We start from the raw sequence: 55,746 nt of genomic DNA on the forward strand, positions 1-55,746 counted from the left end.
CGGAGCACAGGCCGACCCAAGAACACAGGGCGAGGCGGCAAGAACTCCAACACTGGATCTGGTATAGGCCGAGGCGGGGCAGGATGTGGCAGCAACGACGGTTTTTGGATTGCGCGTAAAGCGACAGGCAGTGTGACTTCGATGGGCAAGATTGGCCGGGGCCGCAAATATGTCGTGAAGACCATCTGCATGCCGTTGAGCTTTTGGAACAGATTCCGAATGTCTTCGATCCGCAGTGCCGCGCTAACCGCCCCCTGACTGGGAATAAAGAACATCAATCTGGCGGTCGCAATGAGCTGGCACCATGGGCAATTCCCCCCCATCGGATATGAGTGTCTGGGGTCATTCTTGCAGCGCTGAAGGCCCTTCATTGAGGAGTCGAGTACACTACGCCACTCAGTCGCTGTGGGACGCTGGTGAGAATTGAACGCCCGCTCGAACAGGTCTCGCGTGGGGGCATCCAGCATCACTAAAGGCGGGACGTGCGGAGGTGGCTTTAATTTAGTCGGGTTCCTCGTATAGGCATAGAGCCCATCTTGGATTGCCTTCTCGATAGGGATGTCGATGTTGACTTGGGGCACGCCTGCGAATGGATGACGCCCCATCATCAGCAAGTGGAAGACCATGACTGCCAATCCGAACAGATCGTGATTCGCATCACGGTCCACATCAATGAACTTCCTGCCGTGGAGTTCAGGTGGTGTGTACTCGGGGACGCCTACGCCGCAGCGGAAGATGCGATTCCCTTCTTTTACCTGGAACGAGTCACAGTCGACCAGAGCTATAATGCCCTTCTTCGACACCATCACATTCTTTTGGTTGACGTCCCCCACAATGTGGCCGTGGCGGTGAATGCTTTCGAAGGCAATCGCGCAATTCCGGGCGGTATGCAGGAGGAAGCCCCAGTCGACATCCGGAAAGTCCTTCTTGCGCTGGGCCACGCTGTAGAGGTGGTGGATTTCCATGTGGTCGGCAATTCGGGGCATTAGGATGCCTTCGACCACTCCGGGATTGCTGTTGCTGAGTGTCGCTGTCGGCCAAGCCGCAATTTTGAGCAGATCAGGGTTACACAGCTTCGCCATCGCGCGGAGTTTTTCGCAGCGTTCCTTACTCTGCGGTTTGCTGTAGAGCTTAGCGACTAGATCCGGACGGCCCACGACATCAAACACCGCTCCCTCGCCGCCTGTAGCGAAGGGCTTGGCTGGCAGTCGGACTTCATTCCCCGAATGGTCACGCAATTGCGTCGGATAGGTTTTGCGAGACATCGGCGGTGATTCGTGTCGCTAAAAAGAGTGTCTTGTCGTCGTCGGTCCGTTCGTTCACGCGATTCGAGTCCATGAAATCCAGGAGCGAGACTTGTAAGGCCGCCTCATCAGGGCCGTTTCTCACCGTCTTAAACAACGGTGCAAAGAAGCGATCGTGGACTTTTGCCCCAGCTATGTCGAGGGCGAGCATTTGCAGACCATCCGTCAGGACGGCTAACTCGGAGATTTTTCGTTCAGTGATCTCGATTCTCAGGTGCTGTCGGTAATCGTCTTCGCTCAAGAAACGTGTTGTGTTGGCATACTCCCCGTTATCTGGCCAGAAGGCGAGGTCGTAGCCATCTGGCCCATCGAACACGATCACGCCGTCACCTACCTGAACAAATACCACCCAGCCATCACCAACCAGTGCTGCAAGGAAGGTGCAAGCAAGTTGACGGGGAGTCGATTCAATAGCAGTTGCCTGTTCGATCAGACGCTCTCGGGCAGCCTCAACCCATGTTTTGACCTGCTCGGACGTCGGAACCGTTTCACCGGAGGCCACTTCTAAGAATCGGTCAACCGTAGCCTTTGAACCCAGCTGTGAAAATTCGGCGCTACCAGCTCCGTCAGCGCACGCAACGACCAATGTTGTACCAGTGATAGCACCTGCGCAGTAATCCTGGCAGGGCTGCCCTGATTGGACATGAGACGTGCCCTGCACGCTACCGTAGACAAGCTTCCACATGGCGTTGTCACACCTCCGTCCAGCCCGGTGGGGGCAGGGCTACAGTATCGCCTGGGGAAGACTGGGAGACCGCCTGCATCGACTGTGACAACCACAGGAACATCTCGCGGAAGTTAACGCCTTTGAGCTTCGCAGGTGGGCGCGTCGATATCTGGGCTAGGACGTCCATATTTGCACCTTCGACCGCTACCGTGAAAAAGGCGAACGACTTTGACGCCTCGCCTTGTTTCACCTGCGCGGCTGCGGACTTCCAGGGGTCGCCGTGGTCAGGTCCGCCATCGGTGATCAGGAAAATCCACGGGCGATAATAAGAGACACCAGCCGAGCGGTAAGTCGCCTTACGTCTGGCAATCATATCCAGGCCAGCAAAAATCGCTTGGCCCATCGGCGTGCTACCTGAAGTCTGGAGGCGAGGTGGCTGGAAGTTCTCGGCGGTCACGAAATCCTGGACGGTGGTGACAGTGCCACCAAAGGTCACAATTGCAATCTCGGCGCGCCGACTTGCCAACGAATCGGCCGCAAGTGTTTCCTTAAGAGTGACCAAACCTTCATTTAACAGGTCGATGCGAGTCGTCCCACCCGAGACGACATTGTACAACCGCCCGTCCTGCATGCCGGTTTCACCCGTCTCTTGGCTGTAGCAATCGACGACCTCCGCCATCGATCCGGATGTATCGAGGAGCAATACACAAGGGACACGGGGATCGGGGTTCTCAGCAAACTCACTCGCCTCGAATCCTGCATATTCAAGCTGATCGGACATCGTACTTCCTGTTTCACTTCATCTGTTTGTCATGTCGTGAGATCGCTTTGATCTGCATGTTCCGATTCATCGTCTTTGCCATTGTCCCCGAGAGACATCAGCAGGGGGGCATTTCAGAACCGTAAGCTCAAGGGCATGCCATGCCCAAGCGGCGGACGAAAGCGTTAGTCCCAGAAAGATTGCAATGGGCAGACAACAGCCCATCATCCGCCCAAGTTTCCGCTGTCTACCTGAGCGAGTCAGGGGGATACCGAGTTGGCGAGACAAACGGCTCTTCGCAGCGCTTAAACCCGTCGCCCTCTTCCAAGAGAACGAGAATCCATGTTTTCGTCGTCGGCCCATCGACGTGCCCTTTGTAAACTTCGGCGTAGCGAACTGTTTGAAAAGATTATGAAACAACCTCTGGGCATATGTCAACGAACAGATCATGGAGGCGATTTCCTCCGCAATCACAAAGCAGAAGGCCAATGTTGCGTATATCTGATTCCGATGAGCCTTCGGATCGTGCAGCGCGGTGCACGATCCAGTCGTAAAGCGTGGTCGGAGTTCCAGCCAGATCTGAAGCGATGATTAGCAACACATTCCGCTCCTATCACAAATCGCCCCAGGTGCCCCCAGCCGTAGCCTACCAATCCCTGCTTCCACCAGCCCCTGCCGCTCAATCCGATGTCTGGTCAATCGTGAGTTGCACAGGAGACGTGGGCGCTGTGGTTATTGCCATCGGCCACAAAATCGCCAACTCCAAGACAGACGCTGACGAACAGGACCTTTTTCAATCACGCCGGTGGGAGTTACGAGTACATAGTCGAGTGAGACTGCTGTGGGATGAAAACTTCCGGTGCACCGGGTGAACTTTATTCAATGGATGAAACGATGAAGCGGTTGGGCTGGGGGCGTCATCTGCGGTCGGACTCCCGGTGGCATCGGCAATGCCGCAAGCCACTCCATCACGACCTGCCGGGCCGCTCGAACATCTGTCTTCCAGCTGAATTCGACATAGATGACATTCATTCCCTGACTCGACTGGCTGCGAACAGCTTCGACTCCAGAGGCGCCCAAAATTGCGGTTTCGATCGGAAATGTCACCAGCGTCTCAACTTCTTCAGATGAGAGTCCCGGGCATTCCGTGAGGATCACGACGCGGGGCCTGTCGAGGTCGGGAAAAACAACTATTGGTAGCGTTGTGGAGAGATACCCTCCATACGTCAGTACCACGACGCACCCTGCCAGGATCAATGCACGATTGGTGAGTGAAAATCGAATAAGCGCGTTGAGCATGTTCCGCCTCTACTTTCCTTCATCTTCGTTCTTGTGGAGGCTGCCATCCGCATGAACATGGAATCCCTTGAGCATGGCATCAGATTGAGACTGGGACATGCGATTCAGCTGCGCGGCTCCGTTCAGTACTACAAACATTCCTGGCAGCAGTGCTCCATCATTCGCGATGACAGCGTGCTGTCGATCCTGGTGAACCACATGCACCGGAACTCTTTCAAATGTGTTCACGTTTTGGGTGAACACGAAAGCTTCAGCGCCATCGTCAGTAAGGGCTTCTCCAGGAAGCACAAACACGTTGTCGAGTTTTTGGACTCGAATCCGCAAACGGAGCTTTTGCCCCGGTCGAAATCGCCACAGCATTTGAACGCGGCCTTCGTCTTCCACAGCTCGTGACTGGTTTTCCAGAGGTAACAGAAACGCAAATGTTCGATTGACTGGGTCAATTGTGTTGGACATGTGCCGGATCCGAAAGGATTGTTCCAGCGGTGGCCAAGCTGCCGAGGTGTCTTCCTGAAGGTCGACCTCCACCGGCCAGCGTTCTCTGACGCTGCACTCAAGCAGAGGTGTCTCATCACGAAAGGCCCGACCTTCAATTGCTAACAGCTGGTGATTGGCAAGGAGGCACAATGTCTGACCCGCTTGAACCAGCTGCCCGAGTTCAACCTTAAGTTCCTGCATCTCGAAAGACGGGGGGCGGAAGGTCTTCTGTACCGCTCACTTTCTGGTTGCCGACCTGAACATGCGGTAACGGCATGACGTTAGCGGAAGATAAGATGGTCGGGGTGACAATCTCGATTTCACTTACAAATTGCCCGGTAGCGGCAGCGTCAATTTGCTCTCGAAGTAGTCCACGATTCAGTAGCTCTTGCCGATAGGCTTTGACTGCTGTCTGCAAGCGAACGATCTGGTTCTCGACTTCGATAATGCGCGCTTCCGGAATCGCTCCACCAGCTCCCGACAAACGCTCACGCTGAGCAATGGCAAGTCGGATATCCTGATTCGCTTTGAACAAATCGGATTGCGTCATATGCAACGATTCACTTAATAGTCGAATAGAAAACAGCGGTTCTCCGGATCGAACAGTATCGCCTGGGAAGGCACTGATTCGCGTCACAACACCTGTGACCGGCGAGACAACTCCTCGATCGCTACGACCTGGCCGATCGACCACCATTCCCGGCACTTGAGTAGTCCGCCAGAACGTTTCAGGCTTCACTGCACGCGCCTTCAACTTGAGATTCTCAATAGCCTGATCCGTGAGGAGGAGAGTACTGTTCGCTGAAGATTCGCTGTTCTCTGTAGGTTCTTCATCCTCATGCCGTACCAATTCCTGATGTTGCAGTGTGGGAAGCCACCGATCTCGTGTGAAATACCCGATACCTATGACCACCAATGGAACGGCTACAGTGAAAATGATCTTGAAGACTGACGTCGGGTTGCTGTTGGTATTCATGTATCCTCCCTTTCCGACAGAGGAATCGACGAAGTGAACGGCCAGTCGTCTTCCAGCATCAGACCTGCAATTTCGCTGGCCGATTGCCACATTTCAACCAGCGATCGAATGAGCTCAAGATTGGCTTCTGCAACAGCCCTCTGGGCCTCCAAAACTCGGAGAAACTCAAAATGTCCTCCCTGATAAGCCGCCTGAGACAGCTGATAAGTACGTTGAGCACGCGGGAGAATTGCAGTCCTGTAGCGATCGACACGCTCGTTTGCAGCAGCGTAAGAAGCGAAACTTGCAGCGAGTTGTTCTACAAGGTCGTTCTGAACCCGCAGTACATGACTTTTTGATTCGTGGATCAGAGCCTTTGCTGCTGCAATGTTCCCCTGATTCCTGTTCCACAGAGGAATTGGCACGATGAGCCCAATATCCCAGTCGTTCGAGCGATTCTGCACTGCCCGTGGTCCCCGATGATCTCGAGAGCCGGGTTTTGCTGCTGATTACTCCCCGCAGTCAGACTAGGGTCGTTGAAATCAACGTCTCCGGACGTCCTGGTTTAAGTGAATGATGGATGCATTGATTCAAAAGACATCGATATTCCAAGAAAATAATCAGAAGCAATCCTAAAACCGTGATCCATGCAAGGCGTTGATTCGTTCTCTCAGTATCTAAAAGAAAAATAATTTCCGTGGCAACTCAGGGCCGATCTGAGGTGGAACAAGACGATGACTTCTCTCGCCGTTCTAGGCATTGCTTCAGTCGATGCCATCAAGGCTCTTCTGTCAGATAGCTCGATCGAGAAACTCGAAGAATGCTACTCGATCAGCGACGGTCCCAGATGCGAGCATGTCATCGCTCTGGGGTTCTGCGCAGGGCAATCATCAATCATTGCCACGATCGCCGTGAAGCCGATGAGATCTTCGGGCGTCAAGATGATGTCAATCGGTGAGGAGGCGATCGGACTCATCGTCCCTGTTGTGTCGGAGGTCGAGATCGCTTCCGTTCTCACCGTGGACGCAGTGCTGGATGGCGATCAGGAAGTCACGATCGACTCTGATTCCGGAGAGGACTTGTCAGCTTTTAACAGTGCGTTTGAGCCCATTGTTTCGGCTCATGCAGAACGAATCATCCAAGCTCTCTTTTCGTAAAACGGGGCTCGTTGCCTCGTCTGGGTGGTCGGGTTTGCCCGGCCCGGCCACCCGCTCTTTTCTCTTATCGAAAGCCGCAACGATGCCTTCAGTAGTCATTGATTCACCCATTGATGTGATGAAACGTGTCGTGTCGATGTTCGAGTCTGCGAAAACGTCCTGTGTCATTGATCTTTACCCACATGGGCGTGTGGCAGGGGACTGGATTTTAGATGCGTTGATCGATGGTGCTGAATTTCATCTCAACATTTCTGTCGATCCAGACTGGGGAATGGTTGTCGTGGACAGATCCATCAACGGCAGATGCTATCGCCAGAGTCTCCGTGCAGTCGTTGCCGCACACATCCTGGTTGATTGCGTTGGCGTGGAATCTTCCAGCGGAGAAGCGGATGGCTACTCGATCAATTTGAAGTTTTCCCCAGACTTGCGAGATCTTCGTGAACGGCTCAGCGATCTGCTGATCAAAGGAGACACGCCGCTCTTGACGCACGAACAGATTGACGGCTTCGCGCTGGATCCCCGCTGGATGAGACATGCTCGCTAAAGAGAAAGTTTTATCTTGAAAACGACGAGTGCTTTTTTGCTACGACGTGATGGACACGAGTACCTGTTCATCTTCGACGTGACGCATCTCAATGAAGTGGAGTCGGTGGCATTGAAATACGCTCAGGACCCTGAGCTGAATTTCAATTTCCAGGATTTTGGTGAAGTGGTGTTTTGGCTCCGATTAGTGAGGGAGTCGCTCAGAGAAAATCAGCAGGGCTGATCGAAACCCCGGGACAGCAACAAACGTCAGGAGTATTCAAAATGAAGACAAAGACAATCAAGAGTGTGTTGCGGAGAAAGCATGATGCATGGTTGGCGTCTATTAAAGACGAACACGTGCGCAAGTTGGCAGCAGAAGGAAGCATCATCACAGGAGGTTCAATCGCCTCAATGCTGCTCAAAGAGTCAGTGAATGACTTTGACATCTATTTCCGGAACCGGGAAACAGTGATCGCAATCGCGAAATATTACGTCGAGGAGTTCAAGAAGTCCCCACCGACGAAGTACAAGAATTCTGATCGCCAGGTTGAGATCTTCGTCGCAGACGGTTACGGCGCTCCAATTGAAGTAACTGCAGATCCCGCAGATCCTGCAGATCAGCGGGCAATGCGAGTGAAAGTGATTGTGAAGTCAGCAGGAATAGCGGGCTGCGAGGGATCAGAGAAGTACGAATACTTCGAATCCCTTCAGGACGAATCGTCGTCCGCTGCCGAGGATTTCATCGGTGAGGCGACTGCACCAAAAAAGAACAGCGACTCGACACCAGATTTTCACCCGGCATATTTGACAAGCAATGCGATTTCGCTGTCCGGAGACGTTCAGTTGATCCTTCGGTTCTATGGCGAACCGGATGTCATCCATGCCAACTATGATTTCGTGCACTGCACAAATTTCTGGACGTCGTGGGACGGCAAACTCACGCTCCGAATGGAAGCCTTGGAATCCTTGCTCGCAAAAGAACTGAGATACATCGGTTCCAAATATCCACTGTGTTCGATCATCAGAACGCGGAAATTCATCCAAAGACAATGGACCATCAACGCCGGGCAATACTTGAAAATGGCGATGCAGCTGGGGGATTTGAATCTCAACGATGTCGCCGTTCTCGAAGATCAGTTAACCGGAGTCGATTCTGCCTACTTCCATCAGGTGATTTCTGCGATCAAGCAGAAAGATGAACAAACGGTGGACCGAGCATACCTCATTGAACTGATCGATACTATTTTCGGTTAATCATCTGGTTGAGCCTTCGTTTTTCCGTCATTTAAAGCTTAGAAAACAAATTATGATCTCGCCGAACAGATCGTTCATTTTTGAGTTTCGCCACCGAGAATACGGCCAGGGTCTGATATCCAAAGAGTATGCAATTCTCAAGGATGGCGTGGTCTGTGCCGGTCTCACTGGAGAAAAGGCTTTGTTTGTGATTGCCGGAATTCTCAATGGAGACCAGGTGAGAAGTCAGTACGAACACATCAATGAAAGGGTTGTTTGGAGATGGACAGTCAGCGACTTGGGAGTGCATCTGAACATCACCAATGATCAGGGAGAGTTCACAGGTTCGTTAGAGCCATACGAATTTCTCTGGGCAATCGCGACGATGATCATCTCAGGGAGGTCACATTACACTTTTCGTCCTGATGCGCGGCTTGTCTGTGAATTTCCCGCGACTGAAATTCATGGGCTGCTGACGGTCATTCGCTGACCCGCGGATCAGACAACAACAAAAGGGTCAAGGCATTCAGCCTGAAGGCAGTTCGGAGCCGATCCGAACAGGTGTATGGATAACAAGAATGTTCGTGGAACTACGTGCTTTGAATGAACTGATCTGGTTGTTGATCAGCCTCATTACATCCGGAATTGTGGGATCCGCGCTGGCCGGTTTGATTTGTTGCACTGTCTGGGATTGCTGGAAAGAGAACAGACATTGAGTGAGTCGCATCTTGAATCGCGATCCGAACGTTGAAGACGAAGTGCCGCAGCGACAACGGTCTAGTAGGTCGAAAAACTCACATATCACTGATCCGATTCACGATCTTTGCCGTTATCTGATTGAGGATCAGGTATTTTACCTGAGTGGTAGTCCGGGACCGATTCGGACAGGCGACAATGACAATGGCTCAGACGGTACGCATTCTCAGCGAACACGGTTACATCGACATCAATGATGATGGGGCGATTACTGATTCGAGTGGCATGGCGATCGAATTTTTCTGCTCAGGACCGATCCAAAAGTTCGACGTTGAGGAATACGTCAGGACGTTCGGTCAACTCCACGCATTCATTGATGTTTTGAACATCGGCTATTGGTACGGGAGTGATGGGTACGAGGCACCCGTGAAAGAGTTCCGTGAGTCGATTCAAACGCTTCATCTGAATCTTGCTCACGGAATCGTCAACTAGAACCAGCTCACCGGACCGAACTCGAATGAACGAACTCAAAGTTTACAACCGCGTCACAGACATGGCCGACGTCTATGCGAGAAATTCCCGGCGAATAATTGAGCTGATCAGTGAGCTCGAGAATCTGACTACCGAAATGAATCAAGTATTCGATGGTGCGAGGTTTGGCGCCAAGGTGGAAGTTTGTGGCTGTGATGACAAAGACGACATTCCAAGAGAATTGAAAAGGGCTGCGTGGGCTGCGTTGGTTCCCAAGATGGGAATCGAGCAGTACATGTCCATCAAGAAACGCGAAGAGATGAAGTATGCACTGTGCCAGGATCGTGCACGAAGTGCGATCGATGACCCAATTGACAAGTTACCTGAAATTACTCCCGAAGGCATCTGGCAAGTTGTCGAGGGGTTCTCATCCTCCACTGAAGAGATGCTGGTTGAAACGCTGAACGAGCTTTATAACTGGCTCAAGCCGCACAGTAACGATACTTACAAGACGAACGAGCAAAATCGGTGGAAGCTCGGCAGGAAGGTCATTCTCGAATTCGGTGTGGAAGAACGCTGGAATCGAGCCGGGCCATTCCGCGTCAGTTATTCCAGAGATAGCTACATTCACTCGCTGGACAATGCATTCCATCTTCTTGATGGGAAAGGGCTTCCGCAGTCACACCGCGGCCCATTGCATACCGCCATCTTGGAAACAAGAGTTGCTGGTCATATGCAGGAAACGGAGTATTTCCGGTTCCGATGCTATGACAACCGGAATCTCCACCTCGAATTCAAGAGATTAGATCTGGTTCAGGAAATCAATCTGAGATGCGGAAACCACAACGAATTGCCAGGTCAAGAGAAGGGTGGATCTTTCAGGAAGCCTGGTGAGCTTCCATCCAGAGAAATTGGAAAGTTCGATGGACTCGACCCGAACTTTTTCGAAACTCCTGAAAAGTTGGCGATCAGAATCTGTGATGAAGCAGGCCCTCTTCTTGGAAAGAGCGTTTTGGAACCGTCGGCTGGAAGCGGTCGGATTGCGTTTGAAGCGAAACGATGCGGAGCGTACGTCCAGTGCATGGAGCTTCAACGAAAGTTCCAGGAACTGTTTGCCCTCGAGGGAATCGAAATTGCGATTGGAGACTTCCTTAAAACGAAGCCGGAACCGATCTACGACGCCGTCTTAATGAATCCGCCGTTCAGTCATCAGCGCGATATCGCCCATATCCGGCACGCCTATGGGTTCGTGCGTGATAGAGGGACTCTGGTCTCGATCGCGTCCAGTGGCGTCTTGTTCAGGAAAGATAAGAACAGTCTGGACTTCCGGATTTGGCTCGATTCCGTGGGTGGAACAATCGAGAAACTCCCCAGTTCCAGTTTCAAGGAGAGCGGCACCGAGGTTGAGACAGTCCTGATCCAGATCCGGAAGGGATCGGAGGTCTGCGAATGATTGAGCCAATCATCCATGTCGGTGACTGTCGTCGACACATGGCAGAAGAGATCTCGAAGGGATCCGTACACACGATTTGTGCGAGTCCCCCCTATTGGGGTGGAATCAGGGACTATCAGATACCAAAGTTGATATGGGGCGGCAACAAAGCATGTCAACACTGCTTCACAGTTGACGATCCCGTTCACTCGATTGGTCGACGTGCGAACCCAGATGTTCAGGGCAAGCATAAATACATTTGGCCACTCACGATTCCACCGTCTGGATCGACGTGCGAATTGTGTGAAGCTTGGGTTGGTGACTACGGTTGCGAACCGACTCTCCAGGCGTACATCGCTCATACATTGGAGATCTTTGAAGGTTTCAAACGGATCTTACGCGACGATGGCGTGATTTGGTGGAATGTTGGCGACACGTATTCCACGGGACAGGGAAAGGCAAAGTCCGCTGGGGGAGGCAAATCACTCATTCCGCACCGTGTTGCCATTGCTCTGCAGGATGTGGGGTGGATCGTTCGGCAAGACAACGTCTGGTCCAAGAAAAGTCCCATGCCTGAAAGCGTTCATGGATGGAGATGGGTGCGATGCCGAAAGAAAGTCGGGCGATTACCTGCGAGCGGCGGATTGACTTCCTGGGACATGGGAGAGCATTCGCATGGAAGTCCGGGAGCCTATCGTGGCGATCAGAAGACAGTACCAAGATGGGAACCGTGTACTGGATGCAGTAAGTGCGTCGCCAATGGTGGTTATGTCCTTCGCAAAGGGGCATGGCGGTCAACTGGGGCTCACGAATACATTTTTCAGATCACCAAATCTGAGAAGTATTTCTGCGATGGGGATGCTGTCACAGAACAGGTATCCGGGAATGCACATTCTCGCGGCAACGGAACCAACCCTAAATGTTTGGGTGGGACTCTTGGAAATGAGCGTCAGAATGAAAGCTTCAGCTCTGCCGTAAATCAACTCACTGAAACCCGCAATCCCCGATCGGTCTGGAGTCTTTCCAGCGAGTGTTACAAAGGGGCTCACTTCGCGACATATCCGACTGAGATCCCTTACCGCTGCATTCGCTCATCAACGTCTCAAGCAGGTGTCTGCGTGACATGCGGCAGTCAATATGCCCCCGAGGTGCAATCAGAACGAGTTCCAACTCGCCCTGGTCGTGACACCAAGGTCGATGGAACGAGTGAGCTGCAATCCGGTAATCGAGATCCGGAACGACACATCAACCGAAACGTCATTCTCGGATATCGCCCCACATGTTGCTGTGCAGAGCAACGGGCAGTTCCAGCAACAGTCTACGACCCCTTTTGCGGGAGCGGTACGACGTTGCAAGTGGCTCACTGGTTGGGGCGCAACGGAATAGGTTCCGAGATTGGAGAGCAGTATTTGCCACTAATCAGAGAGCGAATCTCAAAGCGTCCAAGATGTCTGGCCGAAAAGAAACCGAAGAAAACTCGGAACCACAAGCACGGAAAAGAACAAAAGCATCTGTTTGACTCTGTTGACTCATCCGGAAATTGAGAATGCAACAATTAATTTGTCATCTTACAGGTGACTAGACGTTGAGAAATCATTGAATTGCAACGGTGAAGACAAGCTCATCGTTTGTCGCAGCCCTCCATGCTGTCGTTTACACAATTCCATTCTCGCTGCTTCAGCCCAGTCTGGCGGCAGTTTTGATCATATTTGGGACACATGCAGTGATCGACCGGTTCCAGATCGCCAAAATTTGGACAGAGTTCTGGGGTGTGGGAGAGTCGGGTACTCTCTTTCTGTTGGCTCGGTGGTATAACCTGAAGTCAACGGATACAAACGTTCCATCCTTCGAACAGTTTGTTCAGGACAATCAAAGTTTCGCTCCTGATTATCTCCGAATATGGCTACGGATCATTGTGGACAACACGTTCCATCTGACCATCAATTTTCTGTGCCTCATCTCTCTGTAGGATTAATTCGCGTGAAGCGGCAAAGAAATTCGAGCTGCCCATGTGGGTCTGGAAAGAAGACCAAATCGTGCTGTCGAACCGTTGTGAAGACTCTCTCCGATCTGGCAGGTGTTTTAGGCGATCGAGGAGTCTCGGAGGCACGGCTCTATGCCATGTTGACAGTTGGCAAATGTGAAAACCTGTCCGGAGATGACCTACTGAACGTCTTCAAACATGAACAGGAATTCGAGTCTATGACCGTCCAGGAGAAGATCGACGCACTGGACCGAGCATTGGATGGATCAATCCCAACTGAGTCAGACTGTGAATAAAAATCACTGGTCAGATTCCAAAACTACTCAAAAATTTTGAACCGTCTGAAGTGAATTTGCGTTGTATCTATAGAGATCAGTCAATCATTCCTGTCAACAAATGCAGGAGCCTGATTCTCGAGGCAACTCAGGGCCGATCTGAGTAGGAGTCGACGCGATGGCACATCAAATCACCGTCCGAAGCAATGGTTTTGCTGAAGCTGCTTTCTCTCGCAAACCAGCATGGCATGGATTAGGCGTGGTTCTTGACCACGATATGAGATCGCAGGAGGCGATCACCGCAGCCGGTCTTGATTGGAGCGTGGTTCAATATCCACTCGCCTACAAGAGACCGGCCACCAGTGAAACCGAGAGTCAGCCCGAGTACACAGAGCTACCGGAACATCTCGCAAATGTTCGCGAGGACACCGGGTTGTTCCTCGGCAACGTGACGAAGTGGTACAAGGTCGTTCAGAACCGTGATGCTTTCAAGTTTCTGGATGCCCTCGTCGATGATGGGGAGCTGACCTATGAGTCAGCGTTCTCGATGAACGGCGGTAAGCAGGTTGTTCTGCTGGCGAAAATGCCAAAGGTTGACCTCATCGGTGAAGAAGACGAACAGCTTCGTTACATCCTGATGGGGCTGCACCACGATGGAAGCGGCGCAATCCGGTTCGGAGCCACCAGTGTACGAGTCGTCTGTGCGAACACCTACGGGCTGGCACTTTCGAAGAACAAAGGAAACATTCGCGAACTGTCGATCAGTCACACCGGCGACATTGACCAGAAACTGGAACAGGCAAAATCAATTCTGCGAACCGCAAACAGTCGATTTGACGTCTACGCTGAAGAGGCTCGAAGGTTGACTCAGTGCCGCCTCACTCGCGATCAATGGACAGAGTTCCTGAATGTCATGTGTCCAGTTCCTTCGAAAGTGGATCCCGATTGGACTGCCCGACGCGAAGTGGCGATTCTCGAAACACGCAATCAGATCTCGACCCGATACTTCACATCGCCGACGAACACGCTGCAGGGGATGGAAGAAACCGCATGGGCTGCGTTCAACGCAGTCACGGAATTCGTAGACCACCTGCCACGTCGTGGAGCAACAGTCCAGCAGAAATCTGAGTGTCGCTTCAATGTGACCCAGTATGGTCCAGGACGAGATCAAAAGGAACGAGCTTTCGAGGCTGCTTGCCGGTTGGCTTCTGGGGTGTAGTGGAGGGGAGTGGGCGCGGGCCTTGGACGTCCAAGGCCCGCATTGTGGATGAAATGCAAGTTCGAATCCTGCCGTGATCAATTCAAAGCGTACGAGGTGAGGATGGATTTATAATCGTCGTGGATGATGAGACACCAGCAGGTGTGGCCCGCTTGCTGGGTATGGCGGTTGGAGAGCGTTGGCCCGTCTCTCCAGCCGCTTTTTTTATTTCAAAATCTTTGATCCAGGATCAGCGAGCCTGCGTATGAGATGAGGCAACACATCAGTTGCGAGGCAGTCCAATGCCGAATTGGATCGGAGTTCTCCAGATGGCTGAGTTTGAAGTCAAAGATATCGGTGCAGTGAAATCGCTCTCAATCAACGCCCCACCAGGCCATGTGACCGTTCTGAAAGGCCCAAACGGGTCTGGGAAGACCACAACGCTCGAAGCGATTACCAAAATCACAAACGGGTCCAAGGCCGGTGCAGACATCTCGTTTAGCGACGGTGCGAAAGGTGGATTCGTCCAAGGAGAAGGGGTCACGTTTCGGCTCTCCCCGACTGGGAATGCAAAGCGGACTGGGGAACTCTCCTGCACTCCAGTGGATGAGGACCTGACGATTGCGGACATCGTTGATCCAGACGTCAAGGATCCGGTGGCCGCAGACCGCCGCCGCATTGAAGCCATTTGCTCAATGCTCAATATCGCTCCTGAGATCCGTTTGTTCGACAAGTGTTTTGAGGACACAGGACTCTCTGCGAAAGACGTGGTCTCAGAAAAGGCTCTGAAGTCAACCACGATCGTAGGGATGACGAATCAGATCAAACGTGACGCAGATGCTGTTGCATTGGCGTTAGAGAAGGAGGCCGCGGGGCTCGACCGCGAGATCGCGACCATCAACGAGTCATTAAACGATCTCAATCTGGAAGCCGAGTCCAACCAAGAGGTTCTCGACGGTGCTGTCGAAATGGCCACGAACACGTTGGCCATGCTCAATGAACGAAAGCGGTCTGCTGAAGAGGGCAGAACGAAGTTGGATGAGATCCCCAACTTCTCAATCGAGCGCGCCCATGCAGAGCTGTCTCAGGCCGAAGAAGTTCTCCGGACGAAGATGAGCGTAGAACAGGAACTCAAGTCCCTGATCACCTCTCTGGAAGAACAGATTGAATCGGCGAGAACAGAACTGCGTGTTGCCTCAGAGTCCGTGAAGTCTGCGAATGAAGCCTTGGTTGCTGCCCAGGAACGGATCAACCTGATTCAAACCTCGTTGGATCTGAAGAAGTTAGTTTCTGACGCACCAGACGCGGAAGAAATTGAAGCGGCAGCGGAAGTTTTGGCAATCGCGAAGAAGAATCGCGATCTTGGTGTGCTGATTCGAAGGGGGATTGAACAGAAAGCCCTCATCGAAAAGAAGGAAACCGAGCGGGACCAGAAAGAAAAAGAAGGCGCAAACGCCCGATTTCTCGGCAAGAAGTGCGTCAAGGTACTCGAAGGGCTGCTGACAGGCACTGGACTCACTGTCAACGAGGAGGGCCGCATTCGAGTCGTCCATTCGCGGCGAGGAGAATGCTACTTCAGCGAACTCTCAGATGGAGAACGATGGACCAAGTCCATTCAAATTGCTGTTGAGTCGTTCAAACGTAAAAGGCTCAAGAACCCCTTGTTGTTACTGCCTCAGAAAGCCTGGCAGGATCTGGACAAAACGCGCCGGGACATTGTCTGTGATGCCATTCGCGGGACAGATCTCGCAATCCTCACTGCAGAATGCGACGGAACGGATGAAGATCCGCTTGTCGCAGAGACTCTCTGATTTCAGTCCCATTCAGGCGGCTGAGACGGTTCTCAGTCGCCTTTTCTTCTGCGTTGATGGATCAGGCTGATGACATATTCAAGAGCGGTCGCGTATGCGAAGAGTCAATCAAAAATCTGGAGAACTCCACATTTTGTTTACCGAGAACATGATGAAGTTCACTATCGAGTCGTGACACACACTGAGTGGATCGCCCTGGTCGGCTGCGGAAAGAGATTTGCGGAAATTGAATGTGCCTGGCTGGATCAGATTTCAACGATCCGTGAGACAACCGATTCGCAAACGATTTCCTATCCGGTGTATGCAAAACAATGTGACCAGTGATTGCGGCTCGAATGCTCACCGTCTGAAATCCCACACTCAGTAAGCGTGGACAACTTTGCACCAGATCAAAGGAGTTGCTACAACAGGAGAAAGGCGTGATAAGTTCCAGATGGCTCCCGGACGCCGAGTTTTCCGGGGTGATGATCGAGCAGGATGACGACGAGATGCCGGATTTTATTTTAGAAGTTTCAAACGGCGCACCTGTTCGATTTAGTGGTGAGTTGCTTGCTGCGAGTGCTCCGCAGGATACTTCTGGAGCCCATGCTCGTTGGCATGAACTCAATCTGTACAAGTCGAATTCCGGGAAATTCGTTCTGGAGGTGAAGTTTCGGTCAAACAGCAAGGATTCTTCTGGGACAAGAATCGAGCCGGACCAGAACGATGTCTATGTCTGTGAAGACAGGGAGGACATCATGCAGGCGCTGGATGAGATCGATCCAAATGAATACGTGATCGGGTTTCCGATCGGAGTTCAGAACTGGGAAGCGAAGCAAAACCGGTTAACGAGAGGGGTCAAACTGGAGTTTGAAAGACTGTCAGGGGAATTGCTCATCAAAGCGGCGATGAAAGACCCGACACTGGCAGAGGAAATCTAATTTGCAATGATTTCTGGCGTTCCAGTGCCAGCGTCAAACTGGAAAACGGAGCCGACTCCGGAAGTCGGTCGTAGTCATGCTGGTTTGTGCGATGAAAACTCAGCAGTCGTTGTTTCCCTTGCATTCCAAGTGCAAGTTCTGTGGACATGCTCTCAAGGCTCTTGGTGCCCGCATTCGCGGCATCGGTCATTCGTGCCTGAAAAAAGAAATGGACAAGGTCTATGAAATTCGTAATGAATCGACAGGTGTTGGCGGGGGCTCTGTCTCGAGCATTTCAAACCGCTCCAACGAAATCTCCGAAAGAGGTGCTGAGGAACGTCAGGATTGCGGTGAACGAGAAAGAGGTGTTGATTGACGCCACCGATGAAGAAATCTCAATTCATCTTCCGGTCCCTGCAGAAGACATCGATCCAGGAGTCTGTCTGTGCAATCAACGACTCCAGGCAATCTGCCGGGAGTCGACCAGTGAGTTGATCGAAGTCCGTATGGGAGAAAATGGGAAGATCTACGTGACTGCCGGAATGAGCGAGTGGTGCATTCAGACGGAAGATCCCTCGACGTTTCCGTTGTTTTCACCAATGGAGGGCGACGCGATCAATATCCCTTCCACGATTTTTGAAAAGGCCGTTCAGCGAACTGTTTTCGCGACTGACGTCGCCACGACACGATACGCTCTGGGGGGAGTGTTGATTGAAGTGGCGGACGGAAGAATGGTCTTTGCTGCGACGGATGGACGGAGGCTGAGTCTCCACGAATTTCCTGTTGACTATGATGGGCCGGATTTCTTATCGCTCATTCCTTCCAAGGGAATCCGATCTGCACTCACTGCCGCGGATGGTGCTTCCCAAGTGGCGTTTCGCGTTCAAAAGCATGCTGCGGAGTTCGCTTCTCAGACCGCGACGCTCTATGCACGTCAGATTGAAGGAAGGTTCCCCCGATATCAGGACGTTATCCCAAGGTCGTTCAACTTTACATTCCATCTGGTGGCAGGGCCATTCCGGTCTGCGCTGAGGCAATCGTTGATTGTCACAACAGAGGAGACTCGAGGTGTCGACTTTGTATTCGAGAAAGGGAATCTCACATTAAGAACAGCCGGAAAGGAAGTCGGAAGCAGTCGTGTTGAATTGCCCGTTGAAGGGGTCGATACAACGAAAGTCACCCTGAATCCTCACTATGTTCTGGATTTTCTCAAGACCTTAGCAGACGATGTGACTGTCTCGATGGATATCGTTGATGAGCATTCAGCGGTGAAAATTGGGGCAGATGGTACGGTGTACATCGTGATGCCTCTTTCGGATCTTTAAGAATGGATTTACTGAATCGCGATGAGATCGAAGCAAAGTACCAGATGAAAGCAGACCAACTTTCAGCGAAGCATCGCCGGGAGTTGGTCTCTTTAATGGGGTCACCTCCAGATATCAATAAAGTCCCTCGGATGTTCTGGCTCAAGGTGAAAGAGGAGGAAGAAGCACTGCTTCTCCTCTTGCTGGGAAGTGTTTATTTAGACAGTTCCCAGTTCCATGGCGGGAACAATTTGCTGGCCCAAAGAGGAAGCGAGATCTTCGCATCCAAGCGGGCGAATGCAGTGTCAAGTAGTTATGTTGAAAACTCTTATGCGAAAGCGATGGTATCGCAACGACAGCAAATATCGGCAAATCCCGGTAGTTCGCTCACGCGCATGGCGGCAGTTGAGATTGCAGACAAGATTTTCAGTCCAGTGAGGAATCGGGGGATCATTACCACGGAGGTTACAGCGGCATCGGTCGCAGGAGGGGAGAGAGCCGCAGCCGACAATGGAGCGATTTCAACACTGGATCTGTGGATCACGAATGCAAATGAATCGCAATCAGGAGTGTGTAAGAGATGTGAGCCACTGCATGAAACACCTCGTCAATTTTGGCAACGTGTTCATCCAGCTGGACCACCGATTCACCCCTCGTGCAAGTGCCGAATTCGATATGCAACTTTGGCCGCGTCGGAAGAAGCCTAAATTTATTCGTTGCGTCTCTTGACTGACAGTGATAAATTGCTTGAGTAGCAATGCATCGTCTCTTCGATGCATTATGAGGCAACTCAGAGCCGATCTGAGCAGGAGGTTGTCATGCGGAACTCATCAGGAGCTCAGGTCACAGGGGTGTCGAAAACACTTCCAGCGATTCGCAGACTCGAAGAAGCAGTCGTCTTTAAGTTCGTCCCAAAGCCAAAGAGTGGTGGGAAGATCCGATTGATGATTGACGATCCCAACGACCTGATTGGCGAAGTGGAAGTGTATCGCTCTCACGGAGAAGAGGTTATCTCAGTCTGAGAGGACCTGACAATTCAATCTTCGCTCGCGGCGATTCATCCCATTGATGAGTCGCCTTTTTTGCTTTGAGGTCTCCGGGAGAAGCAGAATGGAATTTGGCTGGCTCCGATCGTTAATTGGAACGCTTCTGAGGCTTCGTTCATCGGGAGAAGAGCGAAAAGACTCGAGAGACGACTTCAAGGCTGTCACAGATGCCGCCGTCACGGTGAACGGGAGTTGGCAAGGGCTCTATCAGGCCCTGAAGAACGACATGGAAGACCTCAAGAAAGAAATGCGCCTGCGAGATCAAGAGAAGTCGATCGAAATCAAGCAACTCAAAGTCGAGAACGCGGAGCTGAGGCGACAACATCAGAACTGCGAGGCCGGACAAAGAGCACTGCAATGCCGCGTTGCGGAACTTGAGACTGACATGAAGCGGTATCAGCAGCGATCAGGAGAAATCGGATGATCTCAATGCCATCAAAAAAGCGATCAACCGTTCGAAAATCAATCGCACGTCCATTTCGGAAAGCTGTTGATGCGCGTCGAATTACCAGTGAAAAGGGGCATCTGAACTGGTGGGACTGGACCGTTGCATCGATTGATTCGGCTGTTGCCTGGACCATCGCCAAGATTGTGCTTGCAATCGGGTTTGCAGTGGAGCTGCTTGATTCTTCTTCGGATCAGTTGATTCCCTCACTCAAAGCCATGCCAAAAGAAGACAAGCCGTTTTGGGTGACAATCCTTGTGGGGCTGGCGATCGGCGGATTGATCCTGATTGGGCGGCGTAAGAAGGGGAAGGCGGACGGCAAGACAGAGGAGAAAGCTTGATGTGGATTGTGTTGGGCGGAGTTGCAATCGGTGTCATCGCTGGGCTGTTGCGAATTGTGGCACGACTGAATCGCCAACTGGCGGACTCGGACGAGATCAAACGCAGACTCAACAGTTGTGTCGACGCACAGGAGTTTCTGATCTCAGCGTTGGAAGCAGAAATCGCCGAGACGAAGCGGCAGAGCGATCAATACAAATCGCACCTACACCGTACCGCAAGCATGGTACGGGATCACTTAGGCAAGGGCATGTATCTAGTCGCGGACATCCCTGAAGAACCAACAACAACGGAAGCACCATGAATCTCACTCAACAAGTCTCGGAAGCCGCATCCGCCGCCACAGGTGGCAACATCTTCGTGACACTGTTCACGTGGGGGGTAAGTTTCCTCCTGTTCGTCCTGATGGTGATCGTCGCGATTGCCACTGTGGCGTTTGCAATCAGCTGGTACTTGAAGCGAGGGAAGGCTGTCGCGTCCGTCGCTTCGAGCGTTGTGGATCTAGCTGGGGGTGCTATCACGGGCATCCTGTCGAGTGTTGAAGTCGCCCCACAGAAGTCACCATCCGAAGAAGCTGTCGCATATAAGCTTTCCATGCTGGACGCGACAGACACACTTCCGGGAGATGTTGCTCGCAAGGTGATTCGAGAGTCGTCCACTGATGTCGATGCTCTTCGGGCAACAGTCCAGCTTCAGGCAAACGCCCTTGCAGAGAAAGGGGTGCGTGTTGCTCAGTAAACAGATGATTGCATGGTTCCTTGTGGGCTCATTGCTCGCACTCTGCTTGATCGGTGGGTGCGGGACTGTCGCTGCTGTTGGCATCACGATCTATCGGCAGCAATCACTCGGTGGGACGAAGGTGCTCCCGTCTCCAGCGGTGTCCGGAGAAGAGAGGTATTGGTCAGCTTTAGCGGACTTCATTGAGGGCCATCCGGAACGGTTCGCTGATACCGATCGCGTTTACAAGATTGGTCAAGAGATGAAAACCATCGGAGTTGTCCACAACGTCGATCGTCTCGATCGATTCAAGTCAAAGATGGAGCTCATTACGGACGCCAATCGGGCAGCTGTTATTGAAGCGATTCGGAGGAAGTAATGGATCAGCACGAAGGGTGGATTCGCGATGACGATGCCGTTGATGCGGTGACGGCAGCCCTGTCCGCGGAGGCCGGGTCGTCTATCATCGTGTCTCAGTCAACTGCACTTGCGGACGATGGTTTACCGCTTCGGGGATTCGCGAAACGTCAAGTTGATCGGGGCGTGACTGGCGTGTTCCCGTTTCGATCCGAAAAACGGATTCGAGGAAAACACCAGCCGAGCTGGTGGCAGCGTCGTGGTACGTGTGCGGCCCAAGGTCCGGGGCGAATGGCTCAGGACGCCTGGTACAACGAACTTGTTAATCGAGGTGCTGTCGGTCGCCCAGTTGAGATCGCCTACGAGGCCACCTATGGACTCGGCCGAGTACAAATTGGCAAAGGACAACTCGGTCGAGCTCATCCCGGAAATTGTCAATGTGGTCGCTGCCCCGGTGACGGGCTCGTTGTCGCATGGGCCATAGCAGCGATGGTGAAGTATGGTTTGACTCCTCGAGGTGTGCATGGCCGATACGATCTATCCAAGCCCGCGGAACATTATGCGATTGACTGGGGGCAACCTGGGGTTGGAACGCCTCCGGAAGTCATTGCCGCTGGAGCGAACATTCGGGTTCGTGCATTCCGCTGTCTGAGCGGTGATGATGTCGCCGACTGTGCGGCTGCCGGATTTCTGATGTCGCATGGATATTCATCGACTTACACCGACATGAATGCCAGCGGCATCGCAAAGTTGACCAGACCCTCGAATCATGCCACCGAAGATGGAGGGTTTGCCGTCACGCCTGCAGGTGAGTGGTTGATTGGTGGTCAGCAATCGTGGGGACCACACGGACCCAAAGGAGCCACACATCTCAAGTACAAAGGTGGTATTGAAGAACTCAGGCCAGGTAGTTGCTTCTTTCCTCTTGAGGATGCCGATCGAGCCATTCGAAATGGAGCGGAATGGTTTGCGATTCAGTTCGAGCACGGACAGGGATTTAGACCCGAGTAGGTGAAATATGCGAGCAATTTTCCCAGTGGTGCTGTTGTGTTCGATGTTGATGGGTTGCTCCCCAGGAGTCAGCTTAGCGACGGAACACACTGAGGCGAAGGCGGTCGTTGTGATCCTCGATTCCGAGTATCAAGTCATGCGGACGAGTGTCCCAGACCTTCCTCGTCAGAATGAGGTAAAGCAAGACATACAACCTACGATGCGACCTCGGGCGTACCTGATCACTGCTTCCGATTTCTATTGTCCTCCATGCGAGCAATGGAAGTCGCGTTTGTCGGAACTCCCCTTTAGTGTTGTTGTGCAACCACGAACCACATCACCGACTGGGAAGTTCCCTTGCATTCTGTTTCCAGACGCCAGTTCTTCAACGGGGTGGAAGCAGTACTCCGGAACAATCGAAGGGTTTTTGGCTTTTCTTCAGCAGCCAAGCCAAGAGGCTGCCAACAGTCCAAAACAGGAGCAAGCTGCGGCTGCTCCTCAGGGGGAGTTCCGAATGGTTCGGCGGCTGATCCCTGTGAAGGTCGGCCGCCGAATAATAAATCAGTGGCATTGGGTACAGGAGTAGAACTTTGAAAGCAACCGCAATTGTGTCCGCATCGTTCGTGTTCGTCACACTCTGCATCGTCGTGTTGGCGTTGCTGTGTGGCGTGTACTTCTATGGATCGGAGAACGGACGATTGAGGCTTCAGAACGCTCAACTCGCAGAGAATGCGAAGACGTTCGAGAGTTTTCTTGAGGAAGTCAAGAAGCGATGCGAATGCAGCAAATCTACCGGCGGAACTATATCGCCACCGAAACCAAATGGTGCAGATACACCAGGAGTGGGAGCTGGTCAGTAAGCCATGTCCACAAGCCAGATCATCCTAACAGTTGTCAATTGCGTTGCATCCTTGGCGGTTGTCGCATCGACAACTTTCATGGGCATCGCGTTTTGTGCGATGTCGTTTGCTTTGACGGAGCTGAAGCCGTCATTTAGCGGCGTCGCTGATGATTTCCACTCTGTGAGCGAACAAGTTCCGAGTGCACTTGAGTCCATCACTGGCGTTCGTAAATCGATCGACGAGGCCACCAAGGCAGCGAAAGAGTTCAGCATCTGGCGAGGACAGGAAGAGAAAAGACGATGAGCGAGACATCATATAGCGAACTCCCGGAGCTTGAGCTGACACGTCGCGAGGCCAGGATTCTGGCTCGTCGGTACGAAACGCGTGCGGAGATTGATCGAGCATTTTATGGCGATGCATACCGTGCTGGTCAGCATGAAACCCGGATTGAAAACTGGTCCAAGGCCTACGCTGATTCCAAGCAAGGCGAAGTCCTTTTTGGACGAAGAGCGTTCCGAAGTCAGTTGGTCGGTACGTTCGGTTCGATGAGCGTATTGACGATCCTCTATTACCTTGCGGTTGCCCTGTACTACTGGTGGCGATTGAGGGGGAATCGATGAGTTTTGCGATCAAACCCAAAGTCAGCACTGTTCGCGGCCTGCCTGAAGCACTGGCTGGCAAGCTGGGTCGTTCTATTGGTGACGTCACCAAGCTCGTGTACCTGGGCAACAGCATTGCCGCTGGTGCGTCCGCTTCAGCAGAAGCTGTGCGGTATCCAAATTTGGCTGCAACTGCTCTCGGAGTTGAGCTACAAAACGTCTCTGAATCTGGTGCATCGTTAACCGACTACTCAACGAGAGTCTTCCCGGGCTTTGAGCATCCGCGAAAAGAGGCAGGACTTTCAGACTCGCCGGATTCGATCACGCATTCAACACTCACAGCCATCGAAGGCAATTACAATGGAATGCGGAATTTCGGACCAAATTCCGATCACCTTCTGCACCATCATATGTGCCATCTTGGCATTGCCGCATGGGCTGCAATCGCTGATGAATACAAGACCATCGGGCAGTCTTCAAAAATCACCAAAACCGGAACCTGGTCTTTGGACTCTCGGTTCGGTGGATCTATCGGAATTAAATCGAGTCAAGCGGGGTCGACACTGACGGTCGACGTCAAAGGGTCGACAGTCTACGTGTGGATGGTGCAGGAATCTCAACCATCGACACCGTGGACCTCAGGAGTTTCGGGACGTCCGGGAAGCGGCGGCAGCACATTTTCGATTGCAATCGATGGAGTTGCCACAACCATTTCTGGAGTCTCGAACTACCGCGGCTGGGGGAACCGGATGGCGTGGTGGAACGATAATCCAGTTCCACTCGAAGCGATCGATCACTCCGTTTGGTGCTATCGCTTCGCCAACCTCGATAACACAACACACCGAATCACGGTGACAGTCGACACGATCGGGAACACACCAAACGTTGCGTTCGTTGCTGCCTGCGGCAATGCCGACGTCGTCTATGGGGAACGTCAAGGCCCGTGGGTGCTTTGTGAGGAGGTGATCGATCCTCACTACAAAGGGGCCGGAGCACTGCAGGTGCTGGACGAATCAACGCCTATCGAAGATGCGACCAATGTCAACGTATATCACTTCGCGGGGAAGTACCGAGCTGCCATTGCCATGAATGCCAGCAACCTGATCAGTGATGGACTGCAAGTCATCCACGTGTCTCATCAGGGGGTGTATGATAAGCATACCACTGAGGGCCGACAGAGTTCGCCAACGGATGGGGATTTTGTGCACCCGAATGATCTCGGGCATCAACAACTTGCCGATGGGATCGTCAACGCCATCCTGCGTCCGTGGAAAAATAAATCCTTTCCCGGAGACAAATCGAATTCATTCGATGAATCGGCGTTTCTCGCAAAGCCTTTGACGTTCACTGGTGGAATGCAGCTGGTCGGGACCAACCCGGTGAAAGTCACACGGACGGAGACCACAGGGAAATATACTCCGGTCGCTGGCACCATGGTCGCCTTTGAAAACTACGGAGGCAGTACTGGGGGAACATTCATCCAGACAATGTCGGGTACGAGCGGTGAGGCAATTCTGGCCTTTGGTCGACCAGGTAATCTAACGGCCGGACTTCTGAAGTATAAGCACGCCGTCAATGAACTCGTGCTCCGCGCTGGTGGAGTGGAAGGGTTCACTCTGTCCGCTTCGCAACTTGGTTTGACTGTGCCGGTGAAGCTGCCGAGTTACCTAGTCGCAACGCTCCCTGTCGTGGGTGTCTCTACGGGAGCGCTCGCGCATACCGAGAATGCACGCAAGAAAGATGAGGGTTCCGGTTCCGGGACCGGGTGCCTTGTCTGGCGTGATGGATCGGTCTGGAGGACGACCTTTGATAACTCAATAGTGGCTGCCTAGAGGAGACGCAGATGCCCGACAATCCATTAACTGACATTGAACAACTCAAAGCTCAATATGAGCCGGTTGGCGGCGATGTGTGGTATGAAGAATTCGTGGTGCGGATGCACAAGCGAGTCATCATCGGCGCGCATGTCCGACCGGCGGTGACGTTCGTTAATCCATTGGGCGAGGAGACTCACCGCGTCCTCGGATTGCTCCCAGTCGACACCCTCAACGGCTGCCCGACGTGCGCGGAGGTGTTTGCGGAGATCAATGCCTCGGCGCTTGCACAAGCCGCTGAGCTACCCGAGGCGCTGCTCGCAATCAGCACTCTCGAGCAGCAAGTGCGAACGCTCTCCGAACAACTCGCGGCCTGTCGGGAGTCGTTGGCTGCGTTCCAAGGAGTCAAATCGTGATTCGTGTGTATTACCAGCATGACGAGGGTTCGTCATCACTCACATTGCGAACGTATCGATTCGAGGCACTGATCGATACGGTTGAAATGGAGTTGGTCGCAGGTTCCGATCGTTCGCATTACTGGCAGGCGGAGTTCGAAGCGAATGAGTATTCCGTTCTGCATGTCACCATCAGTGATGCCGATGAAGTCGTCGGGAGTGGTGAACAGTCAGGACTGGTTGATGGGGCAGTTATCGAGATTGGCAGCGACGACATTTCCTCAGTCCTCAATGGTATTTCGCAGTGGCAGGAGGAGATCGACGAACACCTCGACGAGCAGGACACGAGCCTGACCGACTTATGCAACGACATCGCGGCGGTTTCGGCGCAGGTGGAGTCTGTTCCCAGTCGCGTCTGGGGCGATGAGGAAGCGTTAGTTCTGCTTGATTCCATCTCGACAATATTCGATCGTGTCTCCGCGTTGTTCATGAAACTTCCAATTGCCTCGTGGCTTGCAGGAAGTGATCGAGCGGACGGGAAAGTGTCATTCGACGCTGCATCGATTAACGTGAACGTCGGACCAGTCTCGGCAAGAACTCCGCCGGACATTCATCAGTCCATTCTTTATTTAAGACTCGATGACACCAGCAAGTATCGCATCGAAGAACTGAAGGATGCGAGAAATCAGTTGGTTGACTTATCTGGCGTGGAACGAATGGACCTGTTTCTTGAGAGGGAAAACAAGACTCAACTCGAAGTTATCGAAGATGTTGAGCGGGTCAACAACGGGAAAGGAGTTGCCTTTCACGTCAGCGAGAAAACGGTTTCGGAGCCAACAACGGATTCAACGCCACATTACTGGGCGTTACGTGACCCGAACGACAAAGGAAGTGATGGGGTCGGGAGGGTGCTGGCCGGAGGCCCCTGTTATGTCAAACGCTATGCGACGCGGTGCGATAGTATTTAGAGGCAATCTCACTTCTCAATAATTTATCTGCTTGACTGGATTCTACAGTGATGTAAAACTGTTCTTTGTAGATTAATCGAATCTTCGCTCGCGGCGATCCATCACTGGGTCGCCGCTTTTTTTGTTGGTGCTATTGTGTTGCACGACTCTTTACTCATCGAATCGATCGGCGGGCCGGGGATCACAGATCCCTTGGCCGCCCTGTCTGGTTCAATGGGTATTGATGGAGGCTACTTCCAGCCCCTCTCGCAGATCCAGGACTACGCAGACGGCGATTTTCGTCCGCACTGGTTCAATTTGACGATGCATTCGGCATTGCGGGCAGAAGCGAGAATGGTCTGTCAGGCAGTGACGATGAGTCACAACATCCTCGACAACCTGGAAAACTATGTCGTTGGACAGGGCTTTGACTATACTGTTCAAAGTACGTCCGAGGTCGCAGGGGCTGACAAGTATCTCGTCGACGCGGTTCAGCGAGATCTGGATCGAATCTGTCGTGACAACAGTTTCAATGCGGTCGATGTCGGAGATGGAATCTCTGACTTCGGAAGCCTCGAATCGCAGATTCACAATCGCACTCGTCGTGACGGTGAAGATTTCATTGCGATCTTCAGCCCCAAGAAGGGTGAAATTGATCTGCGATTAGTCAATGCCGAGCATATTGTTGACCCAGTTGGCATGGAGCAGCAAATTGAGAAGCAGCTCGGCCATCGGTTTGCTCAGTCGTGGAAGTATGGGGTTCATACCGCCGCCCACGATATTCAGAAAGCGCTTGGTTACTTCGTCCAGTGGGACGCTTCGGGGCTGGAGACTCAGTATTACCCGGCCACGGAATGGCTCGTCGCCACACAAGTGCGGTCCGGTTTGATGCACCACATCAAACGAAATGTCGATGTCCGTGTGAAACGTGGTCTCAGCGACTTCTTTCCGGTGGGAAGAGCGTTGCATGAAGATGCTAAGTTGACCCGAAACACAGTTGTTGGTGCTCAAATTCAAGCTGCAATTGCTTGGATCGAACAATATGTCGACGAGAATATTAGCAAAGACAAAGTGCTCACAGAGGTGAACGGTAGCGCCAGTCCAAGACAAATGAACAACGTCAGCCCAGTCAATCCGGACGTTGTACCGAAGCGGAAGACTGGACCGGGAACAGTCCTTGTGATCCCCAAAGGGAAGGAATACAAAGCCGGTCCAATGGGTGCTGAGCGGAACGCTGGTTTCTCGATTGTCTCGAGGCTGTCGGCCCAGCGAATTGGTATTCGCTGGAACATGCCTGAATACATGATTTCCGGTGATGCATCAAATGGAAACTATTCTTCAACTGAAGTCGCAGAAGGTCCGTTCGGAAAGAGTCGAATCAAGGATCAGGCGTTTTATGGAGGGCACTATCGCCTGATTCTGTGGAAGGCGCTGACCATTCTGGCCGCCCAAGGGTATTACGCGAAGTATGGCGTGACGACTCGGGCCGAATTGAGAAATCGCCTCAAAATTGTCGTGAATGCACCGGAAGTCTTCAGTCGCGACAAACTGGCCACCGCTCAGGCCAACAAGATCCTGAATGACAAGGGAATACTCAGTCGAAGGACATGGCAGGCGCAGGCCGACCTTGATCCCGATGAGGAGACTCTCAATCAGGAAATTGATCAGGAGTTTGTGAGTGATCGCGGTCCAGAGGAACTCAGGGCGCCTGCCGTCACTGAGTCCAGGAAGCGGACCTCCCAGCGAATTTCAGAAGAGTCCATTCGCGAGATCGCCCAGCGAGTGCAACAGACGTTTTGGTCGGACCTGAATCAGAAGTCGGAGGCCTATCCATGATTCAGAAACGCCTGTTTGAGCAAGTCGCGGCGGCAAAGCTCCGTATTCGAGAATCGTTTTCAGGAGAGATCACAGCAGAACGGGTCGACCGGGACGCGTGTGTGATCCGGGACTGTGCGATTCTTGGGAGCGACAGCGAGAACGATCGAGTCTACGAACCAACAGCTTTGAACCGAGCGATGATCCTGTATGAAGGCTGCTCAGTTCGAATCGACCACAAGCCCGGTGAAACTCGTTCTGTTACTGAAGACGTCGGCGTTCTGAAGCACGTGAGACTCGTGAATGGGAAAGTTCGAGGGGACTTCCATTTCCTGAAAACTCACCCGCAAGCGGCGTACTTCTGTGAACGAGCAGAACGATTCCCAGAGACGTTCGGTTTTTCCCATGAAGCCGATGGAATGGTCGAGGTCGATGGAAACGGAAGAGAACGAGTCATCGACCTGCTGAGTGTGGAGTCCGTTGACCTTGTTCGAACCCCAGCAACAAACAAATCGCTCTTTGAGGAGAGGAAGACCATGGCGAAAGTGAAGAAGAACATTCGTGACGTCGTACGTGCTGCACCAGTGAAAACACCTGGTCGAAAGCGGATGCTCGAAATGATCGGTGATCCAGCAATGGATGGTCAGATTGAGGTTTCTGAGGATGAGTCTCCCGAACAGCAGCTCGAAGTTGCGCTCAAAGCATCTCTGCAGGCCATCATGAACGATCCTGAAAAGGATAACGACGCGAAGATTGCCGCAATTGCCGCTCTCGTTGGTGATCCCGTCGTCGAAGCCGAGAACGATCCTCAAAAGGTAGAACCAGCTAAAGAGGAACCAGAGCCCAAGAAAGTCGAGGAAGAAGGGGACGATCCCAAGCCCAAGCAAGAGGGGGAGGTTCTCACGGAAGCAATCCAGAAGATCCGCAAGGAATTCGGTGATAAGTACGACCAGCAGAACAAACTGATCAAAACGCTCACGGAGCAAAATGATCAGTACGCGAAGGCGGCGAAGGCTGAAGCGGAAGTGAAAGCTGTGCGAAAACTGTTTGAGCAAAGTGGCGTGGCTTCTCCCACAGATGCGCAGATTGAGATCGCAGTCCGATTGGTCGGGAAGCATCGCACGGAATACGTCGACACCATCAAAACGCTGGTGGAACAGAGCGAGGTCGGTGGTAGCTCTCGGAGTTCTGGAGCGTCATCGGGCGAGTCGATCGGAAGCTATGACTCGATTTTGGCGGAGTTTCCGAAAACGAAATAGACAACAGGTTATTGTGTGACATGGCAGCCGGTGCCGAACCGTGCAAGTTCGAAGGTTCTCTCAATTTCGCACCCCAGAAAGGGAGTGTTTCGATGAAGGGTATTGCTCTTCCAGAGTCGTTCCATAATCGACGGCTGACATTCGTACATGAATCTGACTTCGCAACAGTCGATGCGGGTTATACGACAGGTGGAACAGTTGCTGCGGCCAATGCCTTGAATGGTGAGGCAACGCTGACGACGGGCACCACCGCGAATAACGAAGCATTCGTCGCGACGAAGAAGAATCTGCTTCTCTCGCCGGGACGCCCAATTGTGTTCACCGCGCGAGTGAAACACGCTGACGCGTCTCCAGATACCAGTGCGATTGCAGTGGGGATCTCGGACCAAGCGGGAGCGGGTCTGATTCAAAATGGAGGTCTGGCGATCAAGTCAGGCGGTATGTACGGCGCGATGTTCGTGAAGTACACCGGAAGCAAGTACTGGAGCTGCGTGACTTCTGCGGGTGCCGCTGGAACAACGGTGCAGACTGCCGTTCTCAACTTGGTGGATCGAAACAATCTCTCCAAGAAAGAGTTCAAGCCGTCCGGATCTTACCAAACCCTCGAAATTGAAGTGATTCCAACATACGGCATGTTTGAAATCGCTTACTCGATCGACGGGGTGGTCGTTGCAAAACATGGTGCGATCGACATCACCAATGCCACATTAATGGCCGCGGTTCTGTTCGCCAAGACGACCACGACTGACGCCCAGGTGTTGACTGCCGATTACTGGCAGATTGCCCAAAAACGCTAATCGAAAGCGATCCGTTCTCTGCATTTTCGCCGCGGTCAATTTCTTCAAACGATCAGATCTACAAAGGAGAGACGCATGTCTCGAGAAGTCAAAATGCTTCGCAGGCTCTATGAAGCCTCGCAGCGGGATCGGACCCCACACCGATTTGTGAACGACATCAAAGCGGGTTTCGAAAGTCGCCAGATTGACGCTCGTAACCTGTCTATTCGACAACTCTTTGAAGAATTTGTTGCCGGTGGACGTGAGCTTGCTGAGAGTTGGAAGGGCCAAAATGGTTTTGGTGGATACCAGGTCAATTTGCTCGAGTCTGCGGGAGCAGTCAATCTGACCGCGTTCCAGTTCTTGACTGGCAATATGATCTATCAGGCCTTCAAGGACAAATGGGACTCACCCGAGTTCATCGGCGATCAGTTGATGGACACCATGAAGACCAATCTTGCCGAGGAAGATATCCCCGGCGTTGGTAACATCGGGAATCAGAGCGAGGAAATCGGTCCCGGAGAAGAGTTCCCGGTCGCGGCGATGAACGAAGAAGTCATTCATATGCCCCGCGTCAAGAAGACCGGGGTTCGAATTGAACTGACGCAAGAGATTGTTGCGTATGACCGTTCGGGATTGGTTCTGCGTCAGGCTGCGAGTGTCGCCGAAGGATTGAGGCTCTCGAAAGAGCAGCGTCAGCTTGATGTCGTATGCGGACTGGTGAACAACTACATCCGCAACGATGTTGCTTCGAACACCTATCAGACCAGTGGATCGTACGTCAATTTCAAGACGAGCAATCCTCTGACTGACTGGACTTCGATCAATAAGGCCGAGCAACTCTTTAATGAGATGGTGGACCCGAACACCGGGGACATCGTGATGACGAACGCAAATGCGATTCTGGTGCCAATGGCACTGCACGCTCAGGCGCTCATGATTCTTAACTCGACTCAGGTCAGCACCTATACCGGTACGAACAGCGCAATTTCCGCTGCCGTTCGCACGGATGCCCCAAACTTCATGAAGCGGTATGACGTATTGACTTCGCCATTGGTGAAGCAACGCACGACTTCGGATACGACCTGGTTCATGGGGAACTTCAAACGGGCGTTCCTTTATCGCGAAGTGCGTCCTCTTTCTGTCGATCCAATGCCAATTGGCGACGAGGCCTGGAAGAGAGATCTGGTTGCTGGATGGCGTGCATCGGAATGGGGTGTCGCTGGGGTTTACGAACCACGGCACGCAGAAAAGAACGCTGCCTAGCAGAAGAGTGGCCTTCTGTTGAATGAATGTTCGAAACGGGTGGGGTGACACTCACCCGTTTTTTCTGAGATCAAACAATTTTTGGGGGAAGACCATGAAACCAGCGGACTATGCGGAAGCCAGCAAGAAATCAATCGAAGAGGTGAAAGCTGCTCTGGCTGCGACCGGACAGAAGACCCATCCAAACAGCGAAGTGAATACGGACATGCTCGACCATTACTTCGCGACCGGGGAGGTGCTGTCACTGCCTAACCAAACGACGGAGCAGCCCAAGTCGCAAGATGAATCACCTGCAGATGAGCAGGAGGCACCACCCAAGACAAAGGCAAAGTCTGCTGCGATCGCGGTGAAGGTGCGAAAAAAGACCAGCGCTCCGGAAGTCGTGGTACACGGCGAATATGAAGAAGGAATGAAAATCTATTCCATGTCTCCAATTGGTCGGAACGACTTGCAATCGGAATACCTGGCCTATGGTCACGATTCTGCGCAGGCGATCGGAAATATCGTTTCGGAAGTCCGGGCGCTCAAATCCAACCTTGTGAACTGGAAGGTGAATGGAACGCGACCATTCACTGTTGAGCACGTCTAGGCGTTTCTTCGTTGAAGTGTTGTATCGAGGCAGTTGTCTATGGTGGATCAAGCTTGGATTGAAAACCTGAAGACCAGACGGATGAACATCACATCCGAGCTGGCTGCCATGGACAATCTTGCCGGAAGAACGCGGGCCGGGTCGAAACCGGATCAGAGTGGCGAGGCAGGAGGGACAGCACACACTGATTATAGACGAAGTTTGCTGGAAGAGCTTCGAGAGATTAACCAACAACTGAAAGACGCAGCGGAACAGATCAACGCAGAATCGAAGATTGGAAACAATGATCCGTTCACCATTGAAGTGATGTGGGACTCCTGATGCAATTTTCGGACTCTTATCGATATTGGGATCACTCCGAACTCGCGACGGTGACGCTCAATCAGATCTGGAATCCAGACACTCAGCAGAAAAGTTCCAGAACTGTTGAATGTGTACCAGTCTGCAGAGTGAGTGAGTCGGATGACTCTCCCAGCGAACAGGGATTGAACATTTTCGGCCAGTCACAATATCTGGTGATTGCGGCAGAACCACTTTGCGGGGAAGTGATGTTCAAAGGTGATGTCGTTCAGATTGGTGAAGAAGTCTGGATATTAGCTGGTGATGCTCAACGGATCGGAGCTGGAAGCCTGATGAGTCACTATCGGAGTCTCTGCAAATTGCAGCGTGGGTGATGTGGAGGCCCCCATCGATGGTGAAAACTGTCGACTTGCGCATTGCCCATGCTGTTTTCAAATCGAGATGAATCGTGCCTGTCATTCCCACCATCGTTTTCGCGGATAATGAGAATGGAACGGGAACCGTATCCATCTCTGGGAGCGATCCAGGAGCGACGAATTCGTTGTGGACCATGCGGCTGGATCATAATTGGCCAGTCAATTCCTGGACGAAATCCGCTGAACAGGCTGGGAATGGAAGTCTCACTGTCAGTTTTATTCCGGGTGTGTTCTGGATCTCCGTGTCGAGCGAGTTGGAGGGATCCACAGTGTGGACGCCACCGAGCTATCAGAAAGTCTCTTTGGGCAGACCACCGGTCATCGATCAGATTGTTGAGGCAGTGGCGGCTCGCATTCGATTGCTGCAGCTGCCGGGAGTAGACGCAGCCCATGTACTCACTGGAATGAGCTTGGATGTCAACATGATCGGGCAGTGTCGGCAAAACACGGTACTGGTCGCACCGTCCGAGGAAGGTGAAGACTATCTCACAGGTGGACCGACAACGCGGGATTGGTGGGGTCACAACATCAAGATCGCCCTGGTGGCTCCTGCGAATCAGGATCAATCGCAGAAGACTCGCTGGTACAAGTGGCGAGAGTTGGTCAGGCGCGGATTTGTGAATCAACCGTTACAGCTGGGAGTGCCAGAAGTCCAGAATGCGGAGTTCGTGAAGATGTCTTCCTTTCTCCGCAATTACTGGGAGGCAAATCTCTTTGCATCTCTGATGGGATTCCGGTTTCGATCAGCAGAGTTTCGAGGAATGGGCGTTTAGCTTCAGGGGGAAATGACATGGCGAAGCGAAAGACTGACGTTGATGACCTGGTCGAAGAACAGTCTCAGGGCGATGCTTCTGTTCCGCCTGGTAGTCCGGAAGTCAGGCCATTGCCGTCGACGAGCGTAACGGCCTGGGATGAGCATCCTGAAATTGTCTGCCTGGTGAGAAGTTTAAGCGGTCCGCCGAAAGACCATGAGAGCAGTCTCGGGAAGATGCGCATTAAGGGCGATGACGCTGTCGCTTCGGCCATGTTCTATCGGCGGATGAATCGACTTCCGGTGACGTGGCCGGTTTCGGTCGAGGTCCAGAAAAACGGAGTGACCATTGAGACACGAGTGTTCCAGGAGTGATCCATGTCCCCCGAGGAAGCGATCGTTTTCTTGAGTCAGGTCGAAACCTGTTGCCGCGATCCACATGTGCGTCCGGCACTTCAGGCGTGGGCGGACGAAGCGAAGGCAACTCTGGGGGACATGATGCATGCACAGGTGTCTCCAGATGGGACGCCTTATGCGCCGTTGTCTCCAGTGACTGTCGAGAAGAAGGGCCATCATAAAGCACTTTTCGATACGGAAGCGATGTACCGCAGCGTGGTGGGATCCGGGGGTGGTCACATTGAAGATGTGCAGGACGCCTCAGTAGTCCTCGGGACAGCACACCAGAAGCATGGTCAGAACATTGCGGCCGTTCACCAAAACGGTGCAGGAAGAATTCCCGCAAGGCCATTCATCGGGGTGAGTGAGCAGATGGCCGACGATGCAGCGACCCGAATCGCAGATGATTTAATTTCTCAAATTGAACTTTTTTGAGGTGAGACATGGGAACCGGCTCAGGGCAAATGGGAGTTCGATCTCGGTTGCTGTTTGATACAGCGCTGCCATTCAGCAATACATCGCGATGGTTTGAGTTCATGAGCGAGTCGATCAACAGTGAACGACTCATCATCAACAACGCTGGACTACGGGGGACAAGAGCCCAGGCGAGTGAACGCAACCGCTTTGGCAATGAAAAGGTGAGCGGCACACTCAATTTTGAGTTAAGCCGCATTCTGATGGACAACATTCTCCCGGCAGTGATGGGGGCAGTGAAGGCAACAAATACCTTCAATCCGGCAGAGACGTTGCCAAAGCACTACTGGATGATCGACAAAGGGACTGACGTCGTCATCGTGAACGAGACGATTGCCGGGAAGATGACGATCAGCGGGAGTCAGTCTGAAATCATCAAGGTGGCTCTGGATGTCGAAGCCGAGTCGATGACCACGGGGGCGTCCTGGCCAGTTGCTTCGCCGTCACCCGATGTCAGCTCTCCCTATTTCTTTGCCGACACCAACAATGTCACGTTGAAGGGGACTGCTCGTCAGATCTTTTCGTTCGATCTTGCCATTGATAACGCTCTGTCCGCGAATCAATGGGCGAACAATCTGACTCGTGATGAGTTCATTCTGCCGTCAGATCGAATCGTCACGCTGACGATGGCCGTCCCTGCCACAGCGGCCAATGCTGATTTACAGGCTGGGAGCGTCGTCACCGGGGAAGAACTCTCGCTGGTATTCGTGAACAATGATTCCACTGACGAGTTCAAGATCCACCTGGGACGATATGCGTTCAACGTCGGCGTGCCAATGATCAATGGGAAGGGGCAGCAGGTTCTCCCGATCAGCGGTGTCTCACGAGCAGCAGGACACGCGGGTGCAACAGCGAAGGATTTGTACTTCGAGAATATTCCGGCCCCTGATCCAGAAGCGTGATCGGAAATCGCACGCAAAGCACCCGGCGCTCACGAAGAGTTCCGGGTGTTTTTTATTCGCTAAGTGTTCTTGAGTGTACTCGGGCAAATTTCGTGGTTTTTGTCCCACCAGAGAATCTGAAATACATTCCCTATCACAATTCCCCAAAGTCGATGTTTGCCTTCAAAACGAAATCGAAATAATTCATCGACATCGTCGAGTTTGAGTTGCTGCAATCTTTCCCGTGCTTCTTTGATTAAGTTGCCTGTGGGGACGGAATGGTCACGTCTTTGGTTGGAATTGATTTGCCCCCATGTCATTCGTTCATAAGACTTGAGCTTTTCAAAAAGGTGCTTCCATGCGTCAACTCCTTCAAAAGCTGATTCGCCCCATCGACTCTCTCGATCAAAGCGGCACAGGCTCCACACAGGTGCGTCCTTAGTGTGTGATTCTGGTTTCTCGTGATTTGCAGGGGACTTGCTGGTCTTAGGGAGTTCGACAGTTTTTGGCTTCTTTGCCATCAGAGGCCCTCATAGTACTCAGCCATGGATGCATGTGAAATCTCGCGAGTGCCTCGCTCACCGGCACTGAGTCCAACTCTCGCGTCTTTCCATGGAGATTCCATATGAGTGAGGTCGCTCAGCCATTGTGACGTACGTTTCCCGTAGTGGTCCAAGACTGCATCGATTGTTTCCTTTTGAGTTTCAGTGAGATTACTGGAATCACCTTCTACGGAATTCTTGTCGACTCCATACTCCCCGCGAAGAGAGTTGTAGAGTTCTTTTACAACCGGTCCATTGGCCCATGCTTCGATGCGTGAATTGAATAAAGGTTCCTCATCCCATACGAGCGACCATGCCTGGGAGTAGTAACACAACTTCTGGAGTTTCATGTGTGTGATGAGCCCACACTTTTCCAGAATGTATTTGGCGACATCAAAAACGGTTGCCTTCATCTTTTCGCGCCCATTCAGGGGGACAAATTTTTTTCAAAGATTCATTACCAATATCACCACTGTCGGAGATCCTTGGCAAGTCGAACCTGAAGCAATGTCAACTGTCCCAGACTCGACTGGCCAAGTTTGCTGGTTGTGACTGGATTTTCGAAGACTCTAACGAAATTATTTTCGTAAGTTGAGAGATGGCTTTTGGTTTATCAAATTTACGAAAAACCGCGAAAACATTCTATTTCGCGTGAACCTTGCGAATTCAGCGTGCGTTGATACAAATGGTAAAAGTCCTCATCGAGGCGGTATCAATGGTAGAATTCATGTATCAAAAATCAGAGTCCCGGCATGGGGACTGTGGGTTCGTGGCAGGAAACGACCACGAAAGGCTGCTTGATACCAGCCTTACCAACCCTTCCAGATTCCGTGCCGGGTCTTCGCTTTTTGCGACTGCACCCGCCACACCGGGACTCTCAGCGAACGAAAGTTTCGCCAATGTCCACACTCGCCACCACGGCAGAAATCGGCCTCTCACTAACTCGCTCCACTGCAACTCGCTCCCGTCGTCGCCGTCGATGCGGTAAACGAATCAATGACCGGTTCGAAACACCCACGCTGCAAATCAGCATGATTGATGACGGAAATGTTCAGGTCACGATGCCGTTGTTGGCGTTTCTGAAATTGATGCGAGAGACGACAACGGAGTTCGACCTCGAGGTCTCAGGTTCGATCTCGTTGAGTTAATCCAATATTCCAAAGGCGGAAGGTCTCTGATTACGGGGCTTTCTGCCTCATTTCCTGTTGATCGAGTGCGCCCATGTCCGACGCCCAAGAGAGCAAGATCGTTTTCAACTGTCCAAAGTGCTCGAAAGAAATTGCAACGGCGAAAAAGAACGCTGGGATGCAAGTGATCTGTGCACATTGCGACGAACTCATCTCCATCCCACGCGAAGGAGGCGAAAAGCAATTTGTCGGAGAGATGAAGATCGCGCTGGGGCAGGTGTCGTCCAGATCGTTTATTTTGAATTTCGACTTGATCGTCAAATCCAACGGAGAGGGATACGTTCAGTCATACGCTAGCGACAAGAAAAATAAACTCGTCTTGCTGTTGTTTGGCGAAGCTCAACTCAGGGAGATGAAGGAGGTTTTCAAAAATCTCGATGAGATGATGGAACGCCTCACGGCATCCGGGCAGATGAAGAAAAAACGCCTCTGCCTTGAAGAGTGGATCTGCCAGACGTAAGTCGTCATTCACTCAGGATTGGAGGCATTATAGACTTCTAAGCTCACCTCAGCTTTGATGAGTGCCTTTTCAGCCGCCTCGAGTTGGGATTTCAGCGAAGCATTGGTTTTGGATTCACTTTCGAACGCGACTCCCGCTTTTGCATATGTGACTTTGTTTCGCTCCACCTCTGTGCCAATCACATGGTCAGCCTTATCAAGTCCACTCGCCTTGATGAACTGCTCTACATTTTCAAATTTTTCAGGTATTTGTGACGGGTCATCGCGGAAGTCCTTCCAACTGCTGAGAAAAGTTGGAAGATCCCATTTTGAAAGGAGGGCGACGCCATCACTGCTGACTTTTTTATCACGTAGATACATTGAAAGGAGCAACAGGATTCCATTTCTGTCGGCCGGTCGCATTTTTGCAAAAGACTCTGTTAGGGCCTGCCGGTCGGATATGGCATCCGCATGCAATTTACGTGAATCTTTCAGATTTTTATCTGCCAGCATATACGTGTGTGACACGATTTTTAAAGCGGTGTCACTTTCCGCGAGTTGCTGTTTCAATGCTTCCACAGCCTTTTGGGCCTCCGAAACTTTCTCCAACAGCCCTTCCAGTACCTGGGCATTGAAGTTTGATCGTGACGTCTCCTCAACTTCTTTTGCTGCTGGTTGAGCAGCATGAACGACAGGATTCGAGTCTACTTGGGGTGACTCAGAACATCCCAACACGCTTGTGATCAGAATGGCAGTCAGCGTGGCTCGCATTGGGATTTCCTTTACGGATGTTCAAAACAACAGCATCAAAGAAATTGTAGCAATAGTCAAACGTTCCGATTGCGTGCTTGACCCGGAAACGTTTTCAGTGCACACTGTGAGTTAGCAAATTCGTTCTTCGCTCGCGGCGATCCATTCCAATGGATCGCCGCTTTTTTCGTTCTATGGGGGTACTCATGCCAGGTTTTATTGCGGATGGATACACGGTCGAAGGATATGTGAAGGAACTTCCAGGACGACACGAAGCGGTGAACTTCACGTACCGTCCGGCGACTCGGGAAGAGCTGATCATCTGGCGGGAAAATCGAGACGGCACTTCTGGAGAGACAGTCGCACAGATTGACGCGGACCTGTTAGCGAAGCACATTGTGAAGTGGGATCTGAAATACCCATCCGGATCTCAGAAAGGTCAGGTCGTTCCCAGCACGGCACAGAACTGTAAACGGCTGGAGCCAAATCTGGCTCGTTTGGTGCTCGACATTATCGCCGGGGCCGAACCGAGCAACTCAAAGCCAGATGGACCCGAATCATTTAGTCCGGAACGTGAATTAAAAAACTGATTTCCGGGGTGCAGTTGATGTTGCTGCACCCCGAAGTGGCCTACCGGAACTGTGAACACTGCCTGAATTACGTCTACTCAGAGGAAGGCGTTGACAGAGGTCAATTGAAGTTTGGCCGCGATGGAGAGCCGTTACGGCGCCCCAGAGGAACATCGGCGCCATGTCGAAGGGAAGGGCATGCCTGCCCGAAAGGAACGCCTGAGGTTCCAAAGACTCTCAGCAAGAGAAACAGAGCTGCCTGGATGCACTTCCGGAAATGCAAATTGACAGGCAATTGGCCCGATGACGAGCTGGTGATCGAACGGGCGCTCGCACTTGAGGATGTGCTTGAAGAGATTCAGGCGATCAAGGAGTTTCGGATGATCAGTTCGATCAAGAAGTGAGGCCTGCATGTCCAATGGAACCGTCGACCGTGACGTCGTGATTCGGCTGCGACTACTGAACTCGCCCGAGAGCAAGGCCGCAGTTGATGAGTGCAAGGCTGCAATCGATGCCATCAATGACGCTGCGTCTGCTGGCGCAAAGAAGAGACGCACCAATGCTGACAAGGCTGCGTCCGACGAGTTGGAATCACAGGAGAAAACGCTCAAGTCGCTCGACAATCAGCGACAGAGGGCATTCCAAAAAGAAGCTATAGAGCAGGAAAAGACTCTCAAGGCGCTTGATGACCAACGGCAAAAGGCGTTTCAGAAAGAGGCGCATGATCAACAACGAGCGGCGGATCAGCTTGCCAAAGATCAACAGCGAGCAGCTGATCAACTCGCAAAGCAGAGAGACAAAGCCTATCAGGACGAGTTCAGAGCCCAAGAGAAAGCGAGTGAGAACGCGAGAGTCGCTGCGGAGTCGGCGGCGGCTAATCAGGTTGCTGCAGGCAAGGCGACTCAGACTGCGATGAAGTCCGCATTGAGTGGAGCGATCCAGCTGGGACAAGGTCTTGCGCAGTTAGGCATACTCGGAAAAACCGATGTGGAAGGCCTTGCTCGGGGGTTCATTCAGGTGCAGGCTGCGGTCAATATGCTGAAAGGCGCAATAGACGTTTTTCAAGGAATTCGAGATTCCGCACGTCAGGCCAGAGAGATGGTTCTGCTAACTGCGCAGGCAAACGCTTTATTGGCGGCATCGCAAAGGGGGATTGCTGGGACAGCAGTCAGCGGAGGAGTTGCCAGTGGTGCAAGCGGGGCTGCAGGCAAAGCGGCTTCTGGACTGGCGGGGAATGTCGCTGGAGGAGTCATTGCAGGTGGACTCGCTGCACGGATGCCGACGTTGTATGGGCTCGGATCAATTGCCTTGGGTGGGGCAGCCGCGGTCGGAACGGGGGCTCTGGCCTTAGGTGGTGGACTTCTCGGCGGGGAAGCATTGTCCCGCGCGGCAACGGGCGGACGGAACGGAACAGTCTCAGAACTCATGGGGCTGATTCGAGACTTGCGTAAAAACTCTTCGGATAGTGACAAGTTCTCAAAGTTGGAAGAATCACGTTCAGGAAAATTGGCTCTTGCTGCTGAGCGTGATGGATTAATTTCGGAGAACGCTCAACGATCTGCCGAACATCGAGTACGACAAGAGGAATCTGCACAGCGAATGGATTCCACGCTTGGTACGGAACCAAAAGCTGCTGCGAGAAACGAGCGACTGCGAGCGATCCAAGAGGTTGACCAGGCACAGGCGGAAGTTGCTGCAGCGGAAGAGAGACGCCTGCAACGCTTGAACCAGATGCAAGTTGCCAGTGACGCCGATCGCATTCAGGCTCAACAAAGATTGCTGACCGCGTCGGAGCGGTTAGCGGCAGCTGATGAGAAGAAGCTTGAGATTTTGCGAGCGGAGAGTGAACAACTTCGGGCCTCCGTTGAGCGCCGTCAATCCATGGTGACTGCGGCGAAAGAACTCCTGAAGTCCGAGCAGGAAAAGACAACTGATCGATCTGCCGCATTCGGTCAAAAGAGCCAAGGCGAGCAGGCAAAACTCATCAGCATCTCCGAGAAATACCGGGACGGTGGTGGCATTCAGGCTTTGTCGAAGAGCGATATTGAGTATCTGCGTCAGTCAAACTCAGCGCCCGCGATCGTGCGGGAGTACGACAAGATCCAAGGTGAAAACTCTGGGGCTCTCTCTTTTCAAGCGAACTTCGGACAGCGCGACGACGAAGATGATGCTCACTCTGAGTACCAACGACAGCTTGGAAATCTGGCGACTGAACAGGCTCAATACGAGACATCTCAAATCGCAGTGCAGGAACAGATTCGAGTCACTCGAGACTCCATCGAAGCGATGAATCGTCTGGCCAATGCCATTGAAGCGGCGACTGCGAACGGCGGAAGCGGCCCCATCATGCCGCATGTGAATCCAGAAGTGACCGCCATTGGGATCAGTGTTGAAAATGAAGTCGCCGCAATGGGCCGTTCGTTGATCGATGCAGTTCGTGCTCAGGCGGAAGCTGCCCAGCGATACAGGCAACAGGAAACGGCAGCAATCGCATGATTTTTAAATACGGTTCCTACACCCATGAACGCAAGGAAGTCACTGTGAAAGTGTCTTCGGAAGTCGTGCGCACTCCGAGAGACGTTGCTTATGGAATGAACGTTCGCATCGATGTGAGTGGAAGTATTTTTGGAGATTCGCAGTCAGCACTCATTCAGAATATTCAGGCGCTGATTGCGGCCTATGCCTTTGATGGACAGGACGTCTCGTTGACGTTCAATGACGGAACGCCGACTCCCGACCTGACGATCAGAAATATCGACACGATTGGCGGCGTGAGAGTACTCTCGATTCCAACGCTCGATGTGCGCAATCTGGCTGAATACAGCACTTATTGGGACTACTCGATTTCCCTGGAGGCGACCATCAAGAGCGGCGCGGTCCAAATGGGAAACTGGCTGTGGGAGTTCGACGAGTCAATCGAAGTGATCGGCTTGGGTGGACCAACATTTACGCACGTTCCACTGAAATGGTTTCGGTGGCAAAAGCAAAGAAACCGATCGAATTCCCTCTGCCGAGCGACCCAGTCAGGGACGATTACGGGGCTGGGAGGGTACCTCCCAAATTTGCTTCCAGGACCACGCTGGCCAGACGATTTAGTCAATGATTCCGTGCGAATCAGGTATTCGCAACCAACACGATTGGGCAATACCTACATGCTTTTTCGAATTGATTACGGATATCAGTTTGAATCCAACTCACCGCTGGTTCCGCAGCCGCCGACGATCCCTTAAGGAGAAATGAGAAATGCCCAGCACGATCCGTTGGCGAGGTGATGCGCCTGCGAAGGCTCAGACCGAAGCTCGTGTCCTCTCCGGAACCTGGAAAGCAACCGATGAGATTCGGTTCACGATCAACGGGAAGGTAGCGGTGATCGTTGCGGGGAGTACCGCGATTCCATCAGTCATTCAACACGTTGTGTCGGCGTTCAATACTCTTCCCGCCACTTCGTATCCAGAGTTCTCGGAAATTGTGGCCTCAGTTGTCAGTACGGACACGCTGCAACTTTCCGCGAGAAATCCCGGAAAACCATTTACGGTGACTGTCACGGCAACAAATGCCGGTGGCGCAGCAGCAACGGATCAAGTTCTCGGTTCGGTAACTGTCGTTCAGGCTTCCACTGGACCAAACCACATTGATGAACCACTGAATTACTCTGGAGGTGTTTTGCCTTCTTCTGGCGACACTTTGGTGTTCACAGACTCTGCGATCTCCGCTTTGTACGGTGCTGAAGCGTTGTCTGGGGTGACGCTCGCCAGTCTGGTGATCGACCAGTCATTTGTGGGACAGATCGGTCTGGCTGCGAGAGACGGACAGACGGGAATGTCGCAAAGTTACTCACAGTATCGCCCGCTTTATTTCAAGGTCAGTGCCACGCTGGTGACAATCGGTGCAGGCACCGGGCAAAGGTCTCAGCGAATTCGTCTGGACCTTGGGGCTGTGAAATCCACAATCAACATTCTCGGCAGTGGTCAGTCGATCGATTCATATAAGGCAATCGTGCTGAAGGGGACGCATGCCGAGAATGAATTGAACGTCATCAAGGGGCAGGTTGACATCGCTCCTGAAGCTGGCTCGTTGAGCACAATCAACGTGCTGCGAGTCAGCTTTGATGTCAATGTTGAGTCCGATGCGAATTTGCGAGTGGGTGCGGGAGTGACACTCTCAACGATTGAGCAGAACGGCGGGCAACTCATCGTTCAATCAGACTCGACATCAACAGTGGTCAGGTCAGGCACTTTATCCCTACTTGCCGGTGCGCACTCATCAATTGAATTGACCGGTGGAAGAATGGACTGGCGAACGACCGGCGAAGTGACCGCCCTTTCTGTGAGCAATGCAACAGTTGATCTCTCGAAGGATCCTCGACCGAAGAGCTTCGCTGCGGGTGAAACGATTCAGATGTACCGCGGCGCTGTGCTCAATGATCCGTTCGGCCTCCTCCCGTCAGGAACCAAGTTCCGGGACAACACTGGTGGAGTCACCATTAATCGTCCTGCCAAAACGACTTATACCGTGAGTTGATCATGACAATTGAGTGTGGAGTCAGTTATCCGGGACTGATCAACGTGACCGGACATGCGAGTGGAACGTTGACGTCTGGGACTCACCCTTCGATCTTCACGATTGAAACAGCCGTCAATCCGACGATGCCGGATGCGATTGGAAGGCTCTCATTCACAGAGAATGGTCAGGAAGTCGTCGGCTTTCGGGATTGTGCTGTGGATGGGATTTTTCGTTCCTCCGTGGAAGCAGACACGTTCACTGTCAAGATTCTCGATCGGAGATGGAAGTGGCATGCGGGCGGGGGAGTGATCTCTGGTCACTACAATAAGAGAAAGCCCGACAAAACGATTTGGGGAGAGAGTCAGAAGTCTCCTCAAGAGCTATTTGAGATGTTGTTCGAACGCCTTGATGAAGTCGTTGATTTGAGCCTGGTTCCTCCGGTCTTTCACCCAAACATTTCCATGGAAGTGAAGTGGGATCATATTCGCCCCGTGCAGGCCATCGAAGAGCTTGCGAGTCGACTGGGGTTGAGAATTGTTCTTGGGACGGATGACCGGGTGAAACTGTGGCCGGTGGGTGTCGGTGCACAACTCCCGCAATGGCCAGATCGAATGTGTGAGATTCAGGAGTCGGTTGAATCAACCGCGGTTCCGGATGGCGTGATCGTCTACGCTGCTCCAACGATCTGGCAGGGACTTCTCAAGCTCGAAGCGGTTGGTCTCGATCTCGACAATTCGATCAAGCCAATCGATGAACTGTCCTATAAACCTGGAATAGGATGGAACATGTGGTGTCCGTCTGCGGTCGAGAATGGTGTCGATTTCGGCAAGGACCAGAAAGAAAAAGACCGCTCGAAGCAACTGGCTAAACAGACCATTTACCGGTGGTATCGAGTCGTTGGTCAACCCGATGGTTCACTTGGTCCGATTCCCCATGCAAATTTCGATGTGAAGTCCAGGAATCAATACCAATTACTCTCCGAGTTGATCGAGACCAAAGATGACAATTCGGACGGCTACACCAAGGTGGAGCCATTTGTCGTCGGGCAATGGGCAATTGATGGTTCATTGAGTTCTTACGTGACCGGGATCGACGGAAACAGCAAAGAAAATCTGCGATATGGAGAACCGATTTCCATTGACCAGAAGAATTCGATCGTCGTATTTCCGCAAGTGATGACGATGTATCACTCACAGCATAATTTCGTACCGGCTTCTCTATTTGTTTATGCAGCCTATCAACTGAAACATCCACTGCATGGAATGCCAGTGCGGTACACCAGAGAGACAACATTTCCGGTTCCACAGCGTGGGACTGGGCTTCATCCAATTAATGTCAACGATTTGAGCATGACGGTTCGATTGACTCATCCCTATGTGGCTTTGGGGATCTATGGAGAGCCCGAAATCGAAACCAACGAACAGGAAATGCAGCAGGCATCTGACTATTACACGCTGGCGAAACAGCGAGAGTTGTTGCCAGATCCGGGTCAGGATGCATCATACGGCGGATTCCTGAATATCTGTCCGGATGGAGCCATTGTTCAAGTCTCTTGGACCTGGTCCGATGGCATCGGAAAAACCCGAGCCAGTCGAAACACTGAGCATTCGTTGCTTGCCCCGCGATACAAGCAACGCCTGCAATTGAGTCGAGTGGAAACGATCGCAGAGAAGTTGAAAACACTGGAGGACCGAGGCGAATGAACAGCTTTGAAAACATAGTCCCAATGCAAATTCGCAACAGCGGCTCCACTGGGATTCCGGAATATGGTCCGTTTCTTGTCAAGGAGATTGACGACGTCTCATCGTCAAATCAAGCAATCGAGGTATCTGTTTTAAGTCCCTCTGGAAACGACCTGACGAATGAGGCTGGAACATTTGGGAGCGATCTACATTATCACAACAAGATTGGATTCGCTTTAGGACATTCGATTAAGCCTGGTGCAAGGGGGAAGGGATATATTGAGATTTCGTCCATACCTTTAAAGGCAGCAGTCGAGGGGGAAGAGGTCTCCACAACGGACATCCTGATCATGACTTCGGATTCGGCAAAGCTTAAGAAGCTGGACAGAGGGACCGAAGAAGAGCCAGGCGATTTCACGAACATCTTCGGAATGTTCCGCCCCCTCAAGAAATCGAGTGACGGCATCTGGTACATCACACCGATCGATCGTCCATTTTGGCGGGTGAAAGTGCTGTCATCGACAGAGAAGGGCTCAACCGCCGTCGCACAGGTAATGCAGCAGGGCAACCAGGTTGACTCCTCAATTGAGTCAGAGATCACACCAGTCAACATCACGTTCTTTGCGAATCGACAGATCAGCGCGGATGAAGTCGTCACGATCGGCCTGATTGCAGGAGCGATTGTCGAAGTTGGTAGTGGTTCGGTGAAACCGACGCCAACCCCTTCGCTCTGTCACGTCTTTGTACCGTGGGGATTTCCGAACGGCGGTACTTTGGGGCTGACGTACGTTATTCGTGACGCTTCCAACGTCGCGAGGACCAGCACATTGACGCTTCCGTGGAACTGCACCGCTTCCGATCTGTCAACGGCTCTACTCGCTCATACTGGGATTGTCAGCGACAGTTCGTTGTTCGAGATTCACGATGGACCCTGGCCGTTCGCTGCACTCTCAATCGTCTGGAAGGGCCGACTACTGACATCAACTCCGGATCTGCCAACTGTGAACGTCACAGGATTGACTGGCGGAACTGCCTCTCATCTCATGATCTGGCCTGCCTGGAATTTGGTGTGACATGGCAATTATTGGAAACAAGATCAAGTTTAGTTCCAAGTGGGTGAATGTCGCTCTCTATCGCATCTTGGGAGATGGCATTATTGAGCCGCTGTGGGTGCGAAGCGCATGGCCAGCAGTGCCAACGGGAACTACTGCGACGTCGACAACTCTCACAATGCTTCACGTGGAAGTCACTGAGGATTGCGTGGTGACATGGTGTCGCGGATTGGGGATTTCAAACACGGGGCCATACGCGGGAGGAAAATTGACGTGCTTCAACCTCGACGGCAGTGTTCGGTGGCAGAATTCATTCGGGACGTCCGGGAGCGAACATAATGGCATTTTTTCGTTCGTGAACGAAACACTGATCGGGTTCCAAACAGCCAACACAACTACAGTGCGAGCCTATCGACTATCGGACGGCGGCGTAGAATGGACGTCCTCATTCGGGAGAAACTCGGGCTACTTTGATGGAGAGATTCGCGTCTCTTTTCAGAGTCCGACACTGAACGAATACCGATACTACTCGATGGAAGATGGTACGCTTTCACGCACAGTGACAATGCCGGAATACTTCACTCTGGTGGGGTCCAAGTATGGTTCCGTGTCGCAATTTGATCCATTGAGCGGATTGACGATTCGGGCCAACGTAGGCTTAGGAATTCTGATTTCTCCCCTCAAACTGGTCGAATGGGACGGATCCGTATCCCGCTCGTTTACGCTCTACAGTTCGCCTACCGAAAGTCCTCGTCCAAGTAGTGTGATGTTTTTAGGGCGAATCAGTGAGGATGGATTTGCAATTCCCTTCGACGGTTTTAGTTTGTGTTGGGTGCCGGAAATGGAGAACAACGCCGATTGGTCGACAATGCGATACACACGGTACACAGGATTGCAACAGTCACTGTTTCTTGCCGGAGTAGCCTTTGATGGAGACCTGAGTTATTACGCCAGCTCCCCTTATCTGACAACTGCGACCCTGGGAACTCCAAACTTTTCGGTGTTTCGTGACGATGTTCCGATTGCCGACTATGCTTTCGCTCCATCCTTGCAGTACGCTGTAACGTCTAGTGGTTTCGTTTCAGTGTGCAACGGATACTTGGCAGTTGGCGGACATCATCAAATGACTGGGCCTCTCATGCACGCCGTTCAGTTGCATCCATAGAAAAAGCGTAGTGCCATTGATGCAATCCCGCAAATTAGCCGCCGCCCCAGGGAATCGGTGTTTTTACGGTCTCAATGCCTTGATGCGAAATTACTGACGTTCCAGTTCTCCAAGCGAAACCAAGTAGTTTTTTGCATCGCCCGGAAAATGCCATAGACGGTACTCCAGCCGGGGAAGTCGCCAGGCAACATCTGCCTTTGGCATCTGGTTCCAACGACAAATAAAATAGCGTCGAGGATCCATCGTCGATCGATGCGAGAACGTCCCCGCTGAGGCCGTTTGGGCAGGTATCGACGAATCAATTGCCATTGCTCATCCGAGAGATTGCTGGAATAAATGGACCTTAACACGGCCACGGCTCCTTCCTTGGACTGCCAAGATGTTCACAAGGGAGCCGTAGCCGTTTTTCTACTCCAAGGCAATTTCAAAACACGCTCTTAAATTCAGCGGAAGTTATAAGTGAAGCGGGAAGGGTCCATCGTAAATCAGGAACCACTACTGCTGCTTTTGCCGTTTCCCCAGCTTGAATGTTGTATTCTTTCAACATGCAGATCCACAAAAATGAATCAAAGTCTATTGATCAAATTCGCCCCAGTTGTTTAGGCTGCACCGCCTCGTTCCGGAGACGCTAATTTTCCAAGTTCCTTCATGTGGATGTGGATGGTCCATGGCTGACTGGCTTGTGTGGGATGAGGTGGGCAAAAGCTCTTTTGAACGCGATCAGCACACCCAAGAACGGTCGATGGCGTTGAGTGAATCCACCAATGACCAAGCTGTAGCTTTTGGCTCTTTTTTAACGTTCAGTGGGAACCATGTTTTCTTGCATGGTGAGCACTCGGTCTCTCCAGGCAATGCCTTGCTCAGGCCTTCGTGCAACTGTCTCTCAAGCGGTCTAGAGTCTGTTGCCCTTAGGGGGGTGTTAACGGATGTTCTGCACTCCACCCGTTGCGACATTGAAAATCATCTTTTTCGGGCGGAGCGAGAGCTCGGAGCGAATATGGTCTCGCATACTCCGCATCCCTGCTTTCATGCGTGGAGGCAACCAATCGCAATCTGTAACTCTTTAGTCTAAGCATCGAAGTAGAGGCAAAACACCTGCCAGCAGGAGAATTTCTCTCAGGACACTCTGACCAGAAGGACGTCCTTTCACTGGATGTCACCGATACCTGCAGGCGAAATCCTACCGATTGTGGGCACTCGTGGTTTGTCCCAATTCATTTTACGGCCGTAATGAACAGTCTTCCTTTTCACAGTTTTCGAGGAACAGACGATGGCGACACTGTCCGACTACAAGGGCCTAAATGTCGTTGAAGGATCAACGGGAGCTGGCGGCATCGCGCTCACGTCAAACTTCAAGGAACTGGCGGATCGTGCTCCGAATCAGAGTGCTTCCAATCCGGGAGTCAATGATGATTCGACAAAGGGGTTCTCCCCTGGCGATCAGTGGCTGAATACCAGCACACAAGTGTTATGGGCCTGTGTGAGCAACACCAGTGGGTCCTCTGTCTGGAAATCAGTATTCAAGCGAACCAGTTCGACGTTGGAATTGGCCCCTCTGGAAAGTGGCGACACTGTGCAGGTTGCTGGCGAATTCAAGGCTGCCGGAATGGTTACTTCCGAAACGGGTCTGACATTATCTAATGGAGAAGCAAACGGCATCAAGCTATTCAACACAGCAGGTCAGACGACAAACTATGAACGACTATCAATAAACTGGCGTGCCAATATTGCCCAAGTCGGAATTCAGTACGGGGGGACGGGAAGCACCGCTCGCACATTGTTTGTGGGGGCAAGTTCGGTTGCGGGAGGAGCCTCGCTCGACACAGGAATCCAGATCAACTCCTCGGCCTCGGCGACCCCATTTGTGAAATTCGTCCGCGTTTCCAGTTTATCTTCGGCCCCGTTTGTGGACTTTTCTGGAATTCAGGGAAGCGCGTCGTCAGGGGCTCAGCAATTTCTGGCAGTTAATCCGACTGTCACACAAAGTGGGACTGCCGGGTACACCGCATTGCTTGTGAATCCCACCTTAACCAGCACAGGAAGTGGAGTGAAGCTTCTGGCTGATTTCCGTGCGGGAGCAATCTCCAGGCTCAGCATCAGTGAAGATGGACTTGTCACCTTGGCAGATGCCTCGAACTTACAGTGCGGAACCAGCACCGGAACAAAACTTGCAACCAGCGCATCCCAGAAGCTGGGATTCTGGAACGCAACACCCGTTGCACAACAGGTGCTGGCAACCGGAACAGGTAAAACGGTCGACGACGTGATTGCCCTGTTGCAGACTTTGGGGCTATGCCGTCAGTCATAAGTCGCATGAGCTCCAGCACTCAGGCAAGTTTATTTCCTCGGGTAACAATGGGCGATGTTCCGTCCTCATTGGCTCCAGTGGGCAGAGCGTCTAACAAAGAGCAGGCGGTTCGCCTGCTCAATACTCGCTGCTTAGGATGCTAATTTAAAGTTCATCTATTTAATGGATTTCTAAGTCCCCCAAGAAGACCGAAAAGAGGAACTTTTCTCACATCCAGAGTTGCTTTCCTGTTTATGTCGTTTACACTCTTTTCATCTTATCTCTCGCATCTGACCGGATGCTGGCATTCAGAGAGGAATGGCCAATGCAACGCCGAGACTGGGCATCTCTGGCTGAGCGTGCACTCGCTCTCGCAACACAGGGAGACCTGCTGTCATCACGCGAGATCTACCGCCATCTCGCAATTTGCGGTCCTTCAAGGAATGACTCCAGGTTAGCACATCACAATCTGGCCTGCGTCGAGGCTGCATTGGGCGGCATTAGTCATGCAACGACTTGCCTCAACGACATGATCGGCGATGACTTCCTTTCGTCCGTCGATCGTAACCTTCAGACGCTCTCACTCGCTGTCGCCTCTGCCGGAAATGTTGATAAAAGTCAACACAAGAATGCTCGTCGCACCCCGCTCAAAATCGCCATCTTGAGCTTGCTATTTAACTGGCCCTCCACTGGCGGTGGTACCGTTCATACAAAGGATCTAGCGTATTTTCTTACCAATGCTGGATATCAGGTGCGGCATCTCTATGCGGCTTACGAGCCTTGGAGCATTGGCGTCGTTAACGAGCCATTGGGCTATCATTCAGAATCAATCGATTTTCAACCAATGGAATGGACACCTGAGATGATCAGGGAGCGGTTCCGAGACGCTCTTCAGCGGGATCCTCCCGACTGGGTTGTTGTGACGGACAGCTGGAACGCGAAACCACTTTTAATCGAAGCTGCCAAGGAGTTCCGGACGTTCGTTCGAATTGCAGCTCAGGAATCGATCTGTCCTCTCAATAACGTCCGTCTCCAAATCGACACAGCGGGTCAGGTGTCGCAGTGCGACGGGAATCAGTTTGTTGCTCCTGATCGATGCCGCACCTGCGTATCATGCTGCGGCGAACAACTCAGCGGAGCGTTGCATCAGGCGGAACGCGAATTGTGCGACTTCGGAACGGACGAGTCTCAGGATCGATTTCAAAGAGCGTACGCCAACGTCGAAGGCGTGCTGGTGATCAATCCCCAGATTGCGGATTTGGTGCGACCATCTGTGCGGAAAGTGCATGTGATTCCCAGTGGATTTGATGCAGAACGGTTTCCGGAACCGGAGCCCGTTCCTTCAGTTGAAAACCGACCTGTCCGATTCCTGTTCGCTGGGCTTGTACCAGAGTTCATGAAGGGGTTTCACGTGCTGCGGGAGGCGGGACGCCTTCTCTGGTCGCAACGGCAGGATTTTGAGATCTGGGCAACGGGCGACGAGGATGGATCGGACGACCCCTGGGTGAGGTTCGTAGGATGGCAATCACAAGAACAGCTACCACGACTGATCAGCCAATGCGACGTGCTGGTGTTTCCAACAATTGCTCAGGAAGCCTTGGGACGAACTGCGGTGGAAGCGATGGGCTGCGGTCGGCCGGTGATCGGATCCAGGATTGGTGGCTTGCAGTGGGTAATCGACGAAGGAAAAACTGGACTTCTGTGCGAGCCCGGAGATGCCTTCGAGCTTGCAACGCAGATTGCAAAACTCCTCAATGAACCAGCATTACGAGCACAGATGGGAACTGCAGGACGCCAGAAGTTTCTGCGGGAGTTCACGTGGGATGAGGTCATCCGGAAACACTATTTGCCGCTACTGGGTGCTCCCGTCTGAAGCCGTTGTCGGGCCGCCCAACTTTTTACTCAACTGGATTTATTAGCCACAAGGCATCAGCCGCCTTCTCTCACCGACTGCAATAGTCACTCCTCAACACAATTGCAAACTCCATGTCAACCATGACACCGTTCAAAGGTTTAGAGGTAGTCGATGAAGCAACCGACTCTGGAGGGACTGCCCTGACAGGCAACTTCAGAGAGCTTGCTGATCGGGCTCCCTTTCGCGCGAATGGAAATCCTGCGACAAATTCTGACAGCTCACTCGGCTTCGCCTGCGGAGATCAATGGCTCAACACATCAGGACAGATGCTCTGGAGTTGCGTGACTGCCAGCGTGGGAGTTGCAGTCTGGAAATCAGTTCTCAAACGGACGGCAACGGCTTTGGATCTGATTCCTCAGGAAACAGGAGAAAAAGTCCACGTACGCGGCAATCTTGAGGTCGATGGTACTTCGCAGCTTTCAGGGAGTGTTCAGCTCCCCAGTGGTACCGCATCGTCTCCCGCATTGGCGTTCGGCAACGACGTTAGTTCCGGTCTCTATTCTGTGTCAGCGGATGTTTTAGGATTCGCGACAGGAGGCGTGGAGACGGTTCGGTTCAGTAACACGGGGACCACGTTTTCAAAGCCGATTACGATCAGCACTGATGTCTTCAATGGTGCGACGATTTCGAGAACAGGTGCTGGCGGAGCAGGTCTCCAGCTGAACGTTTCGAGCGGCCACTCAACCCATTTCGGCATGGCCAACGTTGCCACGCCGAATTACTTCGCCGGTCAAGTCGGGGGAGGACTCAATTTTCTGTTCGCCTCCGCTGCGCAACTTTCGTGTAATTCTGGATCCAAAATTGGATGGGTCTCATCGACAGATGCAGCGGCGACGGTCGACACCTATTTCATGAGAGCCTCTGCAGGGGGCATTAGCACACCTGGTCAGCTTTCGGTTTCCGCATTTAACTTAGCGACAAGTTCGCCGCCAGCCAGTTCATCCGCAGCCGGAAATGTCGGCGATATCCGCTGGGGCACTAGCTATGTCTATCTCTGCGTCGCGACTGACACCTGGAAGCGAACTCCTCTTCCGACGTGGTGAGGCAAGCTTCACAGAAGGTACTACGGCCAGCGATTCCGGAAACATTCGTAACCAGTTTGACGCGGAAGTGGGAGGTAGTGAGTGAACCGTCTGGCACTTGTGTTTGAGGATGGTTGTCGCCCAGAAACCACTGGGACGTACTGTGTGCGGGCTCTCCTCTCCTTGGCAACGGGGAGCGGCTTGACCGGCGTTGAGCATGTTCGCCCGAATCAACTCGGCCAGTTCGATTTTTCATGCTTCGATGCGGTGATCGCAGTTGACGATGGCCTTGATTATGACCTCCCTCAATGCGACGCGATCAAGGTCTGGTGGGCCATTGATACTCATCTGTCGTTTGAACGGTGTCTTCATAAGGCCCGCCAGGCCGATTTGGTGTTCGCCGCCCAGAAGAATGGTGCCGAGGAACTTGTGCGTGCTGGAATCTCCTCTGCACAATGGCTTCCGCTCGCGTGTGATCCAGAGATTCACGGCCGCTGCGAAGCTCCTAACCGCTTTGATATTGGCTTTGTCGGACATTCTTTTCCCGGCGAGCGCGAGGAACGACTCGCACTGATTCAGCGTCGTTTTCCGCGTTCATTTGTCGGCACAGCGGACTACCGGGAAATGGCGACGATCTATTCGGCCGCGCATTTGGTGTTCAATTGCAGCCTCCGCGATGACATCAACATGCGGGTATTTGAAGGGTTGTGTAGCGGTTCACTCCTTCTGACAAATGATCTGACTGACAACGGACAAGAACTGCTTTTTCAAGCTGGAGAGCACTTTGCCAGCTACCGCACCCGTGGCGAACTTCTGGAACGGATCGATTATTACCTTGAGCACCCGCTCGAACGTGAACGCATTGCCGCTGCAGGACGCGAGCATGTGCTCAGTCATCACACGTATCGGCATCGCGTCGAAGTGATCTTAGCCAGCATCAACACCCTGCAAATGCAGCGACTCTCTCAACGGTCAAAGACAGCAACCGAATTTTCCTTCCCAGAAAAGAGCCGCGGGTATTTCGAGTTTGACCGCCCCGATGTCCTGGAATTGGTTCCTTCCACCTCGCAGCGAGTGCTGGATGTCGGCTGCGGAGGTGGCAGGCTCGGTGCAGCAATCAAAGCCCGTCAAGCGGCCGAAGTTGTTGGAATCGAACTGAACCCTCTGGCGATCGATTCTGCTTGCCAACGCCTGGATGAAGTCATCGTGGGCGACATCCAGACCGGTGCCATCGAGTTTCCGGATGGAACATTTGACTGCGTGATCTGTGCTGATGTCTTAGAACACCTGCGAGATCCACTCGCGGTGCTCCGAAGACTGCGCCGTTGGCTCAGCCCAGGGGGAGTGCTTATCACAAGCCTCCCCAATGTCCGGAATCAAAAGGTAATCCGCTCACTGTTGGCCGGGAATTGGACCTACGAATCCGCGGGGCTTCTGGATGAAGATCACGTCCGATTCTTCACCCGTCGTGAGATTGAAAAGCTGTTGTTTCGAGCAGGCTTCCAGCCGCAGGAGCAGCGGATGGTCCCTGGCGAAGGATTTGCGGAATGGGTTGAGAAGGGATCTCCACCTGAGTTAGAGATCGGACAATTTCGCCTGAGACTCAACTCTGCTGCTGAAGCGGCTGAATTCCTCGCATACCAGTATTTGACGCGGTCAGTTCCGGTCCATCAAAACAAGGCGGGCCTCACTTCGATTGTTATCGTCACACTGAACAATTGGCACTTGACACATGCCTGTCTGGAAAGCATCCGACTGCGCACCGATCTGCCTTTCGAACTGATTGTGGTGGACAACGGCTCTACAGACGGGACGGTGTCGTTCTTGCAGAGCTCGCCTGACGTCACCCTCATCCAGAACGACACGAATCGCGGATTCCCGGCAGCAGCAAATCAAGGGATTGCGGTGGCGAAGGGAGATCACGTCCTTCTGCTGAACAATGACACGCTGGTGACGACCGGCTGGTTGGAGAACCTGCTGGCAGGTCTCACATCACATCCAGAGATTGGCCTTGTCGGACCGGTCTCTAACAATGTCAGCGGCCCCCAACAGGTCGAGGTGTCGTATGAAGACGAGACGCAGCTGGACGGCTTTGCCTGGGATTGGGGACAGCAACATCGAGGACAACTCGTCCCAACGGAGCGACTCGTCGGATTTTGCCTTCTGATCAAGCGAGAAGTCATTGATCGAGTCGGTCTACTGGACGAGCGGTTCGGACTCGGGAATTTTGAAGATGACGATTACTGCCGGAGAGCTGCACAAGAGGGGTTCCGCTGTGCCATCGTCCCAAATGCATTCATCCACCACGTTGGAAGTGCCACATTCCGTGCAACGGGCGTGAACTTCAGGTCGCTCCTCCAGGAGAATGAATCGAAGTTCAATGAGAAGTGGCGGGAACATTCGATCGACCCAATCACCGACGCTGACATTGATGGCTCAGTGGCAGAAGATGCTCCACAGGATGCCGTCAGCCAAACAGCCAGTCCAGAACTTCGCGACGAGCCCTTGCCGCTGGGGTCACCAGTCCGACCCAAATTTCTGTTCGACGTCACAGACGGTGGCGAACTGCTGCTGAAGCCCAACAATGTGAAGCTCTCCGCCTGTCTCATTGTCCGGGACAACGCGCGGACGATACGACCGTGTCTTGACAGTCTCCTGCCGTGGATGGACGAAATCGTTGTTGTGGATACCGGCTCACTCGATGCAACGCCTCTGATCTGTGAGGAGCTGGGAGCGAGAGTCCTGCACTCCCCCTGGCAGGACAGCTTTTCAC

General features: G+C 52.5%; 65 protein-coding genes (2 of these 65 running past the window's edge). 54 read left to right on the plus strand and 11 right to left on the minus strand.

What is annotated here, in order from left to right:
- The 7 genes from SH668x_RS06110 to SH668x_RS06140 all read right to left on the minus strand — a co-directional run.
- A protein-coding gene (locus SH668x_RS06110) for a hypothetical protein (protein WP_437187811.1) crosses the window boundary here: on the minus strand, window positions 1-1,265 show its start. The gene continues 1,417 nt to the left of window position 1, outside the view; the window shows 1,265 of its 2,682 coding nt (coding positions 1-1,265); the start codon lies at window positions 1,263-1,265; its stop codon lies beyond the left edge, outside the window.
- On the minus strand, window positions 1,231-1,989 hold the full coding sequence (locus SH668x_RS06115) for a PP2C family serine/threonine-protein phosphatase (RefSeq protein ID WP_437187812.1): 759 nt from the start codon (window positions 1,987-1,989) through the stop codon (window positions 1,231-1,233). The genes SH668x_RS06110 and SH668x_RS06115 overlap by 35 nt, the downstream gene beginning before the upstream one ends.
- A gap of 7 nt (window positions 1,990-1,996) precedes the next feature.
- Window positions 1,997-2,752, minus strand: coding sequence for a vWA domain-containing protein (locus SH668x_RS06120; RefSeq protein ID WP_437187813.1), 756 nt, complete (start codon window positions 2,750-2,752; stop codon window positions 1,997-1,999).
- Between the two features lie 858 nt (window positions 2,753-3,610).
- Entirely contained in the window at window positions 3,611-4,030 is a 420-nt protein-coding gene (locus tag SH668x_RS06125) for an efflux RND transporter permease subunit (RefSeq protein WP_437187814.1), read from the minus strand.
- 9 nt (window positions 4,031-4,039) lie between these two features.
- The gene (locus SH668x_RS06130; protein WP_437187815.1) at window positions 4,040-4,708 is read right to left on the minus strand and encodes an efflux RND transporter periplasmic adaptor subunit; all 669 of its coding nucleotides are present in this window, start codon (window positions 4,706-4,708) and stop codon (window positions 4,040-4,042) included.
- Window positions 4,695-5,483 carry a hypothetical protein gene (locus tag SH668x_RS06135; protein WP_437187816.1) on the minus strand — a complete coding sequence of 263 codons (789 nt, stop codon included), beginning with the start codon at window positions 5,481-5,483 and terminating at the stop codon, window positions 4,695-4,697. Before SH668x_RS06135 ends, SH668x_RS06130 begins: the two co-directional genes overlap by 14 nt.
- Entirely contained in the window at window positions 5,480-5,926 is a 447-nt protein-coding gene (locus tag SH668x_RS06140) for a TolC family protein (protein WP_437187817.1), read from the minus strand. The genes SH668x_RS06135 and SH668x_RS06140 overlap by 4 nt, the downstream gene beginning before the upstream one ends.
- A gap of 270 nt (window positions 5,927-6,196) precedes the next feature.
- On the opposite strand from SH668x_RS06140, the gene SH668x_RS06145 reads away from it, so the two are divergent.
- The 40 genes from SH668x_RS06145 to SH668x_RS06340 all read left to right on the plus strand — a co-directional run bounded on the left by SH668x_RS06145 (window position 6,197) and on the right by SH668x_RS06340 (window position 35,882).
- Entirely contained in the window at window positions 6,197-6,619 is a 423-nt protein-coding gene (locus SH668x_RS06145; protein WP_437187818.1) for a hypothetical protein, read from the plus strand.
- Between the two features lie 82 nt (window positions 6,620-6,701).
- Window positions 6,702-7,163 (plus strand): hypothetical protein, encoded by a 462-nt coding sequence (locus tag SH668x_RS06150; protein ID WP_437187819.1) that lies wholly within the window; start codon window positions 6,702-6,704, stop codon window positions 7,161-7,163.
- Between the two features lie 263 nt (window positions 7,164-7,426).
- Window positions 7,427-8,398, plus strand: coding sequence for a hypothetical protein (locus SH668x_RS06155; protein WP_437187820.1), 972 nt, complete (start codon window positions 7,427-7,429; stop codon window positions 8,396-8,398).
- 52 nt (window positions 8,399-8,450) lie between these two features.
- The gene (locus tag SH668x_RS06160; RefSeq protein WP_437187821.1) at window positions 8,451-8,867 is read left to right on the plus strand and encodes a hypothetical protein; all 417 of its coding nucleotides are present in this window, start codon (window positions 8,451-8,453) and stop codon (window positions 8,865-8,867) included.
- A 410-nt stretch (window positions 8,868-9,277) separates the two neighbouring features.
- Window positions 9,278-9,565, plus strand: coding sequence for a hypothetical protein (locus SH668x_RS06165; RefSeq protein WP_437187822.1), 288 nt, complete (start codon window positions 9,278-9,280; stop codon window positions 9,563-9,565).
- Window positions 9,566-9,590: 25 nt separating this feature from the next.
- Complete coding sequence (locus SH668x_RS06170; protein WP_437187823.1) at window positions 9,591-10,997, plus strand: DUF4942 domain-containing protein; 1,407 nt, start codon at window positions 9,591-9,593, stop codon at window positions 10,995-10,997.
- Complete coding sequence (locus SH668x_RS06175; protein WP_437187824.1) at window positions 10,994-12,520, plus strand: DNA-methyltransferase; 1,527 nt, start codon at window positions 10,994-10,996, stop codon at window positions 12,518-12,520. Before SH668x_RS06170 ends, SH668x_RS06175 begins: the two co-directional genes overlap by 4 nt.
- A 65-nt stretch (window positions 12,521-12,585) precedes the next feature.
- A complete protein-coding gene (locus SH668x_RS06180; RefSeq protein ID WP_437187825.1) occupies window positions 12,586-12,945 on the plus strand; it encodes a hypothetical protein in 360 nt (119 codons plus the stop codon).
- A gap of 83 nt (window positions 12,946-13,028) precedes the next feature.
- The gene (locus SH668x_RS06185; RefSeq protein WP_437187826.1) at window positions 13,029-13,256 is read left to right on the plus strand and encodes a hypothetical protein; all 228 of its coding nucleotides are present in this window, start codon (window positions 13,029-13,031) and stop codon (window positions 13,254-13,256) included.
- A 157-nt stretch (window positions 13,257-13,413) separates the two neighbouring features.
- Window positions 13,414-14,454 (plus strand): DUF932 domain-containing protein, encoded by a 1,041-nt coding sequence (locus tag SH668x_RS06190; RefSeq protein ID WP_437187827.1) that lies wholly within the window; start codon window positions 13,414-13,416, stop codon window positions 14,452-14,454.
- A gap of 308 nt (window positions 14,455-14,762) precedes the next feature.
- Window positions 14,763-16,244, plus strand: a complete 1,482-nt coding sequence (locus SH668x_RS06195; protein ID WP_437187828.1) for an ATP-binding cassette domain-containing protein — start codon at window positions 14,763-14,765, stop codon at window positions 16,242-16,244.
- Between the two features lie 69 nt (window positions 16,245-16,313).
- Complete coding sequence (locus SH668x_RS06200) at window positions 16,314-16,568, plus strand: hypothetical protein (RefSeq protein ID WP_437187829.1); 255 nt, start codon at window positions 16,314-16,316, stop codon at window positions 16,566-16,568.
- Window positions 16,569-16,663: 95 nt separating this feature from the next.
- A complete protein-coding gene (locus tag SH668x_RS06205) occupies window positions 16,664-17,164 on the plus strand; it encodes a hypothetical protein (protein ID WP_437187830.1) in 501 nt (166 codons plus the stop codon).
- 221 nt (window positions 17,165-17,385) lie between these two features.
- Complete coding sequence (dnaN, locus tag SH668x_RS06210; RefSeq protein WP_437187831.1) at window positions 17,386-18,468, plus strand: DNA polymerase III subunit beta; 1,083 nt, start codon at window positions 17,386-17,388, stop codon at window positions 18,466-18,468.
- Window positions 18,469-18,470: 2 nt separating this feature from the next.
- The gene (locus SH668x_RS06215) at window positions 18,471-19,154 is read left to right on the plus strand and encodes a hypothetical protein (RefSeq protein ID WP_437187832.1); all 684 of its coding nucleotides are present in this window, start codon (window positions 18,471-18,473) and stop codon (window positions 19,152-19,154) included.
- Between the two features lie 111 nt (window positions 19,155-19,265).
- Window positions 19,266-19,469: a hypothetical protein gene (locus SH668x_RS06220; RefSeq protein WP_437187833.1), complete on the plus strand. Its 204-nt coding sequence runs from the start codon at window positions 19,266-19,268 to the stop codon at window positions 19,467-19,469.
- Window positions 19,470-19,557: 88 nt separating this feature from the next.
- A complete protein-coding gene (locus tag SH668x_RS06225; protein ID WP_437187834.1) occupies window positions 19,558-19,917 on the plus strand; it encodes a hypothetical protein in 360 nt (119 codons plus the stop codon).
- 5 nt (window positions 19,918-19,922) lie between these two features.
- Window positions 19,923-20,279, plus strand: a complete 357-nt coding sequence (locus tag SH668x_RS06230; protein WP_437187835.1) for a hypothetical protein — start codon at window positions 19,923-19,925, stop codon at window positions 20,277-20,279.
- Window positions 20,279-20,581 carry a hypothetical protein gene (locus tag SH668x_RS06235; protein ID WP_437187836.1) on the plus strand — a complete coding sequence of 101 codons (303 nt, stop codon included), beginning with the start codon at window positions 20,279-20,281 and terminating at the stop codon, window positions 20,579-20,581. The genes SH668x_RS06230 and SH668x_RS06235 overlap by 1 nt, the downstream gene beginning before the upstream one ends.
- Complete coding sequence (locus SH668x_RS06240) at window positions 20,578-21,015, plus strand: hypothetical protein (RefSeq protein WP_437187837.1); 438 nt, start codon at window positions 20,578-20,580, stop codon at window positions 21,013-21,015. The genes SH668x_RS06235 and SH668x_RS06240 overlap by 4 nt, the downstream gene beginning before the upstream one ends.
- Complete coding sequence (locus SH668x_RS06245) at window positions 21,002-21,373, plus strand: hypothetical protein (RefSeq protein ID WP_437187838.1); 372 nt, start codon at window positions 21,002-21,004, stop codon at window positions 21,371-21,373. Before SH668x_RS06240 ends, SH668x_RS06245 begins: the two co-directional genes overlap by 14 nt.
- Window positions 21,373-22,362, plus strand: coding sequence for a hypothetical protein (locus tag SH668x_RS06250; protein WP_437187839.1), 990 nt, complete (start codon window positions 21,373-21,375; stop codon window positions 22,360-22,362). The genes SH668x_RS06245 and SH668x_RS06250 overlap by 1 nt, the downstream gene beginning before the upstream one ends.
- Window positions 22,363-22,369: 7 nt before the next feature.
- The gene (locus tag SH668x_RS06255) at window positions 22,370-22,927 is read left to right on the plus strand and encodes a hypothetical protein (protein ID WP_437187840.1); all 558 of its coding nucleotides are present in this window, start codon (window positions 22,370-22,372) and stop codon (window positions 22,925-22,927) included.
- Between the two features lie 4 nt (window positions 22,928-22,931).
- Window positions 22,932-23,201 (plus strand): hypothetical protein, encoded by a 270-nt coding sequence (locus SH668x_RS06260; RefSeq protein ID WP_437187841.1) that lies wholly within the window; start codon window positions 22,932-22,934, stop codon window positions 23,199-23,201.
- Window positions 23,202-23,204: 3 nt separating this feature from the next.
- Entirely contained in the window at window positions 23,205-23,486 is a 282-nt protein-coding gene (locus SH668x_RS06265) for a hypothetical protein (RefSeq protein ID WP_437187842.1), read from the plus strand.
- The gene (locus tag SH668x_RS06270; RefSeq protein WP_437187843.1) at window positions 23,483-23,803 is read left to right on the plus strand and encodes a hypothetical protein; all 321 of its coding nucleotides are present in this window, start codon (window positions 23,483-23,485) and stop codon (window positions 23,801-23,803) included. Before SH668x_RS06265 ends, SH668x_RS06270 begins: the two co-directional genes overlap by 4 nt.
- Window positions 23,800-25,614: a hypothetical protein gene (locus SH668x_RS06275; protein ID WP_437187844.1), complete on the plus strand. Its 1,815-nt coding sequence runs from the start codon at window positions 23,800-23,802 to the stop codon at window positions 25,612-25,614. The genes SH668x_RS06270 and SH668x_RS06275 overlap by 4 nt, the downstream gene beginning before the upstream one ends.
- An 11-nt stretch (window positions 25,615-25,625) precedes the next feature.
- Complete coding sequence (locus tag SH668x_RS06280) at window positions 25,626-26,012, plus strand: hypothetical protein (protein WP_437187845.1); 387 nt, start codon at window positions 25,626-25,628, stop codon at window positions 26,010-26,012.
- Window positions 26,009-26,959, plus strand: coding sequence for a hypothetical protein (locus tag SH668x_RS06285; protein WP_437187846.1), 951 nt, complete (start codon window positions 26,009-26,011; stop codon window positions 26,957-26,959). Before SH668x_RS06280 ends, SH668x_RS06285 begins: the two co-directional genes overlap by 4 nt.
- A gap of 135 nt (window positions 26,960-27,094) precedes the next feature.
- The gene (locus tag SH668x_RS06290) at window positions 27,095-28,774 is read left to right on the plus strand and encodes a phage portal protein (protein ID WP_437187847.1); all 1,680 of its coding nucleotides are present in this window, start codon (window positions 27,095-27,097) and stop codon (window positions 28,772-28,774) included.
- Complete coding sequence (locus SH668x_RS06295; protein ID WP_437187848.1) at window positions 28,771-30,012, plus strand: hypothetical protein; 1,242 nt, start codon at window positions 28,771-28,773, stop codon at window positions 30,010-30,012. Before SH668x_RS06290 ends, SH668x_RS06295 begins: the two co-directional genes overlap by 4 nt.
- Window positions 30,013-30,104: 92 nt before the next feature.
- Window positions 30,105-30,809, plus strand: a complete 705-nt coding sequence (locus SH668x_RS06300; protein WP_437187849.1) for a hypothetical protein — start codon at window positions 30,105-30,107, stop codon at window positions 30,807-30,809.
- A 75-nt stretch (window positions 30,810-30,884) separates the two neighbouring features.
- Window positions 30,885-32,054, plus strand: coding sequence for a phage major capsid protein (locus tag SH668x_RS06305; protein WP_437187850.1), 1,170 nt, complete (start codon window positions 30,885-30,887; stop codon window positions 32,052-32,054).
- Between the two features lie 94 nt (window positions 32,055-32,148).
- Window positions 32,149-32,643 (plus strand): hypothetical protein, encoded by a 495-nt coding sequence (locus SH668x_RS06310; protein WP_437187851.1) that lies wholly within the window; start codon window positions 32,149-32,151, stop codon window positions 32,641-32,643.
- 39 nt (window positions 32,644-32,682) lie between these two features.
- Window positions 32,683-32,964, plus strand: coding sequence for a hypothetical protein (locus SH668x_RS06315; RefSeq protein WP_437187852.1), 282 nt, complete (start codon window positions 32,683-32,685; stop codon window positions 32,962-32,964).
- Window positions 32,964-33,317: a hypothetical protein gene (locus SH668x_RS06320; RefSeq protein WP_437187853.1), complete on the plus strand. Its 354-nt coding sequence runs from the start codon at window positions 32,964-32,966 to the stop codon at window positions 33,315-33,317. Before SH668x_RS06315 ends, SH668x_RS06320 begins: the two co-directional genes overlap by 1 nt.
- Window positions 33,318-33,391: 74 nt before the next feature.
- On the plus strand, window positions 33,392-34,132 hold the full coding sequence (locus tag SH668x_RS06325) for a hypothetical protein (RefSeq protein WP_437187854.1): 741 nt from the start codon (window positions 33,392-33,394) through the stop codon (window positions 34,130-34,132).
- A 17-nt stretch (window positions 34,133-34,149) separates the two neighbouring features.
- On the plus strand, window positions 34,150-34,485 hold the full coding sequence (locus SH668x_RS06330) for a hypothetical protein (RefSeq protein ID WP_437187855.1): 336 nt from the start codon (window positions 34,150-34,152) through the stop codon (window positions 34,483-34,485).
- Window positions 34,486-34,488: 3 nt separating this feature from the next.
- The gene (locus tag SH668x_RS06335; RefSeq protein ID WP_437187856.1) at window positions 34,489-34,941 is read left to right on the plus strand and encodes a phage virion morphogenesis protein; all 453 of its coding nucleotides are present in this window, start codon (window positions 34,489-34,491) and stop codon (window positions 34,939-34,941) included.
- Window positions 34,942-34,949: 8 nt separating this feature from the next.
- Window positions 34,950-35,882, plus strand: coding sequence for a phage tail tube protein (locus SH668x_RS06340; RefSeq protein WP_437187857.1), 933 nt, complete (start codon window positions 34,950-34,952; stop codon window positions 35,880-35,882).
- A gap of 59 nt (window positions 35,883-35,941) precedes the next feature.
- Here SH668x_RS06340 and SH668x_RS06345 read toward each other — a convergent pair whose 3' ends face one another.
- Both SH668x_RS06345 and SH668x_RS06350 read right to left on the minus strand, forming a co-directional pair.
- Window positions 35,942-36,382 (minus strand): hypothetical protein, encoded by a 441-nt coding sequence (locus SH668x_RS06345; RefSeq protein WP_437187858.1) that lies wholly within the window; start codon window positions 36,380-36,382, stop codon window positions 35,942-35,944.
- A complete protein-coding gene (locus tag SH668x_RS06350; RefSeq protein ID WP_437187859.1) occupies window positions 36,382-36,816 on the minus strand; it encodes a Panacea domain-containing protein in 435 nt (144 codons plus the stop codon). The genes SH668x_RS06345 and SH668x_RS06350 overlap by 1 nt, the downstream gene beginning before the upstream one ends.
- Window positions 36,817-37,302: 486 nt before the next feature.
- Here SH668x_RS06350 and SH668x_RS06355 point away from each other — a divergent pair, with 486 nt between their 5' ends.
- Both SH668x_RS06355 and SH668x_RS06360 read left to right on the plus strand, forming a co-directional pair.
- On the plus strand, window positions 37,303-37,551 hold the full coding sequence (locus tag SH668x_RS06355; RefSeq protein WP_437187860.1) for a hypothetical protein: 249 nt from the start codon (window positions 37,303-37,305) through the stop codon (window positions 37,549-37,551).
- A gap of 73 nt (window positions 37,552-37,624) precedes the next feature.
- Complete coding sequence (locus SH668x_RS06360; protein ID WP_437187861.1) at window positions 37,625-38,050, plus strand: hypothetical protein; 426 nt, start codon at window positions 37,625-37,627, stop codon at window positions 38,048-38,050.
- An 8-nt stretch (window positions 38,051-38,058) separates the two neighbouring features.
- Here the strand turns inward: SH668x_RS06360 and SH668x_RS06365 are convergent, their stop codons facing one another.
- Window positions 38,059-38,799, minus strand: a complete 741-nt coding sequence (locus tag SH668x_RS06365; protein WP_437187862.1) for a hypothetical protein — start codon at window positions 38,797-38,799, stop codon at window positions 38,059-38,061.
- A 185-nt stretch (window positions 38,800-38,984) separates the two neighbouring features.
- On the opposite strand from SH668x_RS06365, the gene SH668x_RS06370 reads away from it, so the two are divergent.
- The 8 genes from SH668x_RS06370 to SH668x_RS06405 are packed head-to-tail and all read left to right on the plus strand — an operon-like array spanning window position 38,985 to window position 47,749.
- Window positions 38,985-39,368 carry a hypothetical protein gene (locus SH668x_RS06370; RefSeq protein ID WP_437187863.1) on the plus strand — a complete coding sequence of 128 codons (384 nt, stop codon included), beginning with the start codon at window positions 38,985-38,987 and terminating at the stop codon, window positions 39,366-39,368.
- Between the two features lie 17 nt (window positions 39,369-39,385).
- Entirely contained in the window at window positions 39,386-39,751 is a 366-nt protein-coding gene (locus tag SH668x_RS06375; RefSeq protein WP_437187864.1) for a hypothetical protein, read from the plus strand.
- Between the two features lie 7 nt (window positions 39,752-39,758).
- Entirely contained in the window at window positions 39,759-41,843 is a 2,085-nt protein-coding gene (locus SH668x_RS06380; protein ID WP_437187865.1) for a hypothetical protein, read from the plus strand.
- On the plus strand, window positions 41,840-42,577 hold the full coding sequence (locus tag SH668x_RS06385; protein WP_437187866.1) for a hypothetical protein: 738 nt from the start codon (window positions 41,840-41,842) through the stop codon (window positions 42,575-42,577). The genes SH668x_RS06380 and SH668x_RS06385 overlap by 4 nt, the downstream gene beginning before the upstream one ends.
- Window positions 42,578-42,590: 13 nt before the next feature.
- Window positions 42,591-43,868 carry a hypothetical protein gene (locus tag SH668x_RS06390; RefSeq protein ID WP_437187867.1) on the plus strand — a complete coding sequence of 426 codons (1,278 nt, stop codon included), beginning with the start codon at window positions 42,591-42,593 and terminating at the stop codon, window positions 43,866-43,868.
- A 2-nt stretch (window positions 43,869-43,870) separates the two neighbouring features.
- Window positions 43,871-45,553, plus strand: coding sequence for a hypothetical protein (locus tag SH668x_RS06395; protein WP_437187868.1), 1,683 nt, complete (start codon window positions 43,871-43,873; stop codon window positions 45,551-45,553).
- Window positions 45,550-46,605 carry a hypothetical protein gene (locus SH668x_RS06400; RefSeq protein WP_437187869.1) on the plus strand — a complete coding sequence of 352 codons (1,056 nt, stop codon included), beginning with the start codon at window positions 45,550-45,552 and terminating at the stop codon, window positions 46,603-46,605. The genes SH668x_RS06395 and SH668x_RS06400 overlap by 4 nt, the downstream gene beginning before the upstream one ends.
- A 1-nt stretch (window position 46,606) precedes the next feature.
- The gene (locus SH668x_RS06405) at window positions 46,607-47,749 is read left to right on the plus strand and encodes a hypothetical protein (RefSeq protein ID WP_437187870.1); all 1,143 of its coding nucleotides are present in this window, start codon (window positions 46,607-46,609) and stop codon (window positions 47,747-47,749) included.
- Window positions 47,750-47,820: 71 nt separating this feature from the next.
- Here the strand turns inward: SH668x_RS06405 and SH668x_RS06410 are convergent, their stop codons facing one another.
- Window positions 47,821-48,105, minus strand: a complete 285-nt coding sequence (locus SH668x_RS06410; RefSeq protein WP_437187871.1) for a transposase — start codon at window positions 48,103-48,105, stop codon at window positions 47,821-47,823.
- A gap of 914 nt (window positions 48,106-49,019) precedes the next feature.
- On the opposite strand from SH668x_RS06410, the gene SH668x_RS06415 reads away from it, so the two are divergent.
- The 4 genes from SH668x_RS06415 to SH668x_RS06430 form a co-directional block, all read left to right on the plus strand.
- Window positions 49,020-50,057, plus strand: coding sequence for a hypothetical protein (locus SH668x_RS06415; RefSeq protein WP_437187872.1), 1,038 nt, complete (start codon window positions 49,020-49,022; stop codon window positions 50,055-50,057).
- Between the two features lie 304 nt (window positions 50,058-50,361).
- Window positions 50,362-51,909 (plus strand): glycosyltransferase family 4 protein, encoded by a 1,548-nt coding sequence (locus SH668x_RS06420; RefSeq protein WP_437187873.1) that lies wholly within the window; start codon window positions 50,362-50,364, stop codon window positions 51,907-51,909.
- 113 nt (window positions 51,910-52,022) lie between these two features.
- A complete protein-coding gene (locus SH668x_RS06425; protein WP_437187874.1) occupies window positions 52,023-52,994 on the plus strand; it encodes a hypothetical protein in 972 nt (323 codons plus the stop codon).
- Window positions 52,995-53,075: 81 nt separating this feature from the next.
- A protein-coding gene (locus SH668x_RS06430) for a glycosyltransferase (RefSeq protein WP_437187875.1) crosses the window boundary here: on the plus strand, window positions 53,076-55,746 show its 5' portion. 926 nt of this gene lie beyond the right edge of the window; 2,671 of the gene's 3,597 nt are visible here — the first part of the coding sequence; the start codon lies at window positions 53,076-53,078; its stop codon lies beyond the right edge, outside the window.

The sequence above is a fragment of the Planctomicrobium mucosum genome, from assembly GCF_051466335.1.
Classification (GTDB): Bacteria; Planctomycetota; Planctomycetia; order Planctomycetales; family Planctomycetaceae; genus Planctomicrobium.

What these genes read in the sequence shown, in the direction of transcription:
- SH668x_RS06115 (WP_437187812.1), bottom strand. Translation starts at nt 1,989, where the DNA reads ATGTGGAAGCTTGTCTACGGTAGCGTGCAGGGCACGTCTCATGTCCAA.
- SH668x_RS06120 (WP_437187813.1), bottom strand. Translation starts at nt 2,752, where the DNA reads ATGTCCGATCAGCTTGAATATGCAGGATTCGAGGCGAGTGAGTTTGCT.
- SH668x_RS06125 (WP_437187814.1), bottom strand. Translation starts at nt 4,030, where the DNA reads ATGCTCAACGCGCTTATTCGATTTTCACTCACCAATCGTGCATTGATC.
- SH668x_RS06130 (WP_437187815.1), bottom strand. Translation starts at nt 4,708, where the DNA reads ATGCAGGAACTTAAGGTTGAACTCGGGCAGCTGGTTCAAGCGGGTCAG.
- SH668x_RS06135 (WP_437187816.1), bottom strand. Translation starts at nt 5,483, where the DNA reads ATGAATACCAACAGCAACCCGACGTCAGTCTTCAAGATCATTTTCACT.
- SH668x_RS06145 (WP_437187818.1), top strand. Translation starts at nt 6,197, where the DNA reads ATGACTTCTCTCGCCGTTCTAGGCATTGCTTCAGTCGATGCCATCAAG.
- SH668x_RS06150 (WP_437187819.1), top strand. Translation starts at nt 6,702, where the DNA reads ATGCCTTCAGTAGTCATTGATTCACCCATTGATGTGATGAAACGTGTC.
- SH668x_RS06155 (WP_437187820.1), top strand. Translation starts at nt 7,427, where the DNA reads ATGAAGACAAAGACAATCAAGAGTGTGTTGCGGAGAAAGCATGATGCA.
- SH668x_RS06160 (WP_437187821.1), top strand. Translation starts at nt 8,451, where the DNA reads ATGATCTCGCCGAACAGATCGTTCATTTTTGAGTTTCGCCACCGAGAA.
- SH668x_RS06165 (WP_437187822.1), top strand. Translation starts at nt 9,278, where the DNA reads ATGGCTCAGACGGTACGCATTCTCAGCGAACACGGTTACATCGACATC.
- SH668x_RS06170 (WP_437187823.1), top strand. Translation starts at nt 9,591, where the DNA reads ATGAACGAACTCAAAGTTTACAACCGCGTCACAGACATGGCCGACGTC.
- SH668x_RS06175 (WP_437187824.1), top strand. Translation starts at nt 10,994, where the DNA reads ATGATTGAGCCAATCATCCATGTCGGTGACTGTCGTCGACACATGGCA.
- SH668x_RS06190 (WP_437187827.1), top strand. Translation starts at nt 13,414, where the DNA reads ATGGCACATCAAATCACCGTCCGAAGCAATGGTTTTGCTGAAGCTGCT.
- SH668x_RS06195 (WP_437187828.1), top strand. Translation starts at nt 14,763, where the DNA reads ATGGCTGAGTTTGAAGTCAAAGATATCGGTGCAGTGAAATCGCTCTCA.
- SH668x_RS06200 (WP_437187829.1), top strand. Translation starts at nt 16,314, where the DNA reads ATGACATATTCAAGAGCGGTCGCGTATGCGAAGAGTCAATCAAAAATC.
- dnaN (WP_437187831.1), top strand. Translation starts at nt 17,386, where the DNA reads ATGAAATTCGTAATGAATCGACAGGTGTTGGCGGGGGCTCTGTCTCGA.
- SH668x_RS06215 (WP_437187832.1), top strand. Translation starts at nt 18,471, where the DNA reads ATGGATTTACTGAATCGCGATGAGATCGAAGCAAAGTACCAGATGAAA.
- SH668x_RS06220 (WP_437187833.1), top strand. Translation starts at nt 19,266, where the DNA reads ATGCGGAACTCATCAGGAGCTCAGGTCACAGGGGTGTCGAAAACACTT.
- SH668x_RS06225 (WP_437187834.1), top strand. Translation starts at nt 19,558, where the DNA reads ATGGAATTTGGCTGGCTCCGATCGTTAATTGGAACGCTTCTGAGGCTT.
- SH668x_RS06230 (WP_437187835.1), top strand. Translation starts at nt 19,923, where the DNA reads ATGCCATCAAAAAAGCGATCAACCGTTCGAAAATCAATCGCACGTCCA.
- SH668x_RS06235 (WP_437187836.1), top strand. Translation starts at nt 20,279, where the DNA reads ATGTGGATTGTGTTGGGCGGAGTTGCAATCGGTGTCATCGCTGGGCTG.
- SH668x_RS06240 (WP_437187837.1), top strand. Translation starts at nt 20,578, where the DNA reads ATGAATCTCACTCAACAAGTCTCGGAAGCCGCATCCGCCGCCACAGGT.
- SH668x_RS06250 (WP_437187839.1), top strand. Translation starts at nt 21,373, where the DNA reads ATGGATCAGCACGAAGGGTGGATTCGCGATGACGATGCCGTTGATGCG.
- SH668x_RS06255 (WP_437187840.1), top strand. Translation starts at nt 22,370, where the DNA reads ATGCGAGCAATTTTCCCAGTGGTGCTGTTGTGTTCGATGTTGATGGGT.
- SH668x_RS06265 (WP_437187842.1), top strand. Translation starts at nt 23,205, where the DNA reads ATGTCCACAAGCCAGATCATCCTAACAGTTGTCAATTGCGTTGCATCC.
- SH668x_RS06270 (WP_437187843.1), top strand. Translation starts at nt 23,483, where the DNA reads ATGAGCGAGACATCATATAGCGAACTCCCGGAGCTTGAGCTGACACGT.
- SH668x_RS06275 (WP_437187844.1), top strand. Translation starts at nt 23,800, where the DNA reads ATGAGTTTTGCGATCAAACCCAAAGTCAGCACTGTTCGCGGCCTGCCT.
- SH668x_RS06280 (WP_437187845.1), top strand. Translation starts at nt 25,626, where the DNA reads ATGCCCGACAATCCATTAACTGACATTGAACAACTCAAAGCTCAATAT.
- SH668x_RS06295 (WP_437187848.1), top strand. Translation starts at nt 28,771, where the DNA reads ATGATTCAGAAACGCCTGTTTGAGCAAGTCGCGGCGGCAAAGCTCCGT.
- SH668x_RS06300 (WP_437187849.1), top strand. Translation starts at nt 30,105, where the DNA reads ATGAAGGGTATTGCTCTTCCAGAGTCGTTCCATAATCGACGGCTGACA.
- SH668x_RS06305 (WP_437187850.1), top strand. Translation starts at nt 30,885, where the DNA reads ATGTCTCGAGAAGTCAAAATGCTTCGCAGGCTCTATGAAGCCTCGCAG.
- SH668x_RS06310 (WP_437187851.1), top strand. Translation starts at nt 32,149, where the DNA reads ATGAAACCAGCGGACTATGCGGAAGCCAGCAAGAAATCAATCGAAGAG.
- SH668x_RS06315 (WP_437187852.1), top strand. Translation starts at nt 32,683, where the DNA reads ATGGTGGATCAAGCTTGGATTGAAAACCTGAAGACCAGACGGATGAAC.
- SH668x_RS06320 (WP_437187853.1), top strand. Translation starts at nt 32,964, where the DNA reads ATGCAATTTTCGGACTCTTATCGATATTGGGATCACTCCGAACTCGCG.
- SH668x_RS06330 (WP_437187855.1), top strand. Translation starts at nt 34,150, where the DNA reads ATGGCGAAGCGAAAGACTGACGTTGATGACCTGGTCGAAGAACAGTCT.
- SH668x_RS06335 (WP_437187856.1), top strand. Translation starts at nt 34,489, where the DNA reads ATGTCCCCCGAGGAAGCGATCGTTTTCTTGAGTCAGGTCGAAACCTGT.
- SH668x_RS06340 (WP_437187857.1), top strand. Translation starts at nt 34,950, where the DNA reads ATGGGAACCGGCTCAGGGCAAATGGGAGTTCGATCTCGGTTGCTGTTT.
- SH668x_RS06345 (WP_437187858.1), bottom strand. Translation starts at nt 36,382, where the DNA reads ATGGCAAAGAAGCCAAAAACTGTCGAACTCCCTAAGACCAGCAAGTCC.
- SH668x_RS06350 (WP_437187859.1), bottom strand. Translation starts at nt 36,816, where the DNA reads ATGAAGGCAACCGTTTTTGATGTCGCCAAATACATTCTGGAAAAGTGT.
- SH668x_RS06355 (WP_437187860.1), top strand. Translation starts at nt 37,303, where the DNA reads ATGTCCACACTCGCCACCACGGCAGAAATCGGCCTCTCACTAACTCGC.
- SH668x_RS06360 (WP_437187861.1), top strand. Translation starts at nt 37,625, where the DNA reads ATGTCCGACGCCCAAGAGAGCAAGATCGTTTTCAACTGTCCAAAGTGC.
- SH668x_RS06365 (WP_437187862.1), bottom strand. Translation starts at nt 38,799, where the DNA reads ATGCGAGCCACGCTGACTGCCATTCTGATCACAAGCGTGTTGGGATGT.
- SH668x_RS06370 (WP_437187863.1), top strand. Translation starts at nt 38,985, where the DNA reads ATGCCAGGTTTTATTGCGGATGGATACACGGTCGAAGGATATGTGAAG.
- SH668x_RS06375 (WP_437187864.1), top strand. Translation starts at nt 39,386, where the DNA reads ATGTTGCTGCACCCCGAAGTGGCCTACCGGAACTGTGAACACTGCCTG.
- SH668x_RS06380 (WP_437187865.1), top strand. Translation starts at nt 39,759, where the DNA reads ATGTCCAATGGAACCGTCGACCGTGACGTCGTGATTCGGCTGCGACTA.
- SH668x_RS06385 (WP_437187866.1), top strand. Translation starts at nt 41,840, where the DNA reads ATGATTTTTAAATACGGTTCCTACACCCATGAACGCAAGGAAGTCACT.
- SH668x_RS06390 (WP_437187867.1), top strand. Translation starts at nt 42,591, where the DNA reads ATGCCCAGCACGATCCGTTGGCGAGGTGATGCGCCTGCGAAGGCTCAG.
- SH668x_RS06395 (WP_437187868.1), top strand. Translation starts at nt 43,871, where the DNA reads ATGACAATTGAGTGTGGAGTCAGTTATCCGGGACTGATCAACGTGACC.
- SH668x_RS06400 (WP_437187869.1), top strand. Translation starts at nt 45,550, where the DNA reads ATGAACAGCTTTGAAAACATAGTCCCAATGCAAATTCGCAACAGCGGC.
- SH668x_RS06405 (WP_437187870.1), top strand. Translation starts at nt 46,607, where the DNA reads ATGGCAATTATTGGAAACAAGATCAAGTTTAGTTCCAAGTGGGTGAAT.
- SH668x_RS06415 (WP_437187872.1), top strand. Translation starts at nt 49,020, where the DNA reads ATGGCGACACTGTCCGACTACAAGGGCCTAAATGTCGTTGAAGGATCA.
- SH668x_RS06420 (WP_437187873.1), top strand. Translation starts at nt 50,362, where the DNA reads ATGCAACGCCGAGACTGGGCATCTCTGGCTGAGCGTGCACTCGCTCTC.
- SH668x_RS06425 (WP_437187874.1), top strand. Translation starts at nt 52,023, where the DNA reads ATGTCAACCATGACACCGTTCAAAGGTTTAGAGGTAGTCGATGAAGCA.